We start from the raw sequence: 57,245 nt of genomic DNA, 5'->3' as shown, positions 1-57,245 counted from the left end.
GGCGGGCCCGGCATACGCCGCCCGCCCCTTCCCCGAGGTCAGCCGACGTACGCCCCGCTCGCCGTCAGGCGCAGTGCCGTGTCGATCAGCGGCACATGGCTGAACGCCTGGGGGAAGTTCCCCACCTGGCGCTGCAGCCGTGGGTCCCACTCCTCCGCGAGCAGGCCCAGATCGTTGCGCAGGGACAGCAGCCGCTCGAAGAGCTGGCGTGCCTCGTCGACCCGGCCGATCATCGCCAGGTCGTCCGCCAGCCAGAACGAGCAGGCCAGGAACGCTCCCTCGTCGCCCTCCAGACCGTCGACGCCCGCGTCCTCGCCCCTGGTGGGGTAGCGCAGCACGAAGCCGTCCTCCGTGGACAGCTCACGCTGGATCGCCTCGATCGTGCCGATCACGCGCTTGTCGTCCGGTGGCAGGAAGCCCATCTGCGGGATCAGCAGGAGGGAGGCGTCCAGCTCCTTCGATCCGTAGGACTGCGTGAAGGTGTTGCGTTCCTTGTCGTAGCCCCGGTCGCAGACAACGCGGTGGATTTCGTCGCGCAGTCCGCGCAGCCGCTCCAGCGGCCCTTCCGCGTCCCCGGACTCGATCAGCTTGATGGTGCGGTCGACGGCGACCCAGGCCATCACCTTGGAGTGGACGAAGTGGCGGCGCGGGCCGCGCACCTCCCAGATGCCCTCGTCCGGCTCGTCCCAGTGCTTCTCCAGGTACTCGATCAGCTTGAGCTGGAGGCCGGTGGCGTAGTCGTTGCGGGTCAGGCCCGTCATGTGGGCGAGGTGAAGTGCCTCGGTGACCTCGCCGTACACATCCAGCTGGAGCTGGCCCGCGGCGCCGTTGCCGACCCGGACCGGGCTGGAGTTCTCGTAACCGGGCAGCCAGTCCAGTTCGGCCTCGCCCAGCTCGCGCTCGCCCGCGATGCCGTACATGATCTGCAGGTTCTCCGGGTCGCCGGCGACCGCCCGCAGCAGCCACTCGCGCCAGGCGCGGGCCTCCTCGCGGTAGCCGGTGCGCAGCAGCGAGGAGAGGGTGATCGCGGCGTCGCGCAGCCAGGTGTAGCGGTAGTCCCAGTTCCGGGAGCCGCCGATGTCCTCGGGCAGGGAGGTGGTCGGTGCGGCGACGATGCCGCCGGTCGGCGCGTACGTCAGGGCCTTGAGGGTGATCAGGGAGCGGACCACGGCCTCGCGGTAGGGCCCGTGGTACGTGCACTGCTCGACCCATTCACGCCAGAAGTCCGCCGTCGCGTCCAGCGAACCCTCCGGGTCCGGCAGACCGGGCGGCTCGTGGTGCGAGGGCTGCCAGCTGATCGTGAACGCGATCCGGTCACCCGGCGCGACCGTGAAGTCGGAGTACGTCGTCAGGTTCTCGCCGAAGGTGTCGGCGGGGGTGTCCAGCCAGACGGAGTCCGGGCCGGCGACGGCGACCGTACGGCCGTCGACCTTGTGCACCCACGGCGTCACCCGCCCGTAGCTGAACCGCATACGCAGCTCGGAGCGCATCGGCACCCGGCCGCTGATCCCCTCCACGATCCGGATCACCTGCGGTGCACCGTCACGCGGTGGCATGAAATCGGTCACTCTGACCGTTCCGCGCGGTGTGTCCCACTCCGATTCCAGGATGAGGGAGTCCCCGCGGTAGCGGCGGCGGTCCGCGGACGGCGGCTCCGCCCCGTCATCGCGCGCCGGTCCCAGGCGCCAGAAGCCGTGCTCCTCGGTACCCAGCAGTCCCGCGAAAACGGCGTGCGAATCGAAGCGGGGAAGGCACAGCCAGTCGACTGTGCCGTCCCGGCAGACCAGGGCGGCGGTCTGCATGTCTCCGATGAGTGCGTAATCCTCGATGCGCCCGGCCACGTGCATCTCCAGTCGAACGGCCATGTCGCCCCGTAGGGCATTACTGCGGGTAAAGAGGTCGTCGCAAGGGGGCGTTGTGGGGGAACCTACGAGCTCGGTACCTCGCCCGGAGCGAGTGGTCCGAGCAGGATACGACGCACCGGGATGATCTGCGCGACCGTCTCAGCAAAGCCTCTCAGCCGAACGGGTGGGCGCGCGGGGCTTGCGGTGTTCGCGTGCAATGAGCGTGCGGTGAGCGTGCGGGGCTTGCGGTGTTCACGTGCGGTGAGCGTCCGGGGGCGTGGCCGGAAGCAGGCCCCCCTTTGTCGCTGATACCCTGGTAGCCCGTGGACCGGTGGTCGTCCGCAACAGCAGACGAGGCCCCCGAACCGCAGCGACGGCACCTCCGGAATCTCCGGACGGCAACGCCGGTACGCACCTCACGATCGCGACCACGGGAGCCCCCTTTGGCTATGCAGCCCACATCCACGACGACCAAGCACATCTTCGTCACCGGGGGTGTCGCCTCTTCCCTCGGCAAGGGTCTGACTGCTTCCAGCCTCGGTGCCCTGCTCAAGGCGCGCGGCCTTCGGGTCACCATGCAGAAGCTCGACCCGTATCTGAACGTCGACCCGGGCACGATGAACCCCTTCCAGCACGGTGAGGTGTTCGTCACCAACGACGGCGCCGAGACCGACCTGGACATCGGCCACTACGAGCGTTTCCTCGACGTCGACCTCGACGGCTCCGCCAACGTCACCACCGGCCAGGTCTACTCGCAGGTGATCGCCAAGGAGCGGCGCGGCGAGTACCTCGGTGACACCGTGCAGGTCATCCCGCACATCACCAACGAGATCAAGCACCGCATCCGCCGCATGGCCACCGACGACGTCGATGTCGTCATCACCGAGGTCGGCGGCACGGTCGGTGACATCGAGTCGCTGCCGTTCCTGGAGACCGTCCGCCAGGTCCGCCACGAGGTCGGCCGGGACAACGTCTTCGTCGTGCACATCTCGCTGCTGCCCTACATCGGCCCGTCCGGCGAGCTCAAGACCAAGCCGACCCAGCACTCCGTCGCAGCGCTGCGCAACATCGGTATCCAGCCCGACGCCATCGTGCTGCGCGCCGACCGTGACGTACCGACCGCCATCAAGCGCAAGATCTCGCTGATGTGCGACGTGGACGAGGCCGCCGTGGTGGCCTGCGTGGACGCCAAGTCGATCTACGACATCCCGAAGGTGCTGCACACCGAGGGCCTGGACGCCTACGTGGTGCGCAAGCTCGATCTGCCGTTCCGCGACGTCGACTGGACCACGTGGGACGACCTGCTGGACCGCGTCCACAACCCCGACCACGAGGTCGCCGTCGCGCTCGTCGGCAAGTACATCGACCTGCCCGACGCCTATCTCTCGGTCACCGAGGCCATCCGGGCCGGCGGCTTCGCGAACAAGGCCCGGGTCAAGGTCAAGTGGGTCGCCTCCGACGACTGCAAGACCCCGGCCGGTGCCGCCAAGCAGCTCTCCGACGTCGACGCGATCTGCGTCCCCGGCGGCTTCGGCGACCGCGGTGTCAACGGCAAGATCGGCGCCATCCGGTACGCCCGTGAGAACAAGGTGCCGCTGCTCGGCCTCTGCCTCGGCCTGCAGTGCATTGTGATCGAGGCGGCGCGCAACCTGGCCGAGATCCCCGACGCCAACTCCACCGAGTTCGACGCCGCCACCTCGCACCCCGTCATCTCGACCATGGAGGAGCAGCTGGCATACGTCGAGGGCGCGGGCGACCTGGGCGGCACCATGCGGCTCGGCCTGTACCCGGCGAAGCTCGCCGAGGGCTCGCTGGTCCGTGAGGCGTACGACGACCAGCCGTACGTGGAGGAGCGTCACCGCCACCGCTACGAGGTCAACAACGCCTACCGCGCCGAGCTGGAGAAGAAGGCCGGTCTGGTCTTCTCCGGGACCTCCCCGGACAACAAACTCGTCGAGTACGTCGAGTACCCGCGTGAGATCCACCCCTACCTGGTCGCCACCCAGGCGCACCCGGAGCTGCGCTCCCGCCCGACCCGCCCGCACCCGCTCTTCGCGGGCCTGGTCAAGGCGGCCGTCGAGCGCAAGACGGGCGTCAAGGCCGCCGGCAAGCAGGGCACCACGCCGGGCAAGTAGTCCGGCGGTACGCAGGCATTAACGTTGACCGGGGTACGGATCCACTGAGGGTGCGTGCCCCGGTTTCGGTTTTTCTGTGGGAGGACGTAGATGGGTTTCCAGGACACGCCCGAGGAATGGCAGGTCACCGCGACCGAGACGCCCTTCACGGGCAACAAGACCAGCGTCCGCACCGATGAAGTGGTGATGCCCGACGGCACGATCGTACGCCGCGACTACCAGGTCCACCCGGGCTCGGTAGCCGTGCTCGCGCTCGACGAGGAGGGCCGGGTCGTCGTACTGCGGCAGTACCGCCACCCGGTGCGCCACAAGCTCTGGGAGATCCCGGCCGGACTGCTCGACGTCCCCGGTGAGAACCCGCTGCACGCGGCCCAGCGCGAGCTCTACGAAGAGGCGCACGTCAAGGCCGAGGACTGGCGGGTGCTGACCGACGTCTACACCACACCGGGCGGCTGCGACGAGGCCGTACGGATCTTCCTGGCCCGGAATCTCTCCGAGGCCGACGGGGAGCGCTTCGTGGTCTCCGAGGAGGAGGCCGACATGGAGCTGGCCCGGGTGCCGCTCCAGGAGCTGGTACGGGGAGTGCTCGCCGGGGATCTGCACAACAACTGCCTCGTGGTGGGCGTCCTCTCGCTCGCGACGGTGCTCGCCGGTGACGGAATCGAGTCGCTGCGTCCGGCCGAGGCGCCGTGGCCGGCCCGCCCGTTCGATGTCTGACGGTTCGTAAGGATCGTTCGAGGTCCGTGGTTCGTTCCGTAAGGGCCGTTCGAGGTCCGGGGGTTCGTGGGGGATCGTCCGAGGTTCGTGCGGATCGTCCGTGGTTCGTGGGGATCGTTCGAGGGCTTCGTGGGGATCGTTGGAGGTCCACGTCCTCGCAGAGGCCGCTGGACGGACGATCGACGTCCCCGATCGGAATAGATGCTGATCCGATCGGGGGACCTCTGCGCCACGCTCCACGAAATTCGTCCACACGCCTGAACTACGCTCGGAATGCCCTGACCGGAGTCCCGGCGGGCAACGCGTGCAGCGAAGTGGAGCGTGGCCTGTGACGGATCAGGCGGTGGACACCAGCGGCCCGGCCAAGGCAGCGGGAACCGAGGAGCCGTCCGGCGCCGCTCCACCCCAATTCTTCGGCCGCGACCGCGAGTTGAAGGCGCTGCGAGCCGACATCGAGCGGGCCGGACTGGACACCCTGGCCGGTCGCAAGGCCGCCCGCGCCCGGGTCCTGCTGATCGCCGGACGCCCCGGCTCCGGACGCACCGCACTCGCCGGCGAACTCACCCGCCGACTGCTCTCCACCGGTGACCACCCCGACGGTCTGCTCCGGGCCCGGCTCACCGACTCCGGCGGCGCACCGGTCCCCACCGAGCGCACCGCCCGCGAGCTGCTCGACCAGCTGGGGGTGACGGGGCCGCCCGGCGCGGACGCGGACGAACTCTCCGAGATGGTCCGCGAGGCCCTCGCCCAACGTCGCGCCCTGCTGCTCCTCGACGACGCGGTGGACGCGGAACAGGTCGACCCGCTGCTGCCGGACAACCCCGACTGCCTGGTCGTCGCCACCTCCGAGGGTCCGCTGACCGGTATCCCGGGCGTGCGCCCCTGCACCATCGGCGGTCTGGACTCGGGCTCCGCCGTCCGGCTGCTTGCCCGCCTCATCGGGCAGGTCAGGATCACCGTCGACCCGCGGACCGCCGAGGCCCTCGCCGAGGAGTGCGGTGGACTGCCGGCCGCCCTGGTGATGGTCGGCGGCTGGCTCGCCGCCCACCCCACGGCGTCGGTCGCCGATGTCACCAAGCAACTGCGCCAGCTGCCTCACGACACGGAGCAGTCCACCGGCGCACGCCCGCTGGCCCGCGCCTTCCGGCTGGCCCACGACTCCCTGTCGCCGACCGCCGCCCGGATACTGCGGTTGCTCGCCCTCGCCCCCGCCGGACTCGCCGACGCCCACACCGCCTCCGCCCTGGCCGGCTGCTCCGTCTCCGCAGCCCGGACGACCCTCGAGGACTTCGTGGCCCTGGGGCTGCTGCGTACCAATGGGGCGGATCAACCGCGTTACGAGGTGCCCGGCTGCCTCGCCCCGCTGCTGCGGGCGCTGCTGGAGGCCACGGACCGGCCGGCGGAGATCCAGCTCGCCAGGGCCAGGATGCTGGAGCGGACCGTACGGCTGCTGCAGTCCTGCCGGGCGGTCACCGATCCCGAGGGTTCCCCGGCCCGCCGCAAGCTCGCCGGGCTGCCGCGCTCGCTCCGTTTCCCGAACCCCGATGCGGCCGCCGAATGGTTGCGGATCCACCGGCCCGCCCTGCTGGCCTCGGCGGCCGTCGCCGTCGAGGATGGTGAACTCGACACTCTGGCAAGGCGGTTGGTGTCCGCTCTGGTGCGGGCGCTGGCCGTGCACCAGGGCACCGAGGCCGCCGCGCCCGAGCTGTACGGACTGCACGGTCTGGTGCTGGCCGTCGCCGAGCGGCGCGAGCTGCCGCGCGAGCGGGCCGCCGCGCTGCTCAACCTCGCCGACCTCGATGCCAGGACCGGCCGTACGCGGGAGGCGCTGGCCCGGTACCGGGCCGCGCTGGACGCCGGACGGGCCGCGAAGGACCCGTACGCCACCGGCCGCGCGATGGAATCCGTAGGCGGCGCCTACGTTGAGCTGGGGGACTTCCAGCGGGCCTCCGACTGGTACGGCCGGGCGTTGGCGCAGCGGCTCACCCAGGGGGAGCGGGCCGACGAGGCGCGGCTGTACGGGCGGCTCGGCGCCGTACACACCTATGCCGGCCGGTACGGCGAGGCGCTGCGGAACTGGCGAGCCGCCGCGGCCGGGTACCGCAGGCTCGGTGATGTGCCGGCCCAGGCGCGGGCGCTGAGCGAGGCGGCGCGGGTGCAGGAGTACGCGGGCCGTCCGCGCGAGGCGCTGCACACCTGCCAGGAGGCCGTCCAGTGGGCCAGGCGGGCCGGGGACGTACGGCTGCAGGCGGCGCTGGAGCTGCGCCTGGCCGACACGCTCGAACGGCTCGGCGACCCGGCCGCGGCCCGGCTGCACCGGGGCCTGGCCGACAAGTTGATGGGGCAGGAAGGTGCAGCCTGCGAAATCCGTAGTGCAGTGACCGAAAATTAATGCTTTATAAGGCTAGACAGCACGAAACCCTTCATTAGACTGGCTCTGCCGCGTGTGTTCGCGGTGTCTCCATTTACGCATCGTCTATCCGGGTATGTGTAGCTATGTCCGGGTAACCCTCTGAGTCAAGGACCGTGATCGACGTGAAGGTCGGCATCCCCCGCGAAGTCAAGAACAACGAGTTCCGCGTGGCGATCACGCCTGCCGGTGTGCACGAGCTCGTCCGCCACGGCCACCAGGTCGTCGTCGAGGAGAACGCCGGTGCCGGCTCCTCCATCACGGACGAGGAGTACGTCGCCGCCGGGGCGCAGATCCTCCCCACCGCCGACGAGGTCTGGGCCACCGCCGACCTGCTGCTCAAGGTCAAGGAGCCGGTCGCCGAGGAGTACCACCGCCTCCGCAAGGACCAGACGCTCTTCACCTACCTGCACCTCGCCGCCTCCCGCGAGTGCACGGACGCGCTGCTGGCATCCGGCACCACCGCCATCGCGTACGAGACCGTCGAGACCGCGAACCGCGCGCTGCCGCTGCTCGCCCCGATGTCCGAGGTCGCGGGCCGGCTGGCCCCGCAGGTCGGCGCCTACCACCTGATGCGCTCGGTCGGTGGCCGCGGCGTGCTGCCGGGCGGCGTTCCCGGTACGGCTCCCGGCGAGGCCGTCGTCATCGGCGGCGGTGTCTCCGGCTGGAACGCCACGCAGATCGCTGTCGGTCTCGGCTTCCATGTCACGCTGCTCGACAAGGACATCAACAAGCTGCGCGAGGCCGACAAGGTCTTCGGCACCAAGGTCAAGACCGTCGTCTCCAACGCCTTCGAGCTGGAGAAGGCCGTCATCGAGGCCGACCTCGTCGTCGGCGCCGTGCTGGTCCCCGGTGCGAAGGCCCCGAAGCTGGTCACCAACGAGCTCGTCGCCAAGATGAAGCCCGGAAGTGTACTTGTCGACATTGCAATCGATCAGGGTGGCTGCTTCGAGGACTCCCACCCGACGACGCACGCCGAGCCGACCTTCATGGTCCACAACTCGGTCTTCTACTGCGTCGCGAACATGCCGGGCGCGGTGCCGAACACCTCCACGTACGCCCTCACCAACGCCACGCTGCCGTACATCGTCGAGCTCGCCAACCGCGGCTGGGTCGAGGCGCTGCGCCGTGACGCCGCTCTCGCCAAGGGCCTCAACACCCATGACGGGCAGGTTGTTTACCGCGAGGTGGCCGAGGCGCACGGCCTGGAGCACGTCGAGCTGAGCTCGCTTCTCGGCTGACGGTCCTCCGCAGCCTGAAGGGCGCCCCTTCATTTCCCGTCAATCTCATGCGTCCGGCCGGACCTTGCTCAGCAAGGTCCGGCCGGACGCATGTCGGGGCGCCTGCGAGGTACCCGTTCAACTCGTCTCGAACGTAACCCTTTAACCGATTCGTGCACCCGTTAAAAGTGCGCCCGGTGGCCGCGTGCCCTTGACAGGGAGGTGTTCGATTGCCGACACATCGGGCCGGGTCCGGCGGATTGTGTTGCTGCGGACCGGTGACACGCCATAGAGTCGCCAATCGTCGGCATGGTGCCACGCTGACCTATCGATAAGTTTCCTGGTCACGTCCAAGGAGGTAAGACGACTTGTGAATGAGTCGACATTTACTCCCGGGGGTGTTCAACCAGGGATGCCTGCACGGGGCCAGAGCCCGCACGGGCTGGAGGCTGTCGGCTCCGTCGCTGTCCGCACCTTCGCCACCCACCAGCACATGACGACAGCCCCCCAGATGATGGACGGCCTACACGTGAACGCCATGGCCGGCAACGAGAGTGGCCGAGAGACCGCCCACTTCGCCGACTTCGACGAGGTGCCCCAGGGGCACTTCTACGACCCCGACGCCGAGTACGAGCCCGATCCGGAGTACGCGGCCACCCTCGCGCCCGACGCTGCCCGCCAGCGCCGTGAGCGGATCGGCCCGACCGGTCGGCCCCTGCCCTACTTCCCGATCCCGGGTCCGCTGACCGATCACGGTCCCGCGAAGATCATCGCGATGTGCAACCAGAAGGGCGGCGTCGGCAAAACCACGTCGACCATCAACCTGGGTGCCGCGCTCGCGGAGTATGGGCGTCGTGTCCTGCTCGTCGACTTCGACCCGCAGGGAGCCCTGTCGGTCGGGCTCGGCGTCAACCCGATGGAGCTCGACCTCACGGTCTACAACCTGCTCATGGAGCGGGGCATGTCGGCCGACGAGGTCCTGCTGAAGACCGCGGTCCCGAACATGGACCTGCTGCCCAGCAACATCGACCTGTCGGCTGCCGAGGTGCAGCTGGTGAGCGAGGTGGCCCGGGAGTCCACGCTGCAGCGTGCCCTGAAGCCGCTGATGGCCGACTACGACTACATCGTGATCGACTGTCAGCCCTCGCTGGGCCTGCTCACCGTGAACGCCCTGACGGCGGCCCACAAGGTGATAGTGCCGCTCGAGTGCGAGTTCTTCGCGCTGCGAGGTGTTGCGTTGCTCACCGAGACCATCGAGAAGGTCCAGGAGCGGCTCAACCCGGACCTGGAGCTCGACGGCATCCTCGCCACCATGTACGACTCCCGTACGGTGCACAGCCGCGAGGTCCTCGCGCGCGTCGTCGAGGCCTTCGACGACCACGTCTACCACACGGTCATCGGGCGCACCGTGCGCTTCCCGGAGACCACGGTCGCCGGTGAGCCCATCACCACGTACGCCTCCAACTCGGTCGGTGCCGCCGCCTATCGCCAGCTCGCCAGGGAGGTGCTCGCCCGGTGTCACGCCGAGTGAGTCTGCCCGGGGCCGACGAACTGTTCCGTACCACCGGGGGGATGGGGCTGCAGGCCTCGTCCCCCGCGGACCGGCGGCGCAAGGCGAACGCCGAGGCCCGGGTGCCCGGCCCGGCCGGGGAGAGCGATCCGGCGGCTGACGGGTCCGGGACGGGTGCGCCGGAGACCGTCGTCGGCACCGCGGCCCCTTCGCGGGAGGAGCACTCCGCGGCGGACGCCGACGCGGGGGAATCGCGTAGCCGTGGCGGTGACCGGGTCGCCGCGGCCGGACAGCCGGGGCGCAGGCCTCAGCAGTCCTCGCCGTCCACGCAGCGGTCCGCGTCGTCCGCGCAGGAGGCGGTTGCCGCTCCTGCCGTTCAGCAGCAGCGCAGGCGCGGGGCGAACCGGCGGCCCAGCGGCCGTGAGCGCCACGACGAGAAGATCACCGTCTATGTCTCGGCCGAGGAACTGATGGACCTCGAACACGCCCGTCTCGTGCTCCGCGGGGAGCACGGGCTCGCGGTCGACCGTGGGCGGATCGTCCGCGAGGCGGTCGCGGTCGTTCTCGCGGACCTGGAGTCGCGGGGCGACGCGAGCATCCTCGTACGGCGGCTGCGCGGCCGCTGACCGGTCGGGCGCCGGTAGCCTGCCCGGAGAGCCGACGCCGGCCGGGCGGTCCGGCTCCTCGCTGTACGGGCCACTGCCCGCCGCCCGTATCCCGCTTGCCCCTGGACCTTCATGCCGACGACCGACGAGCCCGCCCGTACCCCTCGCCGTCCCTTGGGCGGCCCGGGCGGTCGGCCTGCGCAGGGGCCGGTGGAGGGCGTGGACGCCGACGGCGACTTTGCCACCGCGCCACTTCACGAAGCCGGGGGCGCGTCCCCGGACCTGTCGGTGGCCGGTGCGGCAGCATCCGCCGGGCCCGCCGCCCCCGACGCGCCCGTGACACCCCCCGAGCCCGCTGTGCCGACAACACCCGGCCCGTCCCCCGAATCCGCCGACGACGGGCGGTTCACTGTTCGCCTGGCGAACTTCGAGGGGCCGTTCGATCTGCTTCTGCAGCTCATCTCCAAGCACAAGCTGGATGTGACCGAAGTCGCACTGTCGAAGGTCACCGACGAGTTCATGGCGCACATCCGCGCCATGGGGCCGGACTGGGATCTGGATCAGACCACCGAGTTCCTCGTCGTCGCCGCGACTCTGCTCGATCTGAAAGCGGCCAGACTGCTGCCCGCTGCCGAGGTGGAGGACGAGGCGGATCTGGCGCTGCTCGAAGCGCGGGACCTGCTCTTCGCCCGGCTGCTCCAGTACCGCGCATACAAACGCATCGCGGAGATCTTCAGCGAGCGACTGGAGTCGGAGGGCCGGCGCTTTCCGCGGACCGTGGGGCTGGAGCCGCACCACGCCGAGCTGCTGCCCGAGGTCGTCATCAGCATCGGGGCCGAGGGGTTCGCCAGGCTGGCCGTGAAGGCGATGCAGCCGAAGCCCGAGCCGCAGGTGTACGTCGACCACATCCACGCACCGCTGGTCAGCGTGCGGGAACAGGCCGAGATCGTGGTGGCGCGGCTGAGGGAGGCAGGGGAGATCAGTTTCCAGGTGCTCACCGAGGACGCCCAGGACACCCTCACCGTCGTCGCCCGGTTTCTCGCGCTGCTGGAGCTGTACCGGGAGAAGGCCGTCGCGCTCGACCAGGACGAGGCGCTCGGGGAGCTCCTGGTGCGCTGGGCCGGGGGAGAGGTGGCCGAGCCCGTCGTGACGGACGAGTTCGACACCGAGGTGCAGGACGTCTCCGAGGATGTGAAGGCATGAGTGAGCAGGACACCACCGGCTCCACCGTCGCGGACCTTGACCTCAAGCCCGCCCTGGAGGCCGTCCTCATGGTCGTCGACGAGCCCGCCACCGAGGAGCACCTGGCCAAGGTGCTGGAGCGGCCCCGCAGAGCCGTCGCCGACGCGCTGCGCGAGCTGGCCGACGAGTACACCGTGCAGCACCGCGGTTTCGATCTGAGGCTGGTCGCGGGCGGCTGGCGCTTCTACACCCGCCCGGAGTACGCGGCAGCCGTCGAGGGCTTCGTTCTGGACGGGCAGCAGGCCCGTCTCACACAGGCCGCCCTGGAGACCCTCGCGGTCGTCGCGTACCGCCAGCCGGTCAGCCGGTCGAGGGTCTCCGCGGTCCGCGGTGTGAACTGTGACGGGGTCATGCGGACCCTGCTGCAGAGGGGCCTCGTCGAGGAGGCGGGCGCGGAACCCGAAACAGGTGCGATCCTGTACAGGACGACGAACTACTTTCTGGAGCGGATGGGCCTGCGTGGCCTGGATGAGCTCCCGGAGCTCGCGCCCTTCCTCCCCGAGGCGGACGCGATCGAGGCTGAGACGCTAGAGGGTGTGCCGTCGTTCGATCCGGACGCACCGGACACCCCGGATACTCACGCAGACGACAAGACGGAATTTTGATGCGAAGCAGTGGCAGGAACAGCGGAAGCGGCAGCGGCAAGAGCGGCGGCAACCGGAATCCCCGGGGTGCCGGCGCCGGGCGCGACGGCAAGCAGGAGCAGCGTTCCCGCAGGCCCCGGCCCGAGGAGCGCCGCTACGACGTGGGCTCCACCGGAGAGAAGAGCGGCGACGGCCCCCGCAAGGGCCGCGGCGCGGCGGCCCGCGGTGGCGCCAAGGGCGGCCCGAAGGCCGCGCAGGCCGGCAGCGGCAGGAGCGGCGGCCCGCGCCGCCAGGGCGCCCCGTCCCGTCCGCGTGAGCTCGACGCCAAGATCGAGCAGCGCAACCGGGACAGGTACGCGGGCAAGCCCGACATCAGGACGCCCAAGACCCACCCGGGCGCCGAGCAGGAGGGCGAGCGGCTGCAGAAGGTCCTCGCCCGGGCCGGCATGGGCTCGCGCCGCGCCTGCGAGGAGCTGATCGAGCAGGCCCGCGTCGAGGTCAACGGCGAGATCGTCATCGAGCAGGGCATGCGCGTCGATGTGCACAAGGACGAGATCAAGGTCGACGGTCTGACCGTCGCCGCCCAGTCGTACCTCTTCTTCGCGCTGAACAAGCCCGCCGGTGTCGTCTCCTCCATGGAGGACCCGGACGGCCGCCAGTGCCTCGGAGACTACGTCACCAACCGTGAGACGCGGCTCTTCCACGTCGGACGGCTGGACACCGAGACCGAGGGCATCATCATGCTCACCAACCACGGCGAGCTGGCCCACCGCCTGACCCATCCCAAGTACGGGGTGAAGAAGACCTACCTGGCCGCCATCCAGGGACCGCTCCCGCGCGACCTGGGCAAGCGGCTCAAGGACGGCATCCAGCTGGAGGACGGGTACGCCCGCGCCGACCACTTCCGCGTCGTCGAGAACACCGGCAAGAACTACCTGGTCGAGGTGACCCTCCACGAGGGCCGCAAGCACATCGTCCGCCGGATGCTGGCCGAGGCCGGTTTCCCGGTCGAGCGGCTCGTACGGACGTCCTTCGGACCGATCCCGCTGGGCGACCAGAAGTCCGGCTGGCTGCGCCGCCTCACCAACACCGAGGTGGGCATGCTGATGCGCGAGGTCGGTCTGTAGCCCGACTCCGTCCGCTCCACGGCCCGCGGCCGGTTCCTGCTCTCGTTTGTCGAACAGGAATCGGCCGCGGGCCTTTTGCTGCGGCCGTCCTGCCTTTATAGTCAGTGTGACTATTAAGGAGGCGGGAGTGAGTCTCGCGGATTTCCTCGATCCCCTGCAGCAACCCCTGGTGACGGTCCTGGGCACCCCGGTCAGCTGGACCGAGGTGCTCGGCTTCGGCAGCGGAGCGCTGTGCGTCTGGCTCGTGGCCCGCCAGCACCTCGCCAACTGGCCGATCGGCATCGCCAACAACCTCTTCTTCATCCTGCTGTTCAGCCAGTCCGGTCTGTACGCCGACGCAGGCCTCCAGATCGTCTTCATCGCCCTTGCCGCGTACGGCTGGTGGACCTGGACCCACGGGGGTGGACCAGGAACACCGGACCTGCCGGTGCGGCGCACCACGCGCACCGAATGGGTCTGGCTGCTCGCGGCAGGGGCGGTGGGGGCATTCGCCCTCACCGTCCTGCTCGACCGCGCCACCGACTCGACCGTGCCCTTCTGGGACGCCCTGACGACCGCGCTGTCCCTGACGGCGACGTACGGGCAGTGCAGGAAGCTCGTCGAGTCGTGGTGGCTCTGGATCGCCGCCGATGTGGTGTACATCCCGCTGTACGCGCACAAGGAGCTCTATCTGACCTCCCTGCTGTACATCGGCTTCCTGACGCTGTGCCTGATCGGCCTGCGCAACTGGCGGCGCGATCTCGTCGTACAGCAGCGGCAGCCGGTGGAGGTGACGGCATGAGGCGCTTCGAGCACGGGCTCGTCCTCGGCAAGTTCTACCCGCCGCACGCCGGCCACCACCACCTGGTCCGCACCGCGCAGGACCGCTGTGAGCGGCTGACCGTCCTGGTCTGTGCAGCATCCGTCGAGTCCGTACCGCTTGCCGACCGGGTGGCCTGGATGCGGGAGGTGCACCCGGACGTACGGGTCGTGGGCGCTGTCGACGACATCCGCATGGATCTCCACGACCCGGTGATCTGGGACGCGCACATGGCCGTCTTCACCGGGGCCGTGCCCGAGCCGGTGGACGCCGTCTTCACCTCGGAGCCGTACGGGGACGAACTGGCCCGCCGGTTCGGCGCCGAATCCATCTGCGTCGACCCCGACCGCACGGTCTTCCCGGTCTCCGGCACCGCCGTCCGCAAGGACCCGGTCGGCTGCTGGGACTTCCTCGAACCGCCCGTAAGGGCCGCGCTCACCCGCCGGATCGTCGTCCTCGGCGCGGAATCCACCGGCACCACGACGATGGCCCGCGCCCTCACCGACCACTACCGGCGGCGCGGCGACGTCTGGGCGCAGACCCGTTACGTCGCCGAGTACGGACGGGAGTTCAGCGAACAGAAGCTGGCCGCGCTGCGCGCCCGGTGGCCCGGGGCCCAGTGGGAGGACGTCGTCTTCACCACCGACGACTTCCCGCTGATCGCACAGGCGCAGAACGACAAGGAGGAGGCGGCCGCGCGCGCCGGGTCGCCGGTGCTCTTCTGCGACACCGACTCCTTCGCCACCACCGTCTGGCACGAGCGGTACGTCGGCGGTCGCAACCCGCTCGTCGAGGAGACCGCCGACCGGGTCGCCCACCATCTGTGGCTGCTCACCGACCACGAGGGCGTCGCCTTCGAAGACGACGGACTGCGTGACGGCGAGGAGCTGCGACCCTGGATGACCGACCGCTTCCGGGCCGAACTCATCCGTACGGGAAGGAAGTTCATCGAGCTCACCGGAACCCATCAGGAACGCCTGGCCACCGCGGTCGACGCCGTCGACACCCTGCTCGCCGACGGCTGGAACTTCGCCGCACCCCTCCCGGAGCACCGATGAGCGCCGGTGTCCCCGAGGGCTACGACCCGTACGCCTTCGAACCCTTCGCGGTCACCGTCGACCTCGCCGTCTTCACGGTCCGCGACACCCGGCTGCACGTCCTGCTCGTCGAACGGGGCGAGGACCCGTACAAGGGCCACTGGGCGCTGCCCGGCGGCTTCGTCCTGCCCCGCGAGTCCGCCGAGGACGCCGCCCGCCGGGAGCTCGCCGAGGAGACCGGCCTGACCGAAGGCACCGTCTCCGCCCTCCACCTGGAGCAGCTGCGCACCTACAGCGCACCGGACCGCGACCCGAGGATGCGCGTCGTCTCCGTCGCCTACGCCGCACTCGTACCCGACCTGCCCGAACCGCGCGGCGGCGGCGACGCGGCCATCGCCCAGTGGTGGGACGCCGGCGCCACCGGACCGCTCGCCTTCGACCACGACCGCATCCTCGCCGACGCACACGACCGGATCGGCGCCAAACTCGAATACAGCTGCCTGGCCACCGCCTTCTGCCCACCCGAATTCACCCTGGGGGAACTCCAGCAGGTGTACGAGACGGTCTGGGGCGTCGAGCTGGACCGGCCCAACTTCCGGCGCAAGGTCCTCACCACGCCCGGCTTCGTCCAAGCCGTGGAGGGATCACCGCGCCGCACCGGCGGACGGGGGAAACCGGCCGCTCTCTACCGGGCGGGTGCCGCTACCGCCCTGCACCCTCCACTGCTGAGACCGGAAGGAAGAACCACGTGATCGTGACCAGGACCATCACCAAACAGGCCGCCACCGGCGCACTGACCGGGCTCGCGCTCGGCGATGCACTGGGCTTCCCGACCGAGTTCAACAACGTGCCGTCGATCCTCGCCAAGTGTGGGCCGTGGCGCCAGATGCGGCTGCCGAAGCCGGCGATCGTCACCGACGACACCCAGATGACGCTGGCCCTGGGGCGGGGCATCCGTACCGCCATGGACCGAGGGCTGCTCACCCCGCTGCGGCTGGTCCGCCCGGTGCGCGAGGAGTTCGTCGACTGGTACCACTCGCCCGACAACAACCGTGCCCCCGGCCGTACCTGCATGACCGCCTGCCGCCTGCTCGACAGCGACCGGCTCTGGCAGGAGGCCAGCCAGACCGGCTCCAAGGGCTGCGGCGCCAATATGCGGGTCGCGCCCATCGGGCTCGTGCCCGGGCTGAGCGACGAACAGCGCTCCGGCGCCGCCCAGTTGCAGGCTGCCCTCACCCACGGGCACCCGACGGCGCTCGCCGCGTCCGACCTGATGGCCCGCGCGGTGTACCTGCTGGCGCAGGGTGCGGAGCCGACGGGGCTGATCGGGCAGCTGCGCAGTTACGCGTACGAGAACAGCAGCCGCTACCTCACGCGCTGGCTCGGCGACCTCTGGCGGTACGCCGGCGACGCCTCGCCGGAGCAGTACATCCAGCGCGGCTGGGACGAATGCCTCACCGCCCTGGCCCGCGTCCAGGACGCCCTGCGCGACCCGTCCCCGGAGACCGACCCCTGCGAGACAACCGGCGACGGCTGGATCGCCGAGGAGGCCCTCGCCACGGCCCTGCACTGCTTCCTGCTCTTCCCCGAAGAACCCGTCACCGCCCTCCGCCGCGCCACCTGCACCCGTGGCGACTCGGACTCCCTCGGCTGCCTGACCGGAGCGCTCGCCGGGGCGCACCTGGGGGCGGGGGCCTGGCCCAAGGAGTGGTCGGAGCGGATCGAGTACCGGAGCGATCTGCTGTCGCTGGGGGCGCTCTGGGACGCTTGATCAATGCGTAAAGAAACGATGCACCTCCAGGAGGCCGGGCTGCCGGTCATGGACTTCGGCCCGGTGCTCGCCGAGGAAAGCCACCCGCTGCTGTTCGCCACGGTCTCCGGGGCGCATCTGTACGGGTTCCCGTCCAGGGATTCGGATGTGGACCTTCGGGGGGTCCATCTCCTGCCCGCCGACGATCTACTCGGGCTGCGCAAGCCCGAGGAGACGCGCTCGCGGATGTGGGACAGGGACGGGGTCGAGATGGACCTGGTCACCCATGATCTGCGGAAGTTCGTCCAGTTGTTGCTGAGGCCGAACGGCTACGTGCTGGAACAGTTGCTGTCTCCGCTCGTTGTGCACACGAGTGAGTTGCACGCGGAACTGGTGGATCTGGCGCCCGATGTGCTCACCCGCAATCACGCGCACCACTACCGGGGCTTCGCCAACACCCAGTGGCGGCTCTTCGAGAAGACGGGCGAACTGAAGCCGCTGCTGTACACGTTCCGCGCGCTGCTCACCGGTATCCATCTGATGCGCAGCGGTGAGGTGCGGGCGCATCTGCCGACGCTCCTCGGGGAGGTGGCCGCTCCGGCGTACCTGCCCGAGCTGATCGCCGCCAAGGCCGAGGCCGAGCACAAGGGAGCGGAGGATAGAGGCGACTCAGTGGTGTCCCGGGACGTCGAGGCGCTGCACGGGGTGCTTGACGAGGCGCAGACGCAATCCAGGCTTCCCGAGGTGGCCGGTGGGTTCGACGCACTGCACGATCTTGTGGTGCGTGCGCGGTTGACGGGGTGGGCGTCGTTGTCCTCAATCGCCGGACGGGCTTGAACGTCCGCCCGACCAGGGAGGGAACGGTCCGCCCCCGCCGGTGGGCGGACCGTTCACCCCGGATCGGGCAGCAGCGCGGACGACCGGCGGGTGCGGATCAAGAAGTCCTCCACGCGAGCCCGGTCCGGCCGTGGGGGGAGCGGGGAGCAGTCGGCCTCGTCGTTCTCCTCGGCCAGGCGGGTCATGCGGCGTTCGACCTCCGGCCACGGCACCTCGCCGCGCTTCACCGCCAGCAGCTCTTCCCGGGCCGACCCCACCTCGATCACGAGCTCGCCCGTGCGCAGCAGATCCCGGCCGCTGGCCAGCAGCCGCAGCAGATGCATGGCGTGCTTCCAGCGCGGCGCCCCGTACTGACGTACGTCCGCCTCCAGCTTCCTGCGCTGGCCCAACGCGTACCGGACGAAAGTCTGATGGGCCAGCCGCGACAGGAACGCCCCGCGCAGGGAGAGGAGTTCACGGCCCACCGCGTCGACGTGTTCCACCAGCGGCGAGTGCAGGCACTCCAGCACATTGGGGTTGGCGCGCAGAGCAAGCTCGCAGAAGCGTTCCAGCTCCCAGGAGAACTGCTCCTCCGCCGGGCCGTCGACATGCGTCGGTGGCTTGTCGAACCCCCAGAACAGCGGGGTCGGTGCGAGGAAGACGCCGCGCCGGTCGGTGTCGCTGCCGTCCGTGGCGAGCCCGAAGGCGCGTGAGCCCATCACACAGGAGTAGACCGTGTGGTCGCGTACGAGAGCCTCGGGGGCAGGGGTGATCATGCCGGTGAGGGTACGTGAGCCCGAATGTGTTGCACCGGGAGATCTGCGGTGCCACCGTCACCGCCACGACGATGATCGGAAGGGCTGGCCGCGCCACCCTCTGGTGAGCGCGACGACGACACCTCCGTACCCCAGAGAAGAAGCAACCGCTCTGCACACCTGGTTCGAACGCCTGCCGTACCCGGTCCGTACGCGGGCCATCGTCGAACACACCCGCTCCCTGGACGACACCGCCTACCGCGCCGCGCACACGGCCCTGGACGCCGGGAACCCCGATGAACGCCGGCTGGCACCGTTGCTCGCCGCCGTCCGCCGCGACCTTGACGCCGTCGCCCGGGCACTCGAAGGTCGGCCGACGGGCTCACCCACTGGCGGGGCGAACTCGGCGGTGTCGCCTCCCTCGCTCCTGCCGACCGGGCAGAGATCGCCACACGCTGGCTGAACGGGCGGGCCGGTTGCCGCACATACCCTGGCGGCTATCGGCACGGTGGTGGCTGCGCTGCGGGCGCGGGGGTCTGCCGTTGCGGGGCTGGCCGCGGTGGAGCTGGTGGTCCGGGCGGGCGGTAGCACCCGGTGGACGGATCCATGGCCGGGCCAGTTGGCCGCGCTGCGGGACAGCGAGCATCCGGATGTCGCGGAGGCAGCGCTTCTGGCCGATGTCCGCCGGGCCGGTCCGGCGACCGCTGTGTGACGGCGGACCCGCCCCGCTCAAGTGGCAGAAGCCCGGGTTCTGATCGACATTGTCGATAAATCATCCCCTCCGGAAAGGCAGAACCATGGCGGGAAACGACCTCGGTAGCCTGCTGGGCAGTTTGCTGGGCGGTGGCGGCCAGGGCAGCGGCTCCGGCGGTGCCGGGAACATACTTGGCGCGCTGCTGGGCGCACTGGGTGGCGGCCAAGGCGGTACGGGCGGCAGCGGCAACGCGCTCGAAGGGCTGATCGGGATGCTCACCAAGTCAGGCCTCGTCGACCAGGCGCAGTCCTGGGTCGGCACCGGTGAGAACCAGGCGGTCAGCGGCGCCCAGATCGCCGAGGCACTGCCGAACGAGACCCTGCAGAGGGTCGCCCAGGAGACCGGGGTCTCCGCGGAACAGGCAGCCGACGAGATCGCCCGGTCGCTGCCGACGGCCGTCGACAAACTGACTCCGTCGGGCGAGGTACCGGAGGGCCGCTCGATCGAGGACCTGGTCCGGGAGCAGCAGCTCTGAGCCAGGGGGCGGCCGGAAGGGCCGTTCACTGTGCGGAAGGAGGTGTTCCTTCGGAACACCCCACGCGGCCGGAGGGTCTTCGCCATCACGGGCGGAGCCCTCCGGCCGAAGCGCTCCGCCCGTGCGATCCCGCCATGTGATCCGGCCGTGTGATCCCGTCCGTGCGGTCCCGCCGTGTGATCCGTGATCCCGCACGTGTGATTCCGCTGTGTGATCCCGTCCGCGCGTGCCACCGCCCGTCTCACGGAGAGAGCACTCCGGCCGCCCGTCGCGCCGCCCCTCTAGGCTGGTCGTCCAGTGATCACGCAGGCGGACAGCAGGCGCGACACGTACGAAGAAGCGAGGAGCACGACGTGGCGGTACGAGCAGTCCGTGGAGCCGTCCAGCTGGAGCAGGACGAGGCCGGACACATGGATGAGCGGGTCAGCGCTCTGCTCACCGCCGTCCTGGAGCGCAACAACCTCGTCGCCGACGACCTGATCAGCGTCTGGTTCACGGCCACCCCCGATCTGCACAGCGACTTCCCGGCCGCCGCGGCACGCGGGCTCGGTATCGTCGACGTACCGCTGATCTGCGCCCAGGAGCTGGACATCGTGGGGGCCATGCCCCGCGTGGTGCGGATCCTCGCGCACGTCGAGACGTACCTTCCCAAGTCCGAGATCGCGCACGTGTACCTCGGCGCCACCGCTGCCCTCCGCAAGGACATCGCCCAGTGAGAACCGCCCTCGTCATCGGAACGGGCCTCGTCGGCACCTCCGCAGCCCTTGCCCTCGCCGGGCGCGGCATCCATGTCCACCTCGTCGACCACGACACCGAATCGGCCCGCACCGCGGCCGCACTCGGCGCCGGTACGGACGAGGCACCCGAGGGCCGCGTCGACCTGGCGATCATCGCCGTGCCGCCCGCCCACGTGGCATCGGTGCTGGCCACCGCCATGCGGGACGGCGTGGCCCGCGGCTACCTCGACGTCGCCAGCGTCAAGGGCGGCCCGCGTCGCGAGCTGGAGGCCCGCGGCGTCGACCTCACGCCGTACATCGGTACGCACCCCATGGCGGGCAAGGAGCGGTCGGGCCCCCTCGCCGCCACCGCGGACCTCTTCGAGGGCCGCCCCTGGGTCCTCACTCCGACCCGTGACACCGACACCGAGGTCCTCAACCTCGCCCTGGAACTGGTCGCGCTCTGCCGCGCCGTACCGGTCGTCATGGACGCCGACGCGCACGACCGGGCCGTCGCCCTGGTCTCCCACACCCCGCAGTTGATCTCGTCGATGGTCGCCGCCCGCCTGGAGGAGGCCGACGAGACCGCCGTACGTCTCTGCGGTCAGGGCATCAGGGACGTCACCCGGATCGCCGCCTCCGACCCCCGGATGTGGGTGGAGATCCTCTCCGCCAACCCCGGCCCGGTCGCCGACGTGCTCGCCGGGGTCGCCGCCGACCTGGACGAGACGGTACGGGCGCTGCGCGGTCTGCAGTCCGGTGACGACGACAAGCGCCGCGAAGGCACCGAACGCATCGAGGACGTCCTGCGCCGCGGCAACGCGGGCCGGGTCCGGGTACCCGGCAAGCACGGGACGGCCCCCACCTCGTACGAGACCGTGTCCGTGCTCATCAGCGACCGGCCGGGCGAACTGGCCGGGATCTTCGCCGACGCCGGACGGGCCGGGGTCAACGTCGAGGACGTCCGTATCGAGCACGCCACCGGGCAGCAGGCGGGCCTGGTCCAGCTGATGGTCGAGCCGAGCGCGGTCGCCGAACTGAGTGCGGCACTGCGCGAGCGGGGCTGGTCGCTACGCCAGTAGGCCCGGGGCGACGGGAGCGGGAGGTGGTTGTCCACAGGGGTGCAGAGGACCGCTCCGACACTCGGTAACCTTGTGCGGGGCGGGTTCGCGCGCCCTCGTCCCGCTCACCCCGTGTACCAGGAAGGGTGTCCACCACCGTGGAAACCGCAAGCGCCGCCGCCCGGACGGCCCCGGCCGCAGTGATCGTCGCCATCGACGGGCCCTCCGGCACCGGCAAGTCGAGCACGTCCAAGGCCGTCGCCGCCCAGCTCGGCCTGAGCTACCTGGACACCGGCGCCCAGTACCGGGCGATCACCTGGTGGATGCTGAACAACGGCATCGACGTGCAGGACGCGATGGAGGTGGCGACCGCCGCCGCCAAGCCGGTCATCGTCTCCGGTACGGACCCGGCCGCCCCGACGATCACCGTCGACGGTGAGGACGCCTCGGGCCCGATCCGTACCCAGGAAGTCACCTCCAACGTCAGCGCCGTCAGCGCGGTCCCCGAGGTGCGCACCCGGATCACCGAGCTGCAGCGGACCATCGCCGCCGCCGCCGAGCGGGGCATAGTCGTCGAGGGCCGCGACATCGGCACCACGGTGCTGCCCGACGCCGACCTGAAGATCTTCCTCACCGCATCGCCGGAGGCGCGCGCCGCCCGCCGCAGCGGAGAGGTCAAGGGCTCCGATCTCGCCGCCACCAAGGAGGCGCTGATCAAGCGGGACACGGCCGACTCCGGCCGCAAGACCTCCCCGCTGGCCAAGGCGGACGACGCCGTCGAGGTGGACACCACCGAGCTGACCCTCCCGCAGGTCATCGAGTGCGTCGTCACCCTCGTCGAGGAGAAGCGGGCCGCGAAGTGACCCGAGCCACGGGCTCGCCCACGCTGCGCGGCGCAGCGGTCGGGCGCGGGATCGGCATCGGGCTGATGTACGGGCTGTGGAAGCCCCGCGTCCTCGGTGCGTGGCGGGTTCCCGCCTCCGGACCCGTCATACTCGCGGTGAACCACTCCCACAACATCGACGGTCCGATGCTGATGGGCACCGCGCCCCGGCCCGTCCACTTCCTGATCAAGAAAGAGGCGTTCGTCGGCCCGCTCGACCCGTTCCTGCGCGGAATCGGTCAGCTGAAGGTGGACCGCACGATCGCCGACCGCACCGCCATCACGCACGCCCTCGGCGTGCTGGAGGACGGCGGGGTGCTCGGGATCTTCCCCGAGGGCACCAGGGGCGAGGGCGACTTCGCCTCCCTGCGTGCCGGGCTCGCATACTTCGCGGTACGCAGCGGGGCGCCGATCGTGCCCGTGGCCGTACTGGGAAGCACGGAGCGCCGCGGACGGTTGATATCGGCACTGCCGCCTTTGCGCAGCCGGGTCGATGTCGTCTTCGGTGATGCCTTCGACGCGCAAGAGGGGGCGCGCAGCTCGGACAAGGGTGGTGGCGGTCGGCGCACGCGCAGGGCGCTGGACGAGGCGACGGTACGGATCCAGGGGCGGCTGACCGCCCATCTGGACGAGGCCAGACGTTTCACCGGGCGCTAGGTAAGACTTGAGTAGTGGGCCGCGTGGTCGTGACCCATCGATGATGATGCAAAGAGGAACGGACTTCATGAACGACCAGATTCACTCCGATGGCTCGGACCACGAGCACGGAGCGCTTGGCGACGCCGAGTACGCGGAGTTCATGGAGCTCGCCGCGGAGGAGGGCTTCGACGCCGAAGAGGTCGAGGGCGCGATCGGTGAGGCCGGTCACGGGCCGCTTCCCGTGCTCGCCGTCGTCGGCCGGCCCAATGTCGGCAAGTCGACGCTGGTGAACCGGATCATCGGCCGCCGTGAGGCGGTCGTCGAGGACAAGCCGGGCGTCACCCGCGACCGCGTGACCTACGAGGCCGAGTGGGCGGGCCGCCGCTTCAAGGTCGTCGACACCGGTGGCTGGGAGCAGGACGTGCTGGGCATCGACGCCTCCGTCGCCGCCCAGGCCGAGTACGCGATCGAGGCCGCCGACGCGGTCGTCTTCGTGGTCGACTCGACCGTCGGCGCGACCGACACCGACGAAGCCGTCGTCAAGCTGCTGCGCAAGGCCGGCAAGCCCGTCGTGCTGTGCGCCAACAAGGTCGACGGACAGAGCGGCGAGGCGGACGCCACCGCTCTCTGGTCGCTGGGCCTCGGCGAGCCGCACCCGGTCTCCTCGCTGCATGGCCGCGGCACCGGTGACCTGCTCGACGCCGTACTCGAAGCGCTTCCCGAGGCCCCGGCGCAGCGCTTCGGCACCGCGATCGGCGGACCGCGACGGATCGCGCTCATCGGCCGTCCGAATGTCGGCAAGTCCTCGCTGCTGAACAAGGTGGCGAATGAGGACCGCGTGGTCGTCAACGAACTCGCGGGTACCACCCGCGACCCGGTCGACGAGTTGATCGAGCTCGGCGGCATCACCTGGAAGTTCATCGACACGGCCGGTATCCGCCGCCGGGTCCACCTCCAGGAGGGTGCGGACTACTACGCCTCGCTGCGCACCGCAGCTGCCGTGGAGAAGGCCGAGGTCGCCGTCGTCCTGATCGACGCCAGCGAGTCCATCAGCGTCCAGGACCAGCGCATCATCACCATGGCCGTGGAGGCCGGGCGCGCCCTGGTGATCGCGTACAACAAGTGGGACACCCTCGACGAGGAGCGTCGCTACTACCTGGAGCGCGAAATCGAGACGGAGCTCGCGCAGATCGCGTGGGCCCCGCGGGTCAACGTCTCCGCCGTCACCGGCCGTCACATGGAGAAGCTGGTCCCGGCCATCGAGACCGCCCTCGCCGGCTGGGAGACCCGCGTCCCCACCGGCCGGCTGAACGCCTTCCTCGGTGAGGTCGTCGCCTCCCACCCGCACCCCGTCCGCGGTGGTAAGCAGCCGAGGATCCTCTTCGGCACCCAGGCGGGCACCAAGCCGCCGCGCTTCGTGCTGTTCGCCTCGGGCTTCCTGGAGCACGGCTACCGACGCTTCGTCGAGCGTCGGCTGCGCGAGGAGTTCGGCTTCGAGGGCACCCCGATCCACATCTCGGTGCGGGTCCGCGAGAAGCGCGGCCGTAACAAGTAGCACGCAAGGCCCCATGACTGTGCCCCGGACCGTTTCGGATACGAGACGGTCCGGGGCACAGTCATGGGGTCAGGTTCCTCGCGACCCCGATCCCGGGGGCAGAGCCGCAGGCTGGGTGCGCCCGGAGTGCCGTCCCACCCGCTGCCAGGAGCCGAGGCTGCCGGTGTGTGTGCTCGGGCCGCTGCCGTGTCCGGTGGCTCCGCTGTGTCCGGAAAGTCCGGTGGAGAGACTGGTGGAGTGGCCGGAGTGGCTGCTGAGTGGGAGGCGGCTGCCGAAGAGCCCGGTACCGAAGGCCACGAAGCCGAGATTCTCCTCGCCGCTCCGATCACCCGGCAGCGCCCGGAACGACCGGCGGTACTCGGAGTACAGCGCGTCGTAGATCGGGGTGTGGGACTGACCGCCCGATGGGTCCTGCGAGGGGCGCATGGCAGGGATCGGGCTCGGGCGCTGGTGGGAGGAGTCGTATGGGTGCACGTATGTGCCAACGACCCCAGTGTCCGTCGGATGCGGGCCCGGCGGAGAAATAGCTGTTCGCCGCAGGTGCGAGGAGCCGACGGACATGATCAGGTCCCGGCCAGCGGCATCGCCGCGGCCACCAGGAGCCCGCCGCCGGCGGCCCTGTCCAGAGCGTCGCGCAGCAGGTCCTCGCGGGGCTGCTGGCCGATCGCCCCGGCCGGGGCGGCGAAGACGAGCACGGTCTGCGACTTGTTGGCCGCGGTCCGCCAGCCCTCGGTGACCTGGAGCGGTGCATGTGCCTGCCACCAGGCGACCGGGGCGCCGCCGCCGACGCCCGGCTGGAGCACGGCGTGCAGCTGGCCCATGGCGAGCAGGATCGACCAGCCGTGCAGCACCGCGGGCATCCGGTCCATCCGGTGAACCGGGTGGAAGCCCTGCTCCAGCAGCAGCTGGAGGAATTCGTCGCCCCGGCTGCCGTCCGTGCCCGGGCGGGCGATCGCACCGGTCGGCTCGACGACGAGGGCCGGGTGGAGTTCGTCGTCGATCAGGACGAGGCCGCTGGTGACCCCGAGGACGGCCTGGTCGGGGTTGAGGTGCTCCGGATGCTCGGAGTGCTCCGCGTCGTTGCTGGTGATGCTGCGCACGGCGCCCTGCAGCTGCTCCTCGGCGACGTGGACGACCTGCGAGGGGATGCAGGTCGCGTGGGCGAACGCGAGGACGGCGGTTTCGTCACCGACGAAGAGCACCGTGCTGGTGCGTTCCTGCTCGGAGTCGCCGGGGGTGCGGCAGGAGGTGCAGTCGTAACTGCCCGGGGTGTTGTCGCCGACGAGCAGCCGGTCGGCTTCGGCGTCGCCGATCTCGGCACGTACGTCCTCGCTGACGTCGAGCATGCGCGGCACGGGTGGCTCCTCGAACTCGGTGCGTGCGCCGGGCGGTTCCCGGCTCATGAAGAAGACAACGGGCGATCCGTGGCCGGGGTCACGCGAGAAAGGGAACGTAATCGAACCATCCGACGCGGAGGGTGAATCTCACGATACGAGGGGCCGATTACAGCCTGTTTCTCCCGATTGGTTGCGCGGTGATGTGATCGACTTGGCCATGGGCCGGTTCACCGATACATCGACAAATCAGGAAAACAGGTGAGCATGTGGCTGGCCGGAACTCGCCGGTGCCCGGAGTGAACCCCCGACCGGTCTGTACCGTCATGCCAAGTGCAGCCGCCGCTGATCAGTCGAACGGGAGATATGGCGTTTCATGCACATTTCTTTCCTGCTCCACAACGCTTATGGGGTCGGGGGCACGATCCGTACGACGTTCAATCTCGCCGGGGCGCTGGCCGGGCACCATGACATCGAGATCGTGTCCGTCTTCCGGCACCGCGACTTCCCCGCCCTGGGAGCCCCCGAAGGCGTGCGCATGAGCCACCTCGTCGACCTGCGGAAGAAGAGCCCGGCATACGACGGCGACGCGGCCGAATACGCCCGTCCCGCAAGCGTGTTCCCGCGCGGCGACAGCAGGTACCGGCAGTACAGTAGACTGACCGACGCGCGGGTGGCGGACCATTTGCGTTCCCTGGACGCGGACGTCGTGGTCGGAACCCGGCCGGGGCTCAACGTGCAGATCAGCAGGCAGACCCGGCGCGGTCCGGTCCGGATCGCGCAGGAGCACCTCACCTTCGACAGCCACAGCTACCGGCTGCGCCGCGAGATCGGGCATCGCTACGCCCTGCTCGACGCGATCACCACCGTCACCGAAGCCGATGCCCGCGCCTACCGGACCGGGCTCAAGCTGCCCGGTGTACGGATCGAGTCCATTCCCAACAGCGTGCCCGCGCCGGGGATCGCGCCCGCCGACGGCGACAGCAAGTGGGTGATCGCCGCAGGTCGGTTACACAAGGTCAAGCGGTACGACCTGCTCGTCCGGGCGTTCGCCGACGTGGTCGCCGTCCGTCCGGACTGGCGGCTGCGGATCTACGGCGGCGGCGACGCGACCGGGAACGAACGCCAGGCGCTGCTCGCACTCATCGGCGAACTCGGCCTGCACAACCATGTGTTTCTGATGGGTTCGGTCAACCCGCTGGAGGCCGAGTGGCCCAAGGGGGCGATCGCCGCGGTCACTTCGGACCGCGAGTCCTTCGGCATGACCATCGTCGAGGCGATGCGCTGCGGCCTGCCGGTCGTCGCCACCGACTGCCCGCACGGCCCCCGCGAGATCATCGACGACGGCACCGACGGACGGCTGGTGCCGGTCGGTGACACGGCAGCGGTGACGGATGCCCTCCTCGGTCTGATCGACGACGACGAAGCGCGGCACCGCTCGGGACGCGCCGCACTGGCCGCCTCGCAGCGCTTCGACCCGTCGCGGATCGCCGAACGCCATGAGCGGCTCTTCACCGAACTCGCCTCCCGAGCCCCGCGCGAGCGCTCGCACGGCGCACTGAGCACCACACTGCACCGCGCCCGCGGCACCGTGCTGGACGGGGCGTACGCCCTGCGCTACAAGGCCGCCGATGCCATCCGCAAGGGGAAGTCCGCATGACCGTCTCCGCAGAGCGCCAGAAGCCACGAGTCGACTGCACCGCAGGTCCCGACGGAGGGATCGTCTTCGACCTCGACCTCGATCGCCGCGAGGAGGGGGAGGCGCCCGAGCTGCTTCTCCGGCTGCGCGGCACCAAGGGCGCGGGCGGCGACGGCGACACCGTACGGCTGCCCCTGAGCCCGCTCGGCGAGGGACGGCGGCTGCGAGCGGTGCTGCCGGGTGCTGTCGAGCCGGCCGAAGGCCGCTGGGACGTCTATATGCGCCAGCCGGGCGCGGACGACGGGGAGGTGGCCGTCGAGCCCGGAATCAGGGATGTGCGGCTCCTCATGGACCGCACACCGGAGACCGGGCGGATCGCGGTCCGTATCCCGTACCCGACCCTCGACGGCCGGCTCGCCGTGCGCTGCTGGATCCGTTCACCGCACGCCGAGGCCGGGCCGGTCACCTTCGACCGCGGCGGAATGACCGTCGAGGGCGCTCTGTACGGGACCGGCCTCGGCAACGACGCCCGTGTCGAGGCGCGGCCGGCCGACGCCCCCGACCGCGCCTGCCGGGTGCCGGTCACCGGGAACGAAGGCACGTTCTCCTTCACGCTTCCCCTCGACCGGCTGGGCGCCGGGCGGGTCACCGAGCAGCAGCTGTGGACACTTCGCCTGTTCCCCGGGACGGGCGCCGGGGAGCCGGCCGACGGCGTACGGATCTCCCGCATCCTCGATGACGTCTGGGACCGCAAGAAGATCTTCGTCTACCCGGGCCGTAGCGTCGGGGAGGGTGTCCGTGCCACGCCCTGCTACTCGGCCGACAACGACCTCTGCGTACGGCTCGAACCGGATCCGGCGCAGGCCCGGTAGACCCTCGGAAGCCGTTGCGGACGAAACCCGTCCGCAACGGTCGGCGGACTCGCCCCATGTTGGAGACCTGGGCACGACTGCTGCGCATGCTCTCACTCCTCCAGACGCACCGGGACTGGTCGGGCAGGGATCTCGCCGAACGGCTCGGAGTCACCCCACGGACCGTCCGGCGCGACGTCGACAAGCTGCGCGAGCTCGGCTACCCGGTCACTGCCGGTTCCGGTACCGGCGGCGGATACCAGCTCGGCGCCGGTGCCCAGCTGCCGCCGCTGCTCCTCGACGACGAGGAGGCCGTCGCCGTCGCCGTCGGGCTGCGCACCGCGGCGGGCAACGGCGTCGAGGGCGTCGGCGAGACCTCCGTACGCGCCCTGGAAACAGGTGCTGCCGGACCGGCTCCGGCGCCGGGTGAACGCGCTGAACACCTTCACCGTGCCGTTGCTCCGCGCGCCCGGCGCGTCCACCGCCGAGCCGGGGCCTCACCGAACTGGCCGGAGCCTGCCGGGACAGCGAGCGACTGCGCTTCGAGTACCGGGACCACTCCGGCTCCGTATCGCGCCGGAGTGTCGAACCGCACCGGCTGGTGTGTACCGAGCGCCGCTGGTATCTCGTCGCCTGGGACCTGGACCGCGCGGGCCGGCGTGCGTTCCGTGCGGACCGGATCACCCCACACCCCCGCACGGCCGCTTCCACCGGCGTCCTCATACGGGACGGTTCGGGTTGTCCGCTATACGGGCGGCAGTGGGCGGCTGCCCGCGGCCGGCGGTGCGGATTTTGTGACCAGAAGATAAGGCTGCCATAAGGAAGCGTGAAGTCCCGGTGGCATGCGCATTTACGCAGGTTATTCAACGCGGAAATTCCAGTCACTCGATACGGGATATACCGTTTGGTTTTCGGGCTTTGCGTGTGACCGTTTCCCGGCCTGTGTGATTACTGTGCGTCCGGTCGTGGACCGCATGTTCGGGTGGCGTGATTCGAAGCGTCACGCGTGTCGTGATCCTGTGACACAAGCGTGACCGGCAAGGGACGTGAGGATGCCGTGCGGCGGTCGGTGCCCCGGCTTCCGTCGCGATCCGCAGCCGCCTACGGTGAGAGGTATGGCACCCATACCGACCCCTCCCGCCCAGCCCGACGACACACCCGGTGCGTATGTCGGCCTCGCCCTCGACGCGGCCGAACAGCGGGCCCGCAGGCATGGCTGGAGCACTGTCAGATCCCTGCCGCCGGGCACGATCATCACCATGGAGTTCCGAAGCGGACGGATCAACTTTGAGGTCGTCGATGCCGTTGTTACCCGCTGCTGGGTGGGCTGAGGACCCCCGCAACCCGCGACCGGTGATCGGCGACCCGGGCTCCGGACATGAGTGAAGGCCCCGACCGAAGTCGGGGCCTTCACTGTGCGGGGGGAGCGGCTGTGCGTACCGGCCCCGCGACTCCTGGGGGGTGTTCAGCCGCCGCTCATCGGGCGGGACGACGTCGTGCCGCCGCGTGGCGTACGGTCCGCGTGCGGCGGGCGGCGGCTGCCGGCCGGGGTGACCGGGGTCCGCTCCGAGCGCACCAGGTGCGCCGGATGTGACGGGGGTGCCGGGTGTGCGCGCGAGCGGGTGCCCGTGACCGAGCCCGTAGTGGTCGCCGTGTGTCCTCCCGCGGCGACCGGCTCCAGCACCGGGTCCTCCGCCACGGCGTCGCCGCCGTCCAGCTGCGGGGGTAGCACGGCCCGGGGTCCTCCGGCCGCGACGGGCACGGAAGGAACGGGACGGCCGCGTCCCCGCAGGGCCTCGCGCTGGGCGAAGATCCAGGCCTCGGTCCGGGCGATCAGCGGTTCGACCCAGGGCAGGCCCAGCAGGATCAGCAGCCCCGCTGCCCAGCCCAGCAGCACATCGCTGAGCCAGTGCGTGCCGAGGTAGACGGTGGTGAGTCCGACGCCGAGCGAGACGATTGCCGATACGGCCGACAGATAGCGCCTGGCGCGCGGGGTGGTGGCCAGATAGGCCAGGATTCCCCAGGTCACGACGGCGTTGGCGGTGTGGCCCGACGGAAATATATCGCCACCGGAGAAGAGCTCCGCGGAGCCGATCTGGGTCGCGTAGTGCGGACCGAGCCGCCCCAGGCCGATCTTGACCGCGCCGACCGTCGCATTGAGCAGCAGCAGCGAGGCGCCGAGCATCAGCAGGGGCCGTAGCGTGTGCTGCCGCCAGGAGCGCCAGCCGAGCCAGCAGGCGACCATGGTGGCGGTGGGGCCGCGCTGGCCGAGTACGACGTAGTAGTCGAGGAACGCATGGATTTCCGGCCACTGCTCATACGGCCGGAAGAGCATGACCTTCCAGTCCAGGGTCACCAACCAGGAAGAGGTCAGCACGGCAACGACGATGGCCAGATAGAACGCCAACGTCCCGCAGAAGAGAGCGATGCGGTGACGGCTCATCCGCGGTGGCTCTATCTTCGGCGGTTCCGGCTCCCGGTCCAAGCGGGCAAAGATGTCGGTACGCACCCAATCGACGTTACAGCGAGTTAGTGCGAGACCGGGTCGATCCGGCCTCTTTGTGATGACGATGTGATGTGGACTATGTCTCAGTCGGGCCTTAATTCCTGACCCGAAGAAGCGCGGCGGCGGGTCTCTGCGCTATTGATTTCGCACTCATTTCGGAAGGGTCTTTGGGTGCGGGCAGAAAAGCGCAGGAGGTGTCGGTATGAATTTCTCCGGCGCCCCGGAAAGTGGAACGGAGAGTGTCCGTCCGGTCACCGACCGCTTGCGGCGTGGGCCCGGCGAGTGCTCCGGTGATCACTCCTAGTACCTTCTGTGCCGGGTTCGGAGGTCGTCCGTACAGGTCCGAGAGGGGGGACGAGCGGCGGCTCGGCGTGGCGTACGCCACACTCCACGGCCCGGCGAGGTATGAGGTGGGCCACTGTGAGCGCTCCGAACTCGCGTACGCTGACGGATCACTCGCCCGTCGATGCCGGGCCCCGAGGGGCAGCGAACCGCTGCATCCCCGGTTGGCCTGCCGAGCGCGAGGGACCTTTTGGGAGGTACATGCATGTCCGGGACGACCACAGCCCGAATCCGGCTGCGCTCGGCCGCCGACGGTGCCAATCGATGGGTCGTCCTGGTCGTCCTCTGCCTCAGTCTGCTGCTCGTCGCACTCGATGCGACCGTGCTCCATGTCGCCGTCCCCGCCGTCACCGAGGACCTGCGGCCCAGCGCCGTCGGCCTGCTCTGGATCGTGGACGCCTATCCACTGGTCTGCGCCTCGCTGCTGATCCTCTTCGGCACCCTCGGCGACCGGGTCGGCCGACGCCGCATTCTGCTGCTCGGCTATGCCCTGTTCGGTGTCGCTTCCGCGATCGCCGCGATGGCCGACAGTCCCGGCGTACTGATAGTGGCGCGTGCCCTGCTCGGTGTCGGTGGGGCGATGATCATGCCGGCGACGCTGTCGATCCTCCGGCAGGTCTTCCCCGACCGGCGCGAACGGTCCGTGGCGATCGGCGTCTGGAGCGCGGTCGCCGCCGTCGGCGCCGCCACCGGTCCCGTCATAGGCGGCTTCCTCGTCGAGCATTTCTGGTGGGGTTCGGTCTTCCTGATCAACATCCCGCTGATGGCTCTGGTCCTGCCGATCGGCCGCCTGCTGCTGCCCGAGTCGCGTGGCAGCAACGACGGCCCGTGGGATGTGCTGGGTGCGCTGATGGCGGCGGCCGGAGTGCTCGGTGTGGTTCTCGGAGTGAAGCGGGTAGGCACCGGCGAGGGGCTGCTGAGTCCGGCCGCACTGGCCCCGTTGCTGATCGGGGCCGTACTGCTCATCGCCTTCGTGCGTCGTCAGAAGCGGCGTACGCATCCGCTGATCGACATCGGGATGTTCGCCAGGCCCGCCTTCGCCACCGCGGTGGGCTGCATCATCCTCGCCATGCTGGCCCTGGTCGGGCTGGAGTTGATTGCCGTGCAGTACCTTCAGCTCGTCCTCGGCCTGAGCCCGCTCCAGACGGGTCTGCGGTTGTTGCCGCTCACCTTCGCGGCCATGGCCGCGGGCGCCACCGGCTCGTACACCCTGCGCCGCATCGGGCCTCGCCGGATGGTCGGCTGGGGCTTCGTGCTCACGGCCGCCTCGGTGCTGATCCTGACCGCGATGGGTCAGCACGACCGGCCCGTCCTGCTGACCGCGGCCTTCGTCGCACTCGGCTTCGGGCTGCAGTCCACGCTCTTCGGGGCGTACGAATCCATGCTCAGCGACGCCCCCGCCGACCGGGCGGGCGGTGCGGCGGCGATCGGTGAGACCTCGTACCAGCTGGGCGCGGGCATGGGCATCGCCCTGCTCGGCAGCGTGATGAACGCCGCCTACGCCTCCGGACTCGCGAACCTGCCCGAGCAGGGCGTTTCCGCCCAGGACGGTGCGGCCGCCACCCACTCGCTGGGGGAGGCCTACCAGGTGGCGGACCGGTTGGGCGGTCCGCTGGGCGAGGTGCTGCGCTCCACGGCCCGCCACTCCTTCGTCACCGGGCTGCATGTCACGCTGCTGGTCAGCGCGGCTCTGCTGCTGCTGGGGGCGCTCGCCGCGCTGCGGCTGCCGCGGGTGATGGAGTGTCCGTCACCGGAACTCGGCGGACATCAAGAGGCCGACGATGCCCGTGAGTCCCGGGAGCGGAACGAGGTGCGGGGATTCCACGGTCCGCACGAGGCGCCCGCCGCGGGCCGTACGAAGAGGCCGCTGTCCATGCCCGCCCGGCGCCGACCCGCCGAGGCAACGGGCTCTGGACGGGCGGCACGCTGAGCCGTAACGTCGGTACGACGCCATAACTAACACTGCTAGTTTTAGCATCGTGCGAGCCGCCGGAGGCACCCTCATGTCCACCACTGCGTCCTCGAAGCTCCCGCCCTTCGACCCCGCCGACCCGATCGGGATCGACGATCTGCTCAGCACCGAGGACCTCGCGATCCGCGACACCGTCCGCGACTGGGCCACCGACCGCGTCCTGCCGCACATCGCCCAGTGGTACGAGAACGGTGAGCTGCCCGGCATCCGTGAGCTGGCCCGCGAACTCGGTTCGCTCGGCGCCCTCGGCATGCCGCTGCAGGGATACGGCTGCGCGGGCGCCACCGCCGTCCAGTACGGGCTGGCCTGTCTGGAGCTCGAAGCGGCGGACTCGGGGATCCGCTCGCTCGTCTCCGTACAGGGCTCGCTCGCCATGTACGCCATCCACCGCTTCGGCTCCGAGGAGCAGCGGCAGCAGTGGCTGCCGGGCATGGCGGCCGGCGAGATCATCGGCTGCTTCGGCCTCACCGAGCCGGACCACGGCTCCGACCCGGCCGGGATGCGGACCCACGCCAAGCGCGACGGCGAAGACTGGGTGCTCACCGGCCGCAAGATGTGGATCACCAACGGCTCGGTCGCTGGTGTCGCCGTCGTCTGGGCGCAGACCGACGAGGGCGGCGCCGGCGGAATCCGCGGATTTGTCGTGCCGACCGACGCCCCGGGCTTCTCGGCGCCCGAGATCAAGCACAAGTGGTCCCTGCGCGCCTCGGTCACCAGCGAGCTGGTCCTCGACGAGGTGCGGTTGCCGGCCGATGCCGTGCTTCCCGGGGTGCACGGTCTGCGCGGCCCGCTCAGCTGTCTCAGTCATGCCCGCTACGGCATCGTCTGGGGAGCCATGGGCGCGGCGCGCGCCAGCTTCGAGTCGGCCCTCGACTATGCGAGGACCCGCGAGCAGTTCGGCAGGCCGATCGGTGGCTTCCAGCTCACCCAGGCCAAGCTCGCGGACATGGCCGTGGAACTGCACAAGGGCATCCTGCTCGCCCACCATCTGGGCCGGCGGATGGACGCGGGCAGGCTCCGTCCGGAACAAGTCAGTTTCGGAAAGCTCAACAATGTGCGGGAGGCGATCGAGATCTGCCGTACCTCGCGCACGATCCTCGGCGCCAACGGGATCTCACTGGAGTACCCGGTGATGCGCCATGCGACGAATCTGGAGTCGGTGCTCACCTACGAAGGAACCGTGGAGATGCACCAGCTGGTGCTGGGCAAGGCGCTCACCGGCCTCGACGCGTTCCGGTAGACCGTCCGGCGAGCGCCCTGCTCAGCTCTGGTTGAAGAAGCCGTCGACCGGCCGGCCGGCGGCTTCGCCGCTGACCACCCGGGTGTCGGCCGGGGTCAGCAGGAAGACCCGGGTGGCGACGCGCTCGATCGAGCCGCGCAGTCCGAAGGTCAGCCCCGCGGCGAAGTCCACGACGCGCTTGGCGTCGGTGGGGTCCATGGTCGTGAGGTTGACGATCACCGGGACGCCGTCCCGGAAGAGCTCGCCGATGGCTCGGGCGTCGCGGAAGCTGTCCGGGGTGACGGTGGCGATCCGACGGCCCGTCTCCTCGGCCGTCTCGGAGGCCACCTGCACCCGGGGATCGGTCACCCAGGCCTGACCGGTCCCGGTCTGCGGACCCTCGGCGTACTCGTCGTCGTAGTACCGCTCGTCGTTGTCCTCCACGAGGCCCAGCCAGGCACTCGCCTTGCGCACCGATCCCATGGACGCCTCCTCTCACCGCGGTTCCGTGGTGTTCCGCATCTCTTTCGTATCCCTATGGTCGTCCATGATGCGGATCGTGCGCCAAGTGGATAGTCGGCGCGCAGGGGATTCGTGACGGTACTGGTGCAGAAAATATGGCGGTTCGTCAAGGTTCCTCCCGCATCAGGGACCTGGAAGAAAGAAAATACGATGTGCCGGTCCGTACGGGTGATATGGGGGACGTACGGGTGAAGGAAACGCTCGATACGATGCACGTCGCGCATGTGCGCGAGCTCGACGTACAGGTGAACGACTCTCGGGGGATCGTCGTGTTCGGAATCGTCAGGCCCTGCACCCATCGATTGTCCGAGGGGCTCAGGACCGAGTGGATGGCCCATCTCTGTGGGCTCTGCCTCGCGCTCCGCTCCGATCACGGGCAATTTGCTCGAATCGTCACGAACTATGACGGTCTGATCGTCTCGGTCCTGACGGAGGCTCAGTCGAAACGCACCACCGGATGGCGACGCACTGCGGGACCCTGTCCGCTGCGCGCCATGCGGACCGCCCCGGTCGCCCGCGGCGAGGGGGCCAGGCTGGCGGCCGCCGTCTCCCTGGTGCTGGCATCGGCGAAGATACGGGACCATGTCGCCGATCGGGACGGCCTGTTGAAACGTCGCCCGGTCGCCGCCGCGGCACGCCGGATCGCCGCGGGCTGGGACCGGGCCGGCGCGCGCACCGGCGCACAGCTCGGCTTCGACACCGCGCTGCTCGTCGACGCCGTCGACCGGCAGACCGGCATCGAGCTGCTCGCCGGGCCCGGCACCCAGCTGCTCGTGGTCACCGAGCCCACCGAGACCGCCACCGCGGCCGCCTTCGCCCACACCGCGATACTTGCGGGCAAACCGCAGAACGCGGAGCCGCTGGCCGAGGCGGGCCGCCTCTTCGGGCGCCTGGCGCATCTGCTGGATGCCGTGGAGGACCAGGAGGCTGACGCCGCGTCGGGAGCCTGGAACCCGCTCACCGCGACCGGCACCTCGCGGGCCGAGGCCCGGCGGCTGTGCGACGACGCGCTGCGCGGCGTACGGCTGGCGCTGCGCGACGCGGAATTCGCCGACGACAAGCTGGCCCATGTGTTGCTGGTGCACGAACTGCGACAGTCGGTGGATCGGGCGTTCGGTACCACGGCGTGCTCGCACCAGGCGGGCGGGACAGCCCCGGACGGAGCTGTCCCGCCGTCAGGCGCCCGGCAGAACGGTTCCTTCGGGCCGCCGCCCGGCAACCCGTACGCACCGAGCCCCGACAGCCCCGTCGGCCCGCCGCAGCCCCCGCCCGAGCCCCCGCGCGACCGACGCGGGCTGATCGCGGGCTGCCTGGTGTGGGCGGGGCTGGCCTGCACCTGCCAGATGTGCTGCGGTACCTTCAACGACCCGTGGACCCATGAGCGCCGTGGGGGACTGTGCAGTAAGTGCGACTGCGGCAGCTGCGGCGACGCCTGCGACTGCTGCTGCAACTGCGGGGACTGCTGCGAATCGTGCGACTGCTGCGGGTGTGACTGCAACTGCTGAGCCGGGCCGCCCGGTCGGCCGGCTCGATCAGTTGATCTCGGGCGGCGAGATCTGCGAGGTCTTGATCGCCGAGGCGCCCGCGACGGCAGCCCGCACCCGCGCCGCTTCGCGCTCGGTCCGTTCACTGCCCCGCGCCGACCGGGCGTTCACTCGGCCGCGCACCGGCGGCCCGGTTTTCCGGCAGAACGACGCCACCGCGCGCACCTTCCTGAGCGACCTCTCCTGTAGCGACGGTCGCCTCGGCGCCGCACCGGAGAGGTGACTGTCGTTCTCGGCCGTCCGGTTCCGGCAAGTCCACGCTCCTGCGCACCATCAACCACCCGGAGAAGGCCGACAACAGCTGGATCAGCATCGACGGCACCCTGGCCGGCTACCGCAGGGACGGCAACAAGCTGTACGAGCGTGCGGCGCGACAAGTTCAGGCCAGAGGGCCCTCTTGCGCCAGAAGTTGACTCCTTGAATACTCCCGAGCAGCGCTTGTCAGGGACACGGCACATCCGCTCTGCGGGCACGCTGCCGTGCGAACGACTGCGCCTCACGGGTCCGACCACCCCACAGGTGGACCCCCGACTTCCCCTCGGGAGGAATGAGAAGTGAGGATCAAGCGCACCACCCCCCTCAGCGGCACCGCGAGACGCGGCAAGGCTGTCGCCATCGCCGCAGGCCTTGTCGCCGTTGCCGCACTCGCCGTCCCCACCGCCCAGGCCGACACCGCCACCACCTTCAGCGCCCAGCAGCTCTCCGCCGCGAGCGACGCCGTTCTCGGCGCCGATGTGGCGGGAACCGCCTGGAACATCGACCCGGCGACCGGCACCCTCGTGGTCACCGCGGACAGCACGGTCTCGCAGGCCGAGATCAGGCAGATCAAGCAGTCCGCCGGAGCCAACGCGGGCGCCCTGCGCATTGAGCGCACCCCCGGAAAGCTCAGCAAACTGCTCTCCGGCGGCGACGCGATCTACGCCCCCGGCTGGCGCTGCTCCCTCGGCTTCAACGTCCGCAGCGGCAGCACCTACTACTTCCTGACCGCCGGTCACTGCACCGACGGCAACCCGCCCTGGTACACCAACTCCTCCAAATCGACCAGCATCGGCCCGACGGTCGGATCCAGCTTCCCGACCAATGACTACGGCCTGGTGCGCTACGACAACACCTCGCTCGCCCATCCGGGCGCCGTCGGCAGTGTCGACATCACCAGCGCGGCCAATGCCACGGTCGGAATGTCCGTCACCCGCCGCGGTTCCACCACCGGCATCCACAGCGGCACCGTCACGGGGCTCAACGCCACGGTCAACTACGGCGGTGGGGACATCGTCTACGGCATGATCCGGACCAATGTCTGTGCGGAGCCCGGCGACTCCGGCGGTCCGCTCTACTCCGGCTCCAGGGCGATCGGTCTGACCTCGGGCGGCAGCGGTAACTGCTCCTTCGGCGGTACGACCTTCTTCCAGCCGGTCACCGAGGCGCTCAGCGCGTACGGGGTCAGCGTCTACTGACGCCCCGGCACCCCGGTCCGACCCTCGAACAAGCAGTCGACCGACACCTGGTCCCCGCCCGAATCCTGGGCGGGGACTCCCTTTCTCCCCGCGGCTTTTGAGAGGATGTGGGGCAGGTCGGTCGCGCAGGAACAAACGGGGGCGGATGCTGTGCCTCCTGGAGGGATGCCCTCCGGGAACCCCCGGTAGACACCTCAGGGGGTTCCAGGTCCGTGAAACGCATCGGAGTGACCGGCCATCGCAGCATTCCGCAGGAAGCCCATGCCCATGTGCTGGCCGGGTTACGGGCGGCGCTGTGCGGCTTCGAAGGCTCCCTGGAGGCCCTCTCCAGCCTGGCGGTGGGAGCGGACCAGCTCTTCGCCGACCTCGCCCTGGACCGCGGTGCGGATCTGACTGTGGTCATCCCCAGTGGCGACTACGAATCCTGCTTCGCCGACGCGGCCGAACTCGCCCGTTACCGGGCCCTCAAGAACCGGGCGGTCCGCGAGGTCCGGCTGGACTACCCGCACTCCACCGACGAGGCGTACTACGCCGCGGGCGCGTACATCGCAGACCACTGCGACCGGCTGCTCGCCGTGTGGGACGGAAGGCCGGCTCGCGGCTTCGGAGGCACGGGCGACATCGTGAGGTACGCCCGCAGCCTGGGCCGTCCGGTCACCGTGATCTGGCGCGAGGGCGTGGAGCGCACCTGACGCGTTCGTGCGGCCGTCTTCGCATGCGGCCGCGCTCGCGTCATCGGTGTGCTGTGATGCTGCGTCACATCTGGTGTCGTGCAAGCCAGTCGGTGTGTTGCGGAGAGACGATGCGCTCAGTCTCGAATACTGCCCGCGGCCACTGGCGCTCGGTCAGTGTGGTCTCCATCGCCACTTGCATCGCCTCCAGGTCCTGCTCCACCAGCGAGTGGGCCGAGATCAACGGGTGGTGGCGGCGCATCTCGTTCCATGCCAGACAGGCCGCCGCAGCGGCCGACAGCACCCCCGTCAGGGCGAAGGACTGGGTGACGGAGAACGTCCTCAACAGCGCGAACACCAGGGCGAGCGCCGTCAGTACGGCAATGGTGCTCGACCAGACCAGCGTGGCCCGCCGGGAAACCTCCTGACGCCTGCGGTACCAACTGCGCTGCTCGATCAGCCGGTCCCGTACATACGTCTCCTTGCGTACGGTGAACGCCTTGTTCCGTAGCTCCCGCATGGAGTCCGTGATCAGCCCGCCCGAATCCGCTGTCAGGTCGCGGGGGTCGGTCCACCCCACCTTCCGGAGCTCCTGAAGGCCCTCTTCGAGGCGGTTCGCGAACACCGCTTCGGGATGGTTGGTGTGGGTGTCGAAGGGCGAGCCGTGCACCGAGTATCGCCAGCACATCGACTTGATGAACTCTGCTGCCGAGCGGTTGAGTTGCCATTGCGACTTTGCTTTGCGCTGTGCGGTCAGGTATATCGTGATCAGGACACCTGTATAAGCCAACACGCCGATGGCGTCGGTGAGTTGGAACGTGCCACCTATCTCCAGGTGCCAGGGCACCGCGGCCGGCATCGTGCCCATGACCAGGAGAAACAGCTGGACACGGGTGGTGTTCACGGCCTCCCGCTGGCTTGCGATGGCGATCGCGTCCGTGTGATGGAAGAGCGCCGGCAGGTCGGCGTTCCTGAACACCATGCTCTGCAGCGGTCCGGGAATCGCCGTCATGTTCACTCCCGTCTGCGGTTATGTCGTCACCTCAATGGCGGAATCGGTGGTTCCGTTCGATCCGGGACGGTCCCACGTGACGCTCTTGTTCCAAGGGGGCGTCCTCAGTTGCCAACCGAGGCCATGAGAGTAAAGTCGTGCCGCCGGACACTGCAATGGTGAAGATACCGTTGCAGCATTCCTGTCCGGAACCATTCCATCGGAACAAACCCCTCAAGGACGGCCGTGAAGACCTCTGAATCCTCCCTCTCCTTCGCCGTTGCGAAGAACCGTGTGCCGCTCGCCGAGATCGATGTCCGCGGCACTGCTGCTGCCCGGAAGCTCGGTCGTGTGCATGCCGCGTCAGCCGGTCGCCCCACTCAGGCATCGACCTTCAACTCGGCACTCTGAACCAACGCCCGAGCACCCCTTCGGGCTGGCTAGACTGGTGGAATGACAGGACCCTTGGTCCCTTTCCGCGAAGTCGTTCTCAAGGTTCACAGCAGGTGCGATCTTGCTTGTGACCACTGCTATGTCTATGAACATGCAGATCAGAGCTGGCGAACCCGGCCGAAAACAATCTCTGATGATGTCATTTTCCGGACTGCTCAACGCTTGGCCGAGCATGCCAAGACACATGCACTGCCCTCCGTGTCAGTGATCCTGCACGGAGGGGAGCCTCTACTGGCGGGGCCCGCCCGACTGCGGCGTGTCTGCGAAGAGCTCACCTCCGCCTTCGAAGGCACCGCGGAGCTCGACCTCCGTATCCACACCAACGGACTCCAGCTCAGCCCGCGCTATCTCGACCTCTTCGACGAGTACGACGTCAAGGTCGGCATCTCCCTCGACGGCGACCGGGCCGCCAACGACCGGCACCGCCGCTACGCCGACGGACGCAGCAGCCACCCCCTGGTCCTCAAGGCCGTCGAGCTGCTCCGGCAGGAGCGCTACCGCCACCTCAACCTCGGGCTCCTGTGCACCGTCGACATCGAGAACGACCCGCGCGCGGTCCTCGACGCACTCACCGAGCTCGACCCGCCGCTCATCGACTTCCTCCTTCCGCATGCCACCTGGGACGAGCCGCCGCCCCGCCCCGACGGATCACCCACGGCCTACGCCGACTGGCTTCTCGCGGTCTTCGACCGCTGGCAGGAGCAGGGGCGACCGGTGCCGGTACGGCTCTTCTCCTCGGTGCTGTCCACGCTGAGCGGCGGCCCCAGCCTCACCGAGTCCCTGGGACTCGCCCCCACCGACCTCGTCGTCGTCGAGACCGACGGTCAGCTGGAGCAGGTCGACTCGCTCAAGAGCGCCTACGAAGGCGCGGCGGCCACCGGCTTCGATGTCTTCACCCACACCTTCGACGAGGTCGCGGCCCATCCCGGGGTGCGGGCCCGTCAGCTCGGACTGGCCGGTGTCAGCGAGACCTGCCGCCGGTGCCCTGTCGTACGTTCCTGCGGCGGCGGCCTCTACACCCACCGGTACCGCTCCACAGGGCCGTCCGGCGCATTCGACAACCCGTCCGTGTACTGCGCCGATCTGGAGGCCCTGGTGCGCGGCGTCGAGGCGCGTACGGCAGCGGCCCTCGTCGCACCCGCGGTGGCCGAGCCCGTCGAGCTGCTCGCCGCCCAGCAGGACCTCACCCGCACCCTGCTCGCCCGGCTGAACGCCGACATCGGACGGCGCGGCGGCGAGCGGTGGGCGGCCGTCTGGGAACTGGCCGCCACCATCGAGGCGTCCGAGGAGGGGGCCCGCGGTCTGGACGAGGTGCTGGCCCACCCGTACACCCGCAGCTGGCTGCTCCACGCGCTGGAGCTGGTCCACGAGCGGCCCGGGGCCGTACAGGTGGCGCGCCGGATGCCGGCGTATCTCGCGGCCGCCGTCGTACGGGCCGGTCTCGATCTGCCCGTACGGGTGACCTTCTCGGACGGCAGGATCGTCCTGCCGGGCCTCGGCGAGTTGCGGATCGCGGACGCGGGGGAGCACGGCACGGCAATGGTGCGGGCCACCGAGGACGGCTTCCTGGTCCGGCGGGAGGGGAGCGACCCGGACGAGCGGCGGGTCGTCCAGCCGGAGAAAGCCGGTCCCGGATGGCGTCCGTTGCGCCGGCTCACCACGCCCGGTTCGCCGCCCGGTCTCGTGATCGACGACCTCGACCCGTACCGCGACTGCTTTGTTGTGCCCGCCGCAAACGCCCTCGACGACCGAGCCGCCGCCGGCCTGGAGGTCAGGATCGGCGAGGCCTGGACGCTGATCGGGACGAAGGCACCCGGACGTACCGGGGAGATGGCCGACTGCCTCACCACCCTCACACCGCTGACCGGCCTGGCCCCAACGGAGCCCTCCGTCGGGCGGCACGGATACGGCGCGCTGGGGATCGCTCCGGACGGCAGCGCCGAGGAGTTGGCGTTCGCGTTGCTACGGGGCTTCCGGCGGGCCGAATTGCGGGCGCTTTGCGACGTCACGGATCTTTACGCGGCAGACGGCTCCTGGGAACATCGGATGCCTTGGCGGGAAGAGCCAGTTCCGTTTTCCCGGTTGCTGGCCGACACCTATGAGCGGACGGCGTTGGGGGCATTCGATCCGCGCTATTTGGAGGGCGTACCGCAGGCCCTCGACACGCTGGAGGGTGCCGCCGAACTGACCGTCAATGGGAAACGGCTGCTGGATCTGATGCGAAAAGAGATCTGATGCTTGCATTCCGGTTCAGCCGGGGGTGCCGGCACACACAGGACAACTGGGAGGAACGGTCGCAGACCGAATTCGATCAAGGAAATGATCGATTGAACTTGGGAACGTATGACTGAAAACTGGCGTTGAATGACCGAACGCCATGGGGGTGGAGCAACGTCCGCTCCGGAATGATGAATTCGCTCGCATTCACTTCACTCCTCGGGTGCGGGTGCTCACACAGGACGGGGGTCGTGTGCACGCAACAACGCAGCAGCGAGCGGCGGACCATCGGCCGTACTTCTTCTTGAGTTATGCACATACACCGGGGTACGGCGGTGGAACGGACCCCGATATGTGGGTCGAGCGGCTCTTCCAGGATCTCTGTGGCCATGTGATGGCCATGACCGATCTGCCCGCGGGCGCGCCCGCCGGGTTCATCGACCGCGAGATACGCTCCGGCGAGGGCTGGTCGGAGCGACTCGGCGAGGTGCTCGCCACCTGTCGGGTGTTCGTTCCGCTGTTCTCGCCGCGCTACTTCGCCAGCGAGATGTGTGGCAAGGAGTGGTACGCCTTCGCCCAGCGCGCCATTCACTACCGGGCCCGCTCCAACCAGCCTGCCGAGGCCATCGTCCCGGCGCTCTGGGTGCCGGTACCGCCAAGTCAACTCCCGGGCCCCGCCGAGCGATTACAGTTCAACCACCGCGACTTCGGGGACCGTTACGTCAGCGACGGACTCTATGGACTGATCAAACTCAGGCTCTTCGCCGAGGAGTACGAGCGCGCGGTGTACGAACTCGCCAAGCGCATCGTCAATGTCGCGGACACCATACGGATCGGCACCGGCCGCCCCGTCGACTACCGGCTGGCCCCCAGCGCCTTCGGCCCGCCGAACAGCGGAGTCGGCGGTCCCCGCCCCATGCAGGTGACCATCGCCGCCCCTACCCGGCACGACCTGCCCGAGGGACGCAACGCCGAGTATTACGGCGACAACCCGCAGGACTGGAACCCCTACCACCCGGCCGCCGCCCGCCCCCTGGCCTATGTGGCCGAGGACCTGGTGCGCTCCCTCAACTACCAGGCCACCATCTCCTCCTTCGACGAGGAGGCCGGGCACCCGGAGGGCAAACAGCCGCCCAGCAGACCGGAGATCCTGCTCGTCGACCGCTGGGCCCTGCAGGACGAGGACCGGCGCCGGCGGCTCGCCGCCTTCGACGCAGAGAACCGCCCCTGGGTGACGATGGTCGTGCCATGGAACCGCGAGGACCAGGAGAGCAGGGCGGCCGAGGCCGAGCTGACCGAGAAACTCGAACAGACCATGCCGACCAAGATGCGCCAGGGGCGGGCCTACTGCCGTGCCGCGGCCAAGGGCGTACCCAGCATGGACGCCTTCGGGCAGATCCTGCCGCAGGTGGTCGAGGCGGCAGCCCAGCAGTACCTGAGACATGCGGCGGTCTACCCACCCGCCACCGGCGGCGGACACACCGAACGGACACGGTTGATGGGGCCGATGGCGCAGACGCACTACATCCCCGAGACACATGACCCTGCGACGGATGCGGAGGACACGGATGACGGCCAGTCGTGACGGGCGCATCGTCACCTTCTACTCGTACAAGGGCGGCACCGGGCGCACCATGGCCCTGGCCAACACCGCCTGGATACTCGCCGCCAACGGAAGGCGGGTACTGGCCGTCGACTGGGACCTGGAGGCACCGGGGCTCCACCGGTTCTTCCACCCGTTCCTCGACCCGTCGACACTCGGTGCCACCACCGGCGTCATCGATCTGATCACCGAGTACGCGTGGGCCGCGACCAGCCCCGTCCAGCGCGCCGACGACTGGCACCGCGACTACGCCCGTATCCAGCCGCACGCCGTCTCCCTCACACCCGAGGCGCTCGGCTGGGAGTTCCCGCACGGCGGCACCCTCGACTTCGTCTCCGCCGGACGGCAGAACCGCGAATACTCCGCGACCGTTTCCACCTTCGACTGGGACAACTTCTACGACCGGCTCGGCGGCGGCCATTTCTTCGACGCCCTGCGCGACGACATGAAGGCCAACTACGACTACGTCCTCATCGACAGCCGGACCGGCCTCAGCGATATCGCCGACATCTGCACCGTCCACCTGCCCGACGTCCTCGTCGACTGCTTCACGCTCAGCGACCAGTCCATCGACGGCGCCGCCTCCGTCGCCCGGCAGATCTCCGAGCGCTACACCGGCCGCCCCATCTCCATCTTCCCCGTCCCGATGCGCATCGACGAGGGCGAGAAGGAGAAGGCCGATGCCGGACGGGCGCTGGCCCGGCTGAAGTTCGACCGGCTGCCGCGCGATCTGTCCGGTGATGAACTCACCGCCTACTGGGGTGCGGTGGAGATTCCGTACCGCCCCTACTACGCGTACGAGGAGACCCTCGCCACCTTCGGCGACGAGGCCGGCCTCACCAACTCACTGCTCTCCGCCTTCGAACGGCTCACCTCCGTCATCACCGAGCAGCAGATCACCTCGATGCCGCCGGTCGGCGAAGAGGTACGGCTGCGCATCCGTGACGCATTCACCCGGCGCAGGCCCGCACTGCCTGCCGATCTCTTCCTCAGCTATGTGGCGGAGAACCGGATGTGGGCCGACTGGATCGAATCCGTGCTCACCCGGGCCGGGTTCCGTGTCGTGCCGCGCGATGTGTCCGCCGAGCGGGAGACCCCCGAACCGGCGACCGCCGCCGAGAACGCGGTCCGTACCGTGGTGCTGCTCTCCAGCGCCTACCTCAAGTCGCAGCGTGCGGTGAACCTCTGGGACCGGGCCGTGGCGGAGGACCCCGGTGGTGGCCGGCGTCATCTGCTGCCGCTCAGGGTCGGTGACGTACGGCTGTCCGCGCCCTACATCGACCGCAACCCCGTCGATCTCTTCCGGCTCGACGAGGTGCATGCCACCGCCGCCCTGCTGCGCGCCCTGGACCGGCCCGTGCAGCTCACCGACGGTATGTCGCCCGGACCGCGCTTCCCCGGCACCGTCCCCAGGATCTGGAACGCGCCGCCGCGCAACCCCGGCTTCACCGGCCGCTCCCTGGTCCTGGAGCGGATGCGCGACCAGCTCGGCGGGGGCATGGCCGTGGTACTGCCCCAGCCGCAGACCCTGTACGGACTCGGCGGCGTCGGCAAGACCCAGGTCGCCCTGGAGTACGTACACCGATTCATGGCCGACTACGACCTGGTCTGGTGGATATCGTCCGAGCAGACCGACGACGTGGTGGCCGGGCTCGCCGAGCTCGCCGTCCGGCTCGGCGCCCAGGGCGGCGACGACATGGCGGCCGCCTCGCAGGAGGCCGTGGACCTGCTGCGACGGGGCGTGCCCTCGGACCGCTGGCTGCTGGTCTTCGACAACGCCGACGACCCCGAACGGCTCAGGCGTTACTTCCCGCAGGGCGGCTCCGGCCACATACTCGTCACCTCCCGGAACCAGGCCTGGTCCCAGCACGGCGACGCACTGCCCGTCGACGTCTTCCTGCGCGAGGAGTCCATCGAACACCTTCAGCGCCGGGCCCCGGGGCTGAGCGACGAGGACGCCGCCCAGGTGGCCACCGCGGTCGGTGACCTGCCGCTCGCCGTCGAACAGGCGGCGGCCTGGATCGCGGAGACCGCCACCCCGATCGACACCTATCTGGAGCAGCTGGCGCAGCAGGCCCCCGAGGTGCTGGCGCTCAACCAGCCGGCCGGTTACCCGGAGCCGGTTGCCGCGACCTGGAACATCTCCATCGAACGGCTCAAGGAGCGCTCGCCCGCCGCGGTGCGGCTGCTCCAGCTCTGCGCCTTCTTCGCCCCGGAGCCGATCTCGGGGAACCTCCTGTACAGCAAGGAGATGATCGAGGCACTGAAGCCGTACGACGCCTCGCTCCAGGAGAAGCTGGTGCTGGGCCGGGTCATCCGGGAGATCGGCCGGTTCGCCCTCGCCAAGGTCGACCAGGTCTCCAACTCCATCCAGGTGCACCGTCTCGTCCAGGCCGTCATCCGGGCGCAGCTCAGCGAGGAGGAGCAGCAGGACGCCCGGCATGCTGTCCACCGCATTCTGGCGGGCGCCCGGCCCGATGACGACGAGCCGATCGACAACCCTTCGACCTGGCCGCAGTTCGCCACCATCTGGCCGCACCTCGGCCCGTCCGACGCGCGCAACTGCAAGGAGCCCGAGGCCCGCAGGCTGCTGATCGACCGGGTTCGCTACCTCTGGAAGCGAGGCGATTTCAGGACCGCCGCCTCCGTCTGCGAGGAGTTGCGCGCCATCTGGAAGGAGTCACTGGGGGAGCGGGACATCCAGTACCTCTACCTCTGCTTCCACCTCTCCAACATCTACCGTTCGCGCGGCCGTTATGTGGAGGCGAGGGAACTCGACGAGACCACCCTGGCGATGCAGCGGGAGGTCCTGGGCCCGGAGCATCCGCACACGTACATGAGCACCAGCAGCCTGGCGACGGACCTCGGCACGCTCGGTGAGTACACCAGGGCGATCGAGCTGGCGACCGAAGCCACCGACGGGTTCAACCAGATCTTCCACGATTCGCACCCGAGGACCCTGGCAGCGGCCAACAACCTGGCGTTCACCCTGCGGTCCATCGGGCAGTACGCCAAGGCCAGGGAGATCGACCAGGACGTCTTCGACCGGCGGGTCGAGGTGCTCGGTGCGGAACATCCGTACAGCCTTTCCTCGGCCATGAACCTGGCCCGCGACCTGCGTGACGTCGGGCGGTACGAGGACTCCGTCGGCATCCTCAGCCGCACGTACGACAGTTACAAGGCGACGCTCGGCCGTGCCTTCCCCGGCACGCTGAGCGCGGCGAAGAGCCTGGCGGTGTCGCTGCGCAGGGCGGGCAGACTGGAGGACGCCCGCAGGCTCACGGTGGCCACCCGTGCCCGGTACCGGGCCAAGTACACCGCCGCCAACCCGGAATGGCTTGCCTGTGACCTCAATCTGGCGGCCGACCTGTTCGCGGCGGGCGAGGCGACCGAGGCCAGGGACACCGCACAGGAGGTTGTCGACCAGTACATGAAGGTGCCGGGGGAGAAGCACCCGTACACCCTGGCCGCCCTGAACAACCTCGGCGTCTACCTGTTGGGGTCCGGCGCGGTGGAGGAGTCGGAGGGGGTGCTGACCAGGGTGGTCGCGTCGATGCGGGAGGTGTACGGGCACGAGCACCCCAACACCCTTTTCTGCGTCATGAATCTGGCCAACGCGACATCCGCACGGGGCGACCTCGAACTCGTGCTGGCGACCGAACGGAAGGTGGCGGGACAGCTCAAGCACGTCCTCGGGGCACACCATCCGGAGACCCTGGCCATGATGTCGAACATGGCGGTCACGCTCGATGCGATGGGGCGCAAGGACGAGGCACTGCGGCTGCGGGCGGAGACGGTCGAGGAGCTGTCCCGGCAGCTCGGTGACGACCATCCGATGACCCGGATCGCCCGGGACGAGCGCCGGTTCGTGCGTGAGCTGGAACCGACGGCGGTATGAGCCGAGGGAGCGTCCGGCCGCCACCGGACGCTCCCTGTCTCTCCCTGCCTCTTCCTGTCCCTCTCGGGTCCGTTCCTCAGCAGGCAGCCGGTTCGAGCAGCCAGTTGAGGATCGTGGGCAAGGCGTGCAGCGCGTCGAAGTGCGCGGCCGCCGGTTCCACCACGACGGTGGAGTTCGGGATGCGCTCGGCCAGCCAGCGGGAGTGGCCCACCGGTGAGAACACATCCTTCTCGCCGTGCCACAGCATCACCGGACCCGTGATGTCCGCGGGATCGAACCCCCATGGACGGCTGAAAGCGATGGCGTCGTCGATCCAGCCCCATGCCGAAGTGCGCAGCCCTTCCCGGTAGTTGCGCAGCAGCATGGTGCGGACCCCGGCGTCGTTGACCACCACCCGGTCGGATTCGGTCAGCTCCCGGCGCAGATCGTCGATGAGTCTGACCGGGTTCTTCCTGATCACCGCGGACCGCGAGATGAACGACTCCGCGAGCCCGTCCGGATCGGCCGCGGCGGTGGAGTACGCCAGGACATTGGAGGCGGCCATCCCGTCGAACCAGTCGAGGCCGTCGGCACCCCAGGGGGCCAGTCCGACCAGCGCGGCGGTACGTGTCACCCGCTCCGGCATCAGCGCGGCGCAGGCCAGGGCGTGCGGGGCGCCACCGGAGCGGCCCACCACGGCGAACCGCTCCAGCCCGAGGTGGTCGGCGATGGCCTGTACGTCCTGGACAGCATCGGCGACACAGCGGCCCGGCAGCCGGTCGGAGTCGCCGTAACCCGGCCGGTCGTAGGTGATGAGCTGTGTCTTGCGCTGGTAGAGCACCATTCCACGCGGAGCCGGACCGAGCCTGCTGCCGGGCATTCCGTGCAGCAGAAAGACCGGTCTGCCACGGGGATCACCCAGACGTTCCACCACCAGATGCCGCCCGTCCGTTGCGCGCACCCGACTACGCACTCCGCGCCTCCTCCGTATGGTGCGGGCACCGCGTGCCCAAAATTTCCCGCCCGATCCGATGATGGCCCATCAGAGCACTTACCGGCACCGCGTGTTGGGAAACCGTGGAGGCGTTCGGGGGCGCGACAGTTCTTCCGGCCGGTGCCGGATCGATGTCGATCAGCCTTTGTGTGCGGTGGTGAGGCCGCCTGCGGCAACCCGGTCGCCGACGTCGTTCAACAAACCTTTGCCGAGGTCGTCCGCCCGCTTCAGCAGTCTCTCGAAATCTGTGAGGCGGCGGAAGGTGTCGGCGTAGGCGGCCTGCTCCTCCAGGGGGAGTTGGAGCACCTGAAGCCGTCTGATGTCGACGCGGGACGAGCTGGAGGCGTGCGTGCCGGCCCGGCGCCCGTTGGCCGGCGCGCGCAGGCATCCGGCGAGGAAATGGGCATCCAGCATCCCCGGGTCCACGCGCAGGGCGTACAGCTGGGGGCCCAGGGCGATCGGCGGACCTTCGTGGACCCACGCCCTGAACGCCCGAACGACCCCGGCGACCACTACGTCACCCTTTTCGGCCACGGCCTGGGCGGCGCCGGGGGTCAGTAGCCTGCTCGGGATGCCGTCCATCAGCAGGTCGGGGACGGTGAGCAGCGGTGTACCGGAGTCACCGGGTGGCGCTGTGGCGCCCGGCGGTTGCTGACCCGCCTGCAGAGTCAGGGCTCCGGCCTTGACGAGATCTCCCACGGTCGTATGGGTCCGCGGCTCCGAGTCTGCGAGGCCGAGCTTCGACAGGTGCTTCACCAAGTGGGTCAGTTCACCCAACGAGCCGGTCAACTCCTGCCATGAGGCGTCGAGTTCGACGCCGGACGGCTCGCTGCCCGATGTGGTGTAGCGGCCCGGGGTGACGTCGACCTCGTCGTCCAGCAGGTCGAGAAGGGATACTCGTACGGCGTCTTCGGGCAGTTCTCGATCCGGCCTGTCGAGCTGCGACACGGCGGAGAGCACGAAGGCGGTCAGAGCCTCCCAGTCGGGTCCCTGCTCGCGTGTGCCGGGCTTTCCGGCCCGTGTCGCGTCGATCAGGAGCGCGTCCTGGGCGCCCGGACTCGCGAGGGGGCCATCGGGGGCCGTCCGCAGAACCCACAGTTGAAGCGAGACGCTGTGGGGCTGTGCGCAGCCCGGCGGCAGCGCCACCACTGCCCTGAGCAGTCCCGTGCGCAGCAGGGACCCGCGGATGCGGCGGCCCGCCTTGCGGGAGGCGACGGCCGGAGGGAGCACGATCACGGCGGTGCCGCCGGGCCTGAGGTGTGCTGTCAGGTGCTGGACCCAGGCCAGCTCCGGCTCGGTCCGGGGCGGCAGACCGTGTGTCCAGCGCTGGTCGGTGGCCAGTTCCTCGTAACCCCAGTCGCGTTCGTTGAACGGTGGGTTGCACAGGGCGATGTCGGCTCGCAGGCCGGCGAACGGGTCGGCGCGCAGCGCGTCGGCGGCGGCGATCTCCGCACGGACGTCCCGGCCCTCGGTTGCGAAGCCGAGGCGGGCGGAGGCGAGGGCGGCGAGAGCGGGCTCGAGCTCGCAGCCCAGCAGGGCCAGACCCGGACCGTCGTATGCGTGCACCGCCGCCGTTGCCAGGTGCCCCGTGCCACACGCCGGATCGAATACGGTGAGTCCGTCCTCACCGTCGGCGATCCGGGTGTCGAGCGCGATCCGGGCCATCAGCGCGGCCAGTTGAGGAGGCGTGGTACTGAGCTGTCGTACGTGGGTGTCCAGCCACCGCTGCAGCAGGAACTCGAACGTCTCGCGCGGTCCTTCGCTCCGCCCCAGCCGCGCAGCCTCGCCGACCAGATCCCTTGCTTCGGTGGAGAGTTTCGACGCTGCGGCACGAGCCCGGGGCGCACGCATCCGGCGGGCCGCCTCGGCAATGGCGAGCCCCGACTCGTCCCGGCTGCCGAGCGCCTCGAACCGCGGCCACAGGAATTCGCGGCCCCCGGCGGTCGTCAGCTTTCCGTTGTCGCGCAGCCACCGTTCGACTTCGGACAGCGAGAACTGCGGACTGACATCCGTGCCACCGATGCGTGCGGGGAACGAGTCGTGGCGGCGGCGCCAATTGCTCACGGCCGCCCGACCCACACCCGCGAGCCGGGCGATCTCGGCCAGGCTGACCGGTACGGGGTTTGATGTGCTCATCGAGGGGTCTCCGGGATCCTTGGCGGGCTGGGCGGGTCGGCGTCCCGGTGGCCGCAGTACATTGCAGGCTACTACGGTCATTGACTTTGTTCACAGTCTCGACTTGTGCTGTCGGTGTGTGAATCGCGTGGAGGGCGGAAGGCATGCAGGCGCTTGTGCCGGGAATAACGCCGTGTGGCCGATACCCGGACCGAGATCATCGACCTGCTGCGCCAGTTGAACCTCCAGGCGTACGCCGACGAGGTTCACTTCGGCCTGCACAAGAAGCCGGCCAAGCACCCGGACATGCCGAAGCCGTCCGCCGACGCCGTCAGGAAGTGCCAGGAGCTGCTGGCGGCGCGAGGTGGTTCGGATTTCGGTGAGGGCGCCGAGAGTGTCCTGTTCTGAGCCTTCCGCATGACAGCGGGCTCGCCTGCATCACCTCAATTCATTTGGGAGGGTTTGCTGTTCGCGGCCTCGGCGACGCTGATGTTGTAGACATGGCGCCCCAGCCTCCGTCCGTGATGGCCGAGGCCGGGGCTTGATCGATTTGTTCGCTCGTGCCGAAGGCGCGAGAGCCCCGCTTCAGGTCGTGTACTCAAGCTCCGTTACGGCGGCCTGGCGCACTGCCGTGGCCAACCGGGCCACGTCGAGACAACAGCTTGTAAGAGACGCAACGACATGATGGGGGTCTCCTTGAGTACAGGTTCACGAGGGTGGGAGTGGGCAGGAGATTTCCGGATGGAAGTGGTTCGGGCAGCACACGATGGAGAGTGACACCATGTTCTGAGACTTGGTGTAGTGCACCCAACTCACATCGACGCCGCGAGGAAGTACATCGGCGGCGTACTCCAGCTTGTTGTCCAGTGCGCAGTAGGCGGCCTTGCCATCTTCGCGCTCGAACGGGGGATTCTCCTGGTAGTGCTTTGTCAGCCATGCCAGTACGACATCAGCGTCGGACCATGTGCGGTCGGCTGCACTCCGGTTGCGCTTGAGCAGCCAATGACCAGTCATCAAGGGCGGCAGGCTGGATGTCTGGAACTCCGCGGCGGCTTCGCGGTACCGGCTCCTGTCCTCCTCTTTGGCCTCAGGGGAAGGGCCGTCCGGGAACGCCGGCCGACGGTTGCCCTCACGCGCGTACGCGGTGGGGCTTCCTGTCCACGAGTACCCATGCCAGTGGCCTGACCAGCTCATTGATGCCTCTCCAAGACGTACTCGGCCGCCCCGTCTGCGCAGGGCGGCCCGCCTCGTGCGGGGTGGGGAAGGGGCCAGACTAGAGCGCCAGGCCCTGCTTCTTGGCCCAGCCGAGCGCGAAGTCGTTCAGGTCGGCCTCGGTGAACCTCAGTTCGAGGCCGACCCCTTCGGGCTTGGTATCGCGAACCGCGAAGCCGGAGGCCGCGCCGGGGATGGCCCCGACCTCGACACACGACTCGTGCTCGCCGCCGAGGTTGCCGCCGCAGAAGTTCTCGAACTCGGTGCCTTCGACAGGAAGGCGGTAGAGGTCCTTCATGGGATAGTCCTCCTGGTGCTTGTGCTGTGCGGAGATTCGGTCTCCGCGCCGTCGTGCACTTACAACCCGCCCCCGGACGGTCTTGTCGGACATCGCCGGGGGCGGGACCTTGCCCGGACCGACATGCAGCACGGGGTGGGCTACGCGCCGGTCCGGTGAATCGGGGCCTCCTGGGTCTTCTCGAAGACATCCAGGAAGCGTTGGGTCAAACCCGCCGTCTCACCGAGGTACGTGAACGCCTCGAACACGGGCGTTCCTTCGTCTGGGCGTCGGCCGAGGTCGAGCAGGTTGTAGGCCAGCCGGAACATAGTGCGTACGTCGGCGTCGGAGTCGTAGCCCAATTCCTCGCCCAACAAGAGGTTGAGGTGCCCCCAGACCTGTCGAACACTTGCGTTGATGTCCTCGCGGGTCGTGGTGGCCAGCGGCAGCGTGAGCGCGTGGGCCAATCCGTCTCGGATCGTTTCCACGTCGACGGGCATCTTGGCGGCACTGACGACGATGATTGGGGTTCCGTCTTCTCTTGTCACGCTGGTCACCACATGTTTCCCTTCGGTGCCGCTCGGCGGCGGTGCATACAGAGCTAACCGCGCAGAGTGCTGGGGCGGGTACCTTGGAAGGGAGGGCAAAGTATGAATCCCATGAATGCGCGAGGAGTTGACGTGGCTACAGCGTCCGAAAAGCAGCGCAACACCGGGCTGAAGAAACTCCTTGGCCAGGCGCAATGGTCTGAGACGCAACTGGCTCAGGCCGTGAATCGCCTCGGTACCGAGGCCGGAATGAGCCTCACCTACAGCCAGTCCACGGTGGCGCAATGCATCAGGGGATCGCAGCCGAACGAGCGAGTCAGGCCGCTGATCGGCGTAACGCCTCCTCCCCGATGATGAACGACAGCTCCGCCAGCGGGTCCCGTGTCAGCAGCTTCTGCCTGCTCAGCCGCGCTTCCGTGTGCTGGTCGATGATGTCCTCGCTGAACGGCGGGCAGTGGCCGCCGAACACGGCTCGCGCGTATGCCTCCGTCTGCAACAGGCCCGGCACCAGCATCGGGTCGTATGAGAAGCGGCTCAGTACCTCCGCCTCGATGAGTGCGAAATTGCGGAAGAACCGGGGGAGCTTCGCCCGGTCCACCTCGCCCTGGAGCACTTCCAGGACGCCGCCCGCCGCCAGCACCCGCTCCGCGGCGACCGTGAACGCCTCCTTCGCGGGTCGCCGTCCCTGCTCGACCGAGGCAACCTGCTCCAACGAGTATCCGATGGCTGCCCCCAGCGCCTGCTGGCTCAACTCGGCTCGCCTGCGTAGATGCTGGAGGAGCGTGCCGTAGGCCACCCACACTCCCGGCAGTTCGCTGTCCTCCTTCGTTTTCGCCGCCTGGCCGTTCCGCGTATCCCGCATGGCCCTCACGCCCTTCCGCTCACCCCACTGCGACTGGGCATGGTTCAACAGGAAGACGCATTCCCGGGACACGGCCCCGGACCCGTACAACGCCCGTACAAGCCCCCTACAACCAAGGTCGGCACCCGCACCCCACCCCGTACGACCATTACCGCGTACGGCCATCACACCTGGTCAGCGCCACATGTACCCACCCACGATGGCACGGTGAAGCACCAGGCAATCACCCCCGAACCCCGCCCGACCGTAACGGAGTTCAGCCTCCGCCTCAGCAGCACCAGACGAGGCGCCCGGCTGGCCCGCACGCTCGCCGTGCAGCAGCTCACCGAGTGCTGCGGCATCCCGTACGACTCCGACTCGGCCCGGACAGTTGCCCTGGTCACGGCCGAGCTGGCCTCCAACGCGATCACCCACGGCCACCTACCCGGCCGCGACTTCCGGCTGACGCTGCTGCTCCTGCCCATGCCCTGCGTATCGAGGTAACGGACGCCCGACCCGACCGACTTCTGCCGAACCCGCCCCCCACTCCCACCGATGCCACTTCTGGCCGCGGCCTCCTGCTCATTGACGCCTACGCGAACGGCTGGGGCTGCACAGTCCGCGACGCCTATACCAAGACGGTCTGGGCGGAGGTGACGACGCTAGAGGCGGCGCCGGCTCCATAGGAAAACGGCCCGGATCAGGAGGCCTTCGACTCCAGGTGGTAGGTCGTGTCGACCCAGAAGCCGTTCGTGGCCCTGGCCTTGATCTCCAGTACGTACTGGCCGGGAATCAACGACGCGATGCCACACCAGATGCCCCACGCGTAGCGCTGGGTCAGCCCTGTCCTGAACGATGCGGAGAACTCCTGTAGCGGCAACGGAATGCCGTTGAGCGATGCCGTGGCCTCTGCCACCGTCAGGGACCGAGGGACCCTCGAGTATGCCCTGGTGTGCTGCATATTGAGCACTGGGAAGAAGAGCGGCCGGTCCGAAGGGATCGCGCAGCGCCGCACCACGCGACCGCCGTAGGTGCCGGCCAGGAACCAGAGGTCGTCCGGCTGCTTCCAGGCGGCGTGCTCGCCGGTTGTGTCCTTGACCGGGCTGAGGTCGTCAGGGGCGGACAGGGCCCACTTCCACCACCGGCCCGCGAGTGCCCCGCCCTCCTCGTGGCTCGGCTTCCACGTACTGTCGACCGATTCCGTACCACTCATGACAGCCCTCCCACGTGCAGCCCCTGGTCCGGGGCTCGTTTCGAACAAGCTGACAGTAGCCAGGGTCCGGCTGGGCGCTGCCTCTCAATAGGGCAGCGTCCAGCGGCGTCACCGTGTGCGGCAAGGTGTTGCCGTGCCGCAGGGTGACTACCAGGTCCGCCTCTCAGCGTGATCGTGCTCTCCGGGCCGAAGAGCCGTGTGCGACGGCGGCCGCACGGTGGTCCGGGTCGGCCGGAGATGAGTCTGTCCGGGCCGATGGCATTGCCCAGCGGTGAGCGCAAACCTTCGGGCGGGCGGCCTCCGAAGGCCGCCCGCCCGAAGGGGCAGGAGGCATGAGGCTTCAACCGAGGTCGAGCCCCGCCGTGGGGAGCCGGTCAAGCAGGCCACCCAGTCCCGGAAGTGACGGCAGACCGAGAAGCCACTCCGAAATCGATCACCGTCACACCCACCGACAGCGGCTTCGGCTCCTCGGCAGTGCTCCCGCAGTTGACTCCGGAAGCGCTCGGCCGCCTCGGTATCCCCGCCCTCCGGCAGGGGCCCGGCCGGTCGACGTGATCCGGCGGGTCAGCCGGCCCAGACCTCGGCATCGTCGGCCGGGACGGTGGTGGCGAGCTTCAACTCCTTGCGGGCGGCGACCGTCTTGCCCGGGTCGATACCGGTGAAGGCCCGGTCGTAGGCGATGTAGAAGGCGTCTGTGTCGCCGGCCGAGGCGGCCTTTTTCCACGCGTCGGCGGTCTCCTTCAGCTGTGCACGGAGCTTGACGGTCTCCGGGAGCTGAATGCTCTTCAGGGCCGTGAGGTGAGTGTCGAGGGCGGCGGCAACGGCTTTGGCCTGCTTCTTGTAACCGGCCAAGTCGTCCTCGACCTGCTCTGCTTCGGGCTGGTTCGTCCACAGGGCCTCGTAGACGGCGTTCGAACCCTTCAGGTACGCGAGCTGGTCGGAGTTCAGGGACTTGCTCTTCAACGAACCGGAGAACGTGCCCGATTCCTTGGCGTACGTGCAGCTCACGGCCCGATCGCCCGTCGCCCAGCTCTCCTTGGTGGGGTAGTAGTAGTAGACGTCGACGCCCTTGGGCAGCGCCCAGTCGTCGGGGGTGAACTTCTGAGCCTGGGCCGGGCATCGTTCATCGGCGATCTGTGCGGTTTTGTCCTCGCCGGGGTACGCCGACTGCCCGTCGATCGTGAACTCACCGACGACCTGGGCCTCGTGCGGTTCCTTGCAGGGCACGACCTCGACGCTGAGCTCCTCGCCCTCGGGCGCCCCACTGTTCGGGTTGTAGCAGTCGCCGGTCGCGAGCGAGAAGACCGATCGCTGGCGAACCACTTTCTTGGCGCCGGCCTTTGCGTCGTCGAGGACTTCGGAGCACCCCACCGCTCCGACCGAGATCAGGGCTACGACAGCGGATATAGAGCGCAGGGAACGGGACGTGACACCGAGGGACATGACGTGAGCATCCTCAAACGGAAGGGGTGTGAACAGGTGTGCGCATCGTATGGCATGTCAGTGACAGTTCCGTGCGCAGGCACTTCGTTGCGTCGGCGGTGGTTGTGCAGGCGATATCCGGACGAGTTGTCGTTCGGTGCTCACGAGTGGCCGAGAAGTGCCGGATAAAAGTAGTGAACTCAGTCAATGACTGACATGCTTGAGGTGGTGGCGGCTTCAGGAGGGTGCTGCGTTCGCGACTGTCGCCGCGCAGGAGGCCGGTCCCCGCGTGACTTGACCCGCGTTCAACAGGGGACGGACGGAAGCCCGGCTCGGCAGCAAGGCTCCGACTCGCCGTGATGAAAAGGACCTTGATGGCCATTCAGTGTGGCGCGGATGTATACCCGGAGCGGCGTTCCGCCGGACGGCGCCAGGGAGGGACAGCAGATGAACACCATCGCTCGTAACCAGGTCATCGCAGAGGAGCAGAAGGCCGTCGACCGGGCGTACGACTGCTATACCGCGCGCCTTGCCGAGATGACCGGGACGTCGGCGGCCCAGGCCGCGGCCAGCGGCAAGGACGGTATCGCCAACCGGCTCGACGTCGTGAGGAAGGCCGAGGCGTACGGGGGACTGGGCGAGGAGTCGCTGGTGATCGCCCGTGTCGACGCGCCGGAAGATCCGGGCGAGGAGCCCCGCCCCTGGTACGTAGGCCGCCGTGCCGTATCCGATGTCCGGACCCGCGACACCGTCGTCGTGCTGTGGACCAGCCCGCTGGCCACGAAGTGGTTCGA

51 protein-coding genes and 5 pseudogenes (1 of these 56 cut by a window edge) are annotated in these 57,245 nt (G+C 69.3%); 41 read left to right on the top strand and 15 right to left on the bottom strand.

Annotated features, from left to right (window positions below):
* Positions 1 to 38 precede the first annotated feature (38 nt).
* Entirely contained in the window at positions 39 to 1,841 is a 1,803-nt protein-coding gene (locus ACZ3IC_RS25750) for a glycoside hydrolase family 15 protein (protein ID WP_467419708.1), read from the bottom strand.
* 452 nt (positions 1,842 to 2,293) lie between these two features.
* Between ACZ3IC_RS25750 and ACZ3IC_RS25745 the strand changes: the two genes are divergently transcribed.
* The 14 genes from ACZ3IC_RS25745 to ACZ3IC_RS25680 all read left to right on the top strand — a co-directional run bounded on the left by ACZ3IC_RS25745 (position 2,294) and on the right by ACZ3IC_RS25680 (position 17,817).
* Positions 2,294 to 3,979 (top strand): CTP synthase, encoded by a 1,686-nt coding sequence (locus ACZ3IC_RS25745; RefSeq protein WP_467419673.1) that lies wholly within the window; start codon positions 2,294 to 2,296, stop codon positions 3,977 to 3,979.
* Positions 3,980 to 4,069: 90 nt separating this feature from the next.
* A complete protein-coding gene (locus tag ACZ3IC_RS25740; protein WP_467419671.1) occupies positions 4,070 to 4,696 on the top strand; it encodes an NUDIX domain-containing protein in 627 nt (208 codons plus the stop codon).
* 328 nt (positions 4,697 to 5,024) lie between these two features.
* Entirely contained in the window at positions 5,025 to 7,088 is a 2,064-nt protein-coding gene (locus ACZ3IC_RS25735; protein ID WP_467419670.1) for a tetratricopeptide repeat protein, read from the top strand.
* 143 nt (positions 7,089 to 7,231) lie between these two features.
* Positions 7,232 to 8,347 (top strand): alanine dehydrogenase, encoded by a 1,116-nt coding sequence (gene ald / locus ACZ3IC_RS25730; RefSeq protein WP_467419707.1) that lies wholly within the window; start codon positions 7,232 to 7,234, stop codon positions 8,345 to 8,347.
* Between the two features lie 391 nt (positions 8,348 to 8,738).
* Complete coding sequence (locus tag ACZ3IC_RS25725; protein ID WP_467419667.1) at positions 8,739 to 9,857, top strand: ParA family protein; 1,119 nt, start codon at positions 8,739 to 8,741, stop codon at positions 9,855 to 9,857.
* The gene (locus ACZ3IC_RS25720; protein WP_467419704.1) at positions 9,854 to 10,462 is read left to right on the top strand and encodes a hypothetical protein; all 609 of its coding nucleotides are present in this window, start codon (positions 9,854 to 9,856) and stop codon (positions 10,460 to 10,462) included. Before ACZ3IC_RS25725 ends, ACZ3IC_RS25720 begins: the two co-directional genes overlap by 4 nt.
* 111 nt (positions 10,463 to 10,573) lie before the next feature.
* Complete coding sequence (locus ACZ3IC_RS25715) at positions 10,574 to 11,644, top strand: segregation and condensation protein A (RefSeq protein ID WP_467419666.1); 1,071 nt, start codon at positions 10,574 to 10,576, stop codon at positions 11,642 to 11,644.
* On the top strand, positions 11,641 to 12,288 hold the full coding sequence (gene scpB, locus ACZ3IC_RS25710) for an SMC-Scp complex subunit ScpB (protein WP_467419664.1): 648 nt from the start codon (positions 11,641 to 11,643) through the stop codon (positions 12,286 to 12,288). Before ACZ3IC_RS25715 ends, scpB begins: the two co-directional genes overlap by 4 nt.
* Entirely contained in the window at positions 12,288 to 13,394 is a 1,107-nt protein-coding gene (locus ACZ3IC_RS25705) for a pseudouridine synthase (RefSeq protein WP_467419662.1), read from the top strand. Before scpB ends, ACZ3IC_RS25705 begins: the two co-directional genes overlap by 1 nt.
* Positions 13,395 to 13,521: 127 nt before the next feature.
* Positions 13,522 to 14,175 carry a nicotinamide riboside transporter PnuC gene (pnuC, locus tag ACZ3IC_RS25700; RefSeq protein ID WP_467419660.1) on the top strand — a complete coding sequence of 218 codons (654 nt, stop codon included), beginning with the start codon at positions 13,522 to 13,524 and terminating at the stop codon, positions 14,173 to 14,175.
* Complete coding sequence (locus ACZ3IC_RS25695; RefSeq protein ID WP_467419657.1) at positions 14,172 to 15,251, top strand: AAA family ATPase; 1,080 nt, start codon at positions 14,172 to 14,174, stop codon at positions 15,249 to 15,251. The genes pnuC and ACZ3IC_RS25695 overlap by 4 nt, the downstream gene beginning before the upstream one ends.
* Entirely contained in the window at positions 15,248 to 15,982 is a 735-nt protein-coding gene (locus ACZ3IC_RS25690; RefSeq protein ID WP_467419656.1) for an NUDIX hydrolase, read from the top strand. The genes ACZ3IC_RS25695 and ACZ3IC_RS25690 overlap by 4 nt, the downstream gene beginning before the upstream one ends.
* Positions 15,979 to 17,001, top strand: coding sequence for an ADP-ribosylglycohydrolase family protein (locus tag ACZ3IC_RS25685; protein WP_467419653.1), 1,023 nt, complete (start codon positions 15,979 to 15,981; stop codon positions 16,999 to 17,001). Before ACZ3IC_RS25690 ends, ACZ3IC_RS25685 begins: the two co-directional genes overlap by 4 nt.
* A 3-nt stretch (positions 17,002 to 17,004) precedes the next feature.
* Positions 17,005 to 17,817 (top strand): nucleotidyltransferase domain-containing protein, encoded by an 813-nt coding sequence (locus ACZ3IC_RS25680; RefSeq protein ID WP_467419651.1) that lies wholly within the window; start codon positions 17,005 to 17,007, stop codon positions 17,815 to 17,817.
* Positions 17,818 to 17,870: 53 nt separating this feature from the next.
* Here ACZ3IC_RS25680 and ACZ3IC_RS25675 read toward each other — a convergent pair whose 3' ends face one another.
* Entirely contained in the window at positions 17,871 to 18,572 is a 702-nt protein-coding gene (locus tag ACZ3IC_RS25675; RefSeq protein WP_467419649.1) for a nucleotidyltransferase domain-containing protein, read from the bottom strand.
* A 103-nt stretch (positions 18,573 to 18,675) separates the two neighbouring features.
* Between ACZ3IC_RS25675 and ACZ3IC_RS25670 the strand changes: the two genes are divergently transcribed.
* The 8 genes from ACZ3IC_RS25670 (at position 18,676) to der (ending at position 24,634) form a co-directional block, all read left to right on the top strand.
* On the top strand, positions 18,676 to 19,014 hold the full coding sequence (locus ACZ3IC_RS25670; RefSeq protein ID WP_467419646.1) for a hypothetical protein: 339 nt from the start codon (positions 18,676 to 18,678) through the stop codon (positions 19,012 to 19,014).
* A 48-nt stretch (positions 19,015 to 19,062) separates the two neighbouring features.
* Positions 19,063 to 19,263 carry a hypothetical protein gene (locus tag ACZ3IC_RS25665; protein WP_467419644.1) on the top strand — a complete coding sequence of 67 codons (201 nt, stop codon included), beginning with the start codon at positions 19,063 to 19,065 and terminating at the stop codon, positions 19,261 to 19,263.
* 85 nt (positions 19,264 to 19,348) lie between these two features.
* Positions 19,349 to 19,780: a YidB family protein gene (locus tag ACZ3IC_RS25660; protein ID WP_467419642.1), complete on the top strand. Its 432-nt coding sequence runs from the start codon at positions 19,349 to 19,351 to the stop codon at positions 19,778 to 19,780.
* Between the two features lie 353 nt (positions 19,781 to 20,133).
* Positions 20,134 to 20,496 (top strand): chorismate mutase, encoded by a 363-nt coding sequence (gene aroH / locus ACZ3IC_RS25655; protein WP_467419640.1) that lies wholly within the window; start codon positions 20,134 to 20,136, stop codon positions 20,494 to 20,496.
* Complete coding sequence (locus ACZ3IC_RS25650) at positions 20,493 to 21,578, top strand: prephenate dehydrogenase (protein ID WP_467419638.1); 1,086 nt, start codon at positions 20,493 to 20,495, stop codon at positions 21,576 to 21,578. The genes aroH and ACZ3IC_RS25650 overlap by 4 nt, the downstream gene beginning before the upstream one ends.
* Before the next feature lie 125 nt (positions 21,579 to 21,703).
* Positions 21,704 to 22,420, top strand: a complete 717-nt coding sequence (gene cmk / locus ACZ3IC_RS25645) for a (d)CMP kinase (RefSeq protein ID WP_467419636.1) — start codon at positions 21,704 to 21,706, stop codon at positions 22,418 to 22,420.
* Positions 22,417 to 23,097, top strand: a complete 681-nt coding sequence (locus ACZ3IC_RS25640) for a lysophospholipid acyltransferase family protein (protein WP_467419634.1) — start codon at positions 22,417 to 22,419, stop codon at positions 23,095 to 23,097. Before cmk ends, ACZ3IC_RS25640 begins: the two co-directional genes overlap by 4 nt.
* Before the next feature lie 67 nt (positions 23,098 to 23,164).
* The gene (gene der, locus ACZ3IC_RS25635; RefSeq protein WP_467419631.1) at positions 23,165 to 24,634 is read left to right on the top strand and encodes a ribosome biogenesis GTPase Der; all 1,470 of its coding nucleotides are present in this window, start codon (positions 23,165 to 23,167) and stop codon (positions 24,632 to 24,634) included.
* A gap of 69 nt (positions 24,635 to 24,703) precedes the next feature.
* Here the strand turns inward: der and ACZ3IC_RS25630 are convergent, their stop codons facing one another.
* Positions 24,704 to 25,060, bottom strand: a complete 357-nt coding sequence (locus ACZ3IC_RS25630; RefSeq protein WP_467419629.1) for a hypothetical protein — start codon at positions 25,058 to 25,060, stop codon at positions 24,704 to 24,706.
* A gap of 137 nt (positions 25,061 to 25,197) precedes the next feature.
* Positions 25,198 to 25,989 carry a hypothetical protein gene (locus ACZ3IC_RS25625; protein ID WP_467419628.1) on the bottom strand — a complete coding sequence of 264 codons (792 nt, stop codon included), beginning with the start codon at positions 25,987 to 25,989 and terminating at the stop codon, positions 25,198 to 25,200.
* Positions 25,990 to 26,344: 355 nt separating this feature from the next.
* Between ACZ3IC_RS25625 and ACZ3IC_RS25620 the strand changes: the two genes are divergently transcribed.
* From ACZ3IC_RS25620 to ACZ3IC_RS25605, 4 genes and pseudogenes are all read left to right on the top strand, one after another.
* A complete protein-coding gene (locus ACZ3IC_RS25620) occupies positions 26,345 to 27,628 on the top strand; it encodes a glycosyltransferase family 4 protein (protein ID WP_467419625.1) in 1,284 nt (427 codons plus the stop codon).
* Positions 27,625 to 28,479 (top strand): transferase, encoded by an 855-nt coding sequence (locus tag ACZ3IC_RS25615; protein ID WP_467419624.1) that lies wholly within the window; start codon positions 27,625 to 27,627, stop codon positions 28,477 to 28,479. The genes ACZ3IC_RS25620 and ACZ3IC_RS25615 overlap by 4 nt, the downstream gene beginning before the upstream one ends.
* Positions 28,480 to 28,535: 56 nt before the next feature.
* Positions 28,536 to 29,178: pseudogene (locus ACZ3IC_RS25610) on the top strand (helix-turn-helix transcriptional regulator); the annotation flags it as partial.
* A gap of 395 nt (positions 29,179 to 29,573) precedes the next feature.
* Positions 29,574 to 29,789, top strand: coding sequence for an I78 family peptidase inhibitor (locus tag ACZ3IC_RS25605; RefSeq protein WP_467419621.1), 216 nt, complete (start codon positions 29,574 to 29,576; stop codon positions 29,787 to 29,789).
* A gap of 134 nt (positions 29,790 to 29,923) precedes the next feature.
* Here the strand turns inward: ACZ3IC_RS25605 and ACZ3IC_RS25600 are convergent, their stop codons facing one another.
* Positions 29,924 to 30,967 (bottom strand): phosphatase PAP2 family protein, encoded by a 1,044-nt coding sequence (locus tag ACZ3IC_RS25600; protein ID WP_467419620.1) that lies wholly within the window; start codon positions 30,965 to 30,967, stop codon positions 29,924 to 29,926.
* Between the two features lie 544 nt (positions 30,968 to 31,511).
* Between ACZ3IC_RS25600 and ACZ3IC_RS25595 the strand changes: the two genes are divergently transcribed.
* Together ACZ3IC_RS25595 and ACZ3IC_RS25590 are read left to right on the top strand one after the other, a co-directional pair.
* Complete coding sequence (locus ACZ3IC_RS25595; protein ID WP_467419616.1) at positions 31,512 to 33,236, top strand: MFS transporter; 1,725 nt, start codon at positions 31,512 to 31,514, stop codon at positions 33,234 to 33,236.
* A gap of 73 nt (positions 33,237 to 33,309) precedes the next feature.
* Positions 33,310 to 34,518 carry an acyl-CoA dehydrogenase family protein gene (locus ACZ3IC_RS25590; protein WP_467419615.1) on the top strand — a complete coding sequence of 403 codons (1,209 nt, stop codon included), beginning with the start codon at positions 33,310 to 33,312 and terminating at the stop codon, positions 34,516 to 34,518.
* 21 nt (positions 34,519 to 34,539) lie between these two features.
* Here ACZ3IC_RS25590 and ACZ3IC_RS25585 read toward each other — a convergent pair whose 3' ends face one another.
* The gene (locus tag ACZ3IC_RS25585; protein WP_467419613.1) at positions 34,540 to 34,980 is read right to left on the bottom strand and encodes a cell division protein SepF; all 441 of its coding nucleotides are present in this window, start codon (positions 34,978 to 34,980) and stop codon (positions 34,540 to 34,542) included.
* Between the two features lie 308 nt (positions 34,981 to 35,288).
* Between ACZ3IC_RS25585 and ACZ3IC_RS25580 the strand changes: the two genes are divergently transcribed.
* The 5 genes and pseudogenes from ACZ3IC_RS25580 to ACZ3IC_RS25560 all read left to right on the top strand — a co-directional run bounded on the left by ACZ3IC_RS25580 (position 35,289) and on the right by ACZ3IC_RS25560 (position 38,709).
* On the top strand, positions 35,289 to 36,524 hold the full coding sequence (locus ACZ3IC_RS25580) for a DUF5685 family protein (RefSeq protein ID WP_467419702.1): 1,236 nt from the start codon (positions 35,289 to 35,291) through the stop codon (positions 36,522 to 36,524).
* A 78-nt stretch (positions 36,525 to 36,602) separates the two neighbouring features.
* A pseudogene (locus ACZ3IC_RS25575) lies at positions 36,603 to 36,786 on the top strand (hypothetical protein); the annotation flags it as partial.
* Positions 36,771 to 36,943: pseudogene (locus tag ACZ3IC_RS25570) on the top strand (ATP-binding cassette domain-containing protein); the annotation flags it as partial. The pseudogenes ACZ3IC_RS25575 and ACZ3IC_RS25570, both read left to right, overlap by 16 nt.
* A 174-nt stretch (positions 36,944 to 37,117) precedes the next feature.
* Complete coding sequence (locus ACZ3IC_RS25565) at positions 37,118 to 38,017, top strand: S1 family peptidase (RefSeq protein WP_467419611.1); 900 nt, start codon at positions 37,118 to 37,120, stop codon at positions 38,015 to 38,017.
* A gap of 212 nt (positions 38,018 to 38,229) precedes the next feature.
* Entirely contained in the window at positions 38,230 to 38,709 is a 480-nt protein-coding gene (locus ACZ3IC_RS25560) for a hypothetical protein (RefSeq protein WP_467419610.1), read from the top strand.
* Between the two features lie 64 nt (positions 38,710 to 38,773).
* On the opposite strand, the gene ACZ3IC_RS25555 is transcribed toward ACZ3IC_RS25560, so the two are convergent.
* A complete protein-coding gene (locus ACZ3IC_RS25555) occupies positions 38,774 to 39,700 on the bottom strand; it encodes a DUF4231 domain-containing protein (RefSeq protein ID WP_467419609.1) in 927 nt (308 codons plus the stop codon).
* Between the two features lie 225 nt (positions 39,701 to 39,925).
* On the opposite strand from ACZ3IC_RS25555, the gene fxsA reads away from it, so the two are divergent.
* From fxsA to fxsT, 4 genes are all read left to right on the top strand, one after another.
* Positions 39,926 to 40,090 carry an FxSxx-COOH cyclophane-containing RiPP peptide gene (gene fxsA, locus ACZ3IC_RS25550; RefSeq protein ID WP_467419606.1) on the top strand — a complete coding sequence of 55 codons (165 nt, stop codon included), beginning with the start codon at positions 39,926 to 39,928 and terminating at the stop codon, positions 40,088 to 40,090.
* A gap of 42 nt (positions 40,091 to 40,132) precedes the next feature.
* Positions 40,133 to 42,367 carry a radical SAM/SPASM protein FxsBH, inactivated beta-hydroxylase extension form gene (gene fxsBH, locus ACZ3IC_RS25545; RefSeq protein ID WP_467419603.1) on the top strand — a complete coding sequence of 745 codons (2,235 nt, stop codon included), beginning with the start codon at positions 40,133 to 40,135 and terminating at the stop codon, positions 42,365 to 42,367.
* 211 nt (positions 42,368 to 42,578) lie between these two features.
* The gene (gene fsxC / locus ACZ3IC_RS25540; protein ID WP_467419700.1) at positions 42,579 to 43,934 is read left to right on the top strand and encodes an FxsC protein; all 1,356 of its coding nucleotides are present in this window, start codon (positions 42,579 to 42,581) and stop codon (positions 43,932 to 43,934) included.
* On the top strand, positions 43,918 to 47,850 hold the full coding sequence (gene fxsT, locus ACZ3IC_RS25535) for an FxSxx-COOH system tetratricopeptide repeat protein (RefSeq protein ID WP_467419602.1): 3,933 nt from the start codon (positions 43,918 to 43,920) through the stop codon (positions 47,848 to 47,850). The genes fsxC and fxsT overlap by 17 nt, the downstream gene beginning before the upstream one ends.
* A 76-nt stretch (positions 47,851 to 47,926) precedes the next feature.
* Here fxsT and ACZ3IC_RS25530 read toward each other — a convergent pair whose 3' ends face one another.
* Both ACZ3IC_RS25530 and ACZ3IC_RS25525 read right to left on the bottom strand, forming a co-directional pair.
* A complete protein-coding gene (locus ACZ3IC_RS25530; protein ID WP_467419601.1) occupies positions 47,927 to 48,802 on the bottom strand; it encodes an alpha/beta fold hydrolase in 876 nt (291 codons plus the stop codon).
* Between the two features lie 159 nt (positions 48,803 to 48,961).
* Entirely contained in the window at positions 48,962 to 50,959 is a 1,998-nt protein-coding gene (locus tag ACZ3IC_RS25525; protein WP_467419598.1) for an N-6 DNA methylase, read from the bottom strand.
* Between the two features lie 174 nt (positions 50,960 to 51,133).
* Here ACZ3IC_RS25525 and ACZ3IC_RS25520 point away from each other — a divergent pair, with 174 nt between their 5' ends.
* Entirely contained in the window at positions 51,134 to 51,346 is a 213-nt protein-coding gene (locus ACZ3IC_RS25520) for a hypothetical protein (RefSeq protein ID WP_467419596.1), read from the top strand.
* 300 nt (positions 51,347 to 51,646) lie between these two features.
* Here the strand turns inward: ACZ3IC_RS25520 and ACZ3IC_RS25515 are convergent, their stop codons facing one another.
* The 4 genes and pseudogenes from ACZ3IC_RS25515 to ACZ3IC_RS25500 form a co-directional block, all read right to left on the bottom strand.
* A complete protein-coding gene (locus ACZ3IC_RS25515) occupies positions 51,647 to 51,952 on the bottom strand; it encodes a hypothetical protein (RefSeq protein WP_467419697.1) in 306 nt (101 codons plus the stop codon).
* Between the two features lie 259 nt (positions 51,953 to 52,211).
* On the bottom strand, positions 52,212 to 52,448 hold the full coding sequence (locus ACZ3IC_RS25510) for a DUF397 domain-containing protein (RefSeq protein ID WP_467419593.1): 237 nt from the start codon (positions 52,446 to 52,448) through the stop codon (positions 52,212 to 52,214).
* A 140-nt stretch (positions 52,449 to 52,588) separates the two neighbouring features.
* Positions 52,589 to 52,984, bottom strand: a complete 396-nt coding sequence (locus ACZ3IC_RS25505; RefSeq protein ID WP_467419591.1) for a hypothetical protein — start codon at positions 52,982 to 52,984, stop codon at positions 52,589 to 52,591.
* Between the two features lie 322 nt (positions 52,985 to 53,306).
* A pseudogene (locus ACZ3IC_RS25500) lies at positions 53,307 to 53,837 on the bottom strand (Scr1 family TA system antitoxin-like transcriptional regulator); the annotation flags it as partial.
* 207 nt (positions 53,838 to 54,044) lie between these two features.
* On the opposite strand from ACZ3IC_RS25500, the pseudogene ACZ3IC_RS25495 reads away from it, so the two are divergent.
* A pseudogene (locus ACZ3IC_RS25495) lies at positions 54,045 to 54,502 on the top strand (ATP-binding protein).
* A 14-nt stretch (positions 54,503 to 54,516) separates the two neighbouring features.
* On the opposite strand, the gene ACZ3IC_RS25490 reads toward ACZ3IC_RS25495, so the two are convergent.
* Positions 54,517 to 55,029, bottom strand: a complete 513-nt coding sequence (locus tag ACZ3IC_RS25490; protein ID WP_467419589.1) for a hypothetical protein — start codon at positions 55,027 to 55,029, stop codon at positions 54,517 to 54,519.
* A gap of 399 nt (positions 55,030 to 55,428) precedes the next feature.
* Between ACZ3IC_RS25490 and ACZ3IC_RS25485 the strand changes: the two genes are divergently transcribed.
* Positions 55,429 to 55,584 carry a hypothetical protein gene (locus ACZ3IC_RS25485; protein WP_467419587.1) on the top strand — a complete coding sequence of 52 codons (156 nt, stop codon included), beginning with the start codon at positions 55,429 to 55,431 and terminating at the stop codon, positions 55,582 to 55,584.
* Between the two features lie 9 nt (positions 55,585 to 55,593).
* On the opposite strand, the gene ACZ3IC_RS25480 is transcribed toward ACZ3IC_RS25485, so the two are convergent.
* Entirely contained in the window at positions 55,594 to 56,472 is an 879-nt protein-coding gene (locus ACZ3IC_RS25480) for a septum formation family protein (protein WP_467419584.1), read from the bottom strand.
* 426 nt (positions 56,473 to 56,898) lie between these two features.
* Between ACZ3IC_RS25480 and ACZ3IC_RS25475 the strand changes: the two genes are divergently transcribed.
* Positions 56,899 to 57,245 carry the 5' end (the start) of a HelD family protein gene (locus ACZ3IC_RS25475; RefSeq protein ID WP_467419583.1) on the top strand. Its footprint extends 3,223 nt past the window's final position, so only the first 347 of its 3,570 coding nucleotides appear in the window; its start codon is at positions 56,899 to 56,901; the stop codon falls past the right edge of the window.

This window comes from Streptomyces sp. NPDC002958, from assembly GCF_055563255.1.
The sequence above is the reverse complement of the archived record's forward strand: the minus strand, read 5'-3'. Positions and strand labels throughout refer to the sequence as shown.

Excerpts from the sequence above, each read along its gene's own strand:
- ACZ3IC_RS25620 (WP_467419625.1), top strand. The coding sequence starts at position 26,345 with ATGCACATTTCTTTCCTGCTCCACAACGCTTATGGGGTCGGGGGCACG.
- ACZ3IC_RS25695 (WP_467419657.1), top strand. The coding sequence starts at position 14,172 with ATGAGGCGCTTCGAGCACGGGCTCGTCCTCGGCAAGTTCTACCCGCCG.
- ACZ3IC_RS25510 (WP_467419593.1), bottom strand. The coding sequence starts at position 52,448 with ATGAAGGACCTCTACCGCCTTCCTGTCGAAGGCACCGAGTTCGAGAAC.
- ACZ3IC_RS25745 (WP_467419673.1), top strand. The coding sequence starts at position 2,294 with ATGCAGCCCACATCCACGACGACCAAGCACATCTTCGTCACCGGGGGT.
- ACZ3IC_RS25585 (WP_467419613.1), bottom strand. The coding sequence starts at position 34,980 with ATGGGATCGGTGCGCAAGGCGAGTGCCTGGCTGGGCCTCGTGGAGGAC.
- ACZ3IC_RS25490 (WP_467419589.1), bottom strand. The coding sequence starts at position 55,029 with ATGAGTGGTACGGAATCGGTCGACAGTACGTGGAAGCCGAGCCACGAG.
- scpB (WP_467419664.1), top strand. The coding sequence starts at position 11,641 with ATGAGTGAGCAGGACACCACCGGCTCCACCGTCGCGGACCTTGACCTC.
- ACZ3IC_RS25675 (WP_467419649.1), bottom strand. The coding sequence starts at position 18,572 with ATGATCACCCCTGCCCCCGAGGCTCTCGTACGCGACCACACGGTCTAC.
- ACZ3IC_RS25525 (WP_467419598.1), bottom strand. The coding sequence starts at position 50,959 with ATGAGCACATCAAACCCCGTACCGGTCAGCCTGGCCGAGATCGCCCGG.
- ACZ3IC_RS25715 (WP_467419666.1), top strand. The coding sequence starts at position 10,574 with ATGCCGACGACCGACGAGCCCGCCCGTACCCCTCGCCGTCCCTTGGGC.
- fxsBH (WP_467419603.1), top strand. The coding sequence starts at position 40,133 with ATGACAGGACCCTTGGTCCCTTTCCGCGAAGTCGTTCTCAAGGTTCAC.
- fxsT (WP_467419602.1), top strand. The coding sequence starts at position 43,918 with ATGACGGCCAGTCGTGACGGGCGCATCGTCACCTTCTACTCGTACAAG.
- ACZ3IC_RS25660 (WP_467419642.1), top strand. The coding sequence starts at position 19,349 with ATGGCGGGAAACGACCTCGGTAGCCTGCTGGGCAGTTTGCTGGGCGGT.
- ACZ3IC_RS25605 (WP_467419621.1), top strand. The coding sequence starts at position 29,574 with ATGGCACCCATACCGACCCCTCCCGCCCAGCCCGACGACACACCCGGT.
- ACZ3IC_RS25630 (WP_467419629.1), bottom strand. The coding sequence starts at position 25,060 with ATGCGCCCCTCGCAGGACCCATCGGGCGGTCAGTCCCACACCCCGATC.
- ACZ3IC_RS25705 (WP_467419662.1), top strand. The coding sequence starts at position 12,288 with ATGCGAAGCAGTGGCAGGAACAGCGGAAGCGGCAGCGGCAAGAGCGGC.
- der (WP_467419631.1), top strand. The coding sequence starts at position 23,165 with ATGAACGACCAGATTCACTCCGATGGCTCGGACCACGAGCACGGAGCG.
- ACZ3IC_RS25480 (WP_467419584.1), bottom strand. The coding sequence starts at position 56,472 with ATGTCCCTCGGTGTCACGTCCCGTTCCCTGCGCTCTATATCCGCTGTC.
- ACZ3IC_RS25590 (WP_467419615.1), top strand. The coding sequence starts at position 33,310 with ATGTCCACCACTGCGTCCTCGAAGCTCCCGCCCTTCGACCCCGCCGAC.
- ACZ3IC_RS25690 (WP_467419656.1), top strand. The coding sequence starts at position 15,248 with ATGAGCGCCGGTGTCCCCGAGGGCTACGACCCGTACGCCTTCGAACCC.
- ACZ3IC_RS25680 (WP_467419651.1), top strand. The coding sequence starts at position 17,005 with ATGCGTAAAGAAACGATGCACCTCCAGGAGGCCGGGCTGCCGGTCATG.
- ACZ3IC_RS25725 (WP_467419667.1), top strand. The coding sequence starts at position 8,739 with ATGCCTGCACGGGGCCAGAGCCCGCACGGGCTGGAGGCTGTCGGCTCC.
- ACZ3IC_RS25555 (WP_467419609.1), bottom strand. The coding sequence starts at position 39,700 with ATGACGGCGATTCCCGGACCGCTGCAGAGCATGGTGTTCAGGAACGCC.
- ACZ3IC_RS25740 (WP_467419671.1), top strand. The coding sequence starts at position 4,070 with ATGGGTTTCCAGGACACGCCCGAGGAATGGCAGGTCACCGCGACCGAG.
- ACZ3IC_RS25615 (WP_467419624.1), top strand. The coding sequence starts at position 27,625 with ATGACCGTCTCCGCAGAGCGCCAGAAGCCACGAGTCGACTGCACCGCA.
- ACZ3IC_RS25515 (WP_467419697.1), bottom strand. The coding sequence starts at position 51,952 with ATGACTGGTCATTGGCTGCTCAAGCGCAACCGGAGTGCAGCCGACCGC.
- ACZ3IC_RS25595 (WP_467419616.1), top strand. The coding sequence starts at position 31,512 with ATGTCCGGGACGACCACAGCCCGAATCCGGCTGCGCTCGGCCGCCGAC.